The sequence below is a fragment of the Pseudomonas sp. YY-1 genome (assembly GCF_002843095.1).
In the GTDB taxonomy this organism is placed as follows: domain Bacteria; phylum Pseudomonadota; class Gammaproteobacteria; order Pseudomonadales; family Pseudomonadaceae; genus Aquipseudomonas; species Aquipseudomonas sediminis_A.
In genome coordinates, this window is the sequence record NZ_PJLX01000005.1 from 52,992 (window position 1) to 109,085 (window position 56,094).

Consider the following 56,094-nt stretch of genomic DNA (forward strand, 5'->3'; position numbering starts at 1 on the left):
CCTTGAGCATCACGCTGCCGTGCTCGGCGAGAAAGGCGCCGGCCTGCTCCAGCGTCACCGCCTGGTTGATACCGGGCACCAGCGGTACGTTGCAGCGCGCGGCGAGATCACGGGCGGCGGCCTTGTCGCCAAACAGTTGCAGCGTCTCGGGCGTTGGCCCTACGAAGGTCAGCCCAGCGGCCTGGCAACGGCGGGCGAATTCGGCGTTCTCGGCGAGAAACCCGTAGCCGGGGTGGATGGCCGTGCAGCCCTGCTCACGGGCGATGGCAATGAGCTGATCCATGTCCAGGTAGGCCGCGGCACCGCGACCGACCAGCGCCACGGCCAGGTCGGCCTTGCGCGTGTGCAGGCAGGAGGTGTCGTCCTCGGCATACACCGCGACACTGCGGATGCCGAGGTCGGCGCAGGCCTGGGCGATGCGAATGGCGATCTCGCCACGGTTGGCGATCAGCAGGGCAGGGAAGGGCATGGCGGCTCCGGACATCTTGTCGTTATGGAGCCATCTTAGGTGGCTGGTGGCCGGGGTAAAGCAAGCCTTATGTGGCGATCATGCCGACATAGATTGGAGTGATGGCGCGAGTGGCTCGGGTCAGCGCAATGAGGCGATGGCCTGTGCCAAGTGCATGTCGCTTGTGCCGGCATCTGGATGGTCACGGCGGTACTGCCGCAGCGCACTTTCCAGCCGTGCGCCTCGAATATCGCCGGCCGAGGCGACATAGGCCAGGGCATCGTCACGGGCGCTCTGGTAGGCGCGCAGTGAATTGCTGGTGGAGGCGGTGATACCGGCGGTACCGAGGCTGCTGCCCACGGTGAAGTGGTCGCTGGAGTTGCCTTGCCCGTCCATGCCCCAGGCCTGGCTGGCGCTGAGCATAACGAGCAGGACAAGGGCTCGCTTCATGCGTCGCTCAGCTGCGCCGCTCGACGATGTAACGGGCCAGCTCGCGCAGCGGTTCGGCGCTGTTGCCGAACGGGCGCAGCACGTGCAGGGCCTGGTCGCGCAGTTCCAAAGCGTAGTCCTTGGCAGCGTCGAGGCCGAGCAGGGCGGGGTAGGTGGGCTTGTCGTGGGCTTCGTCCTTGCCCTGGGTCTTGCCCAGGGTGGCGGTATCGCTCTCCACGTCGAGGATGTCGTCCTGCACCTGGAAGGCCAGGCCGATGGCGCGAGCGTATTGCAGCAGGGCCTTGAGGGCCAGTTCGTCGGTGCTGCCGCTGGCCAGGGCACCGAGCGCCACGCTGGCCTCGATCAAGGCGCCGGTCTTGTGCCGGTGCATGACTTCCAGCGCCTGCTGGTCGAGTTGCAGGCCAACAGAACCAAGGTCGATGGCCTGGCCGCCGACCATGCCGGCCGGGCCTGCAGCCTGGCTCAGCAATTCGATCATCTGCAGGCGCGTCTCGGCATCCTGCGGGTTGCGTCGGCGGTCGGCGAGTACGCCGAAGGCCAGGCTTTGCAGGGCGTCGCCGGCAAGGATTGCACTCGCTTCGTCGAAGGCCTTGTGCGTGGTCGGCTGGCCGCGACGCAGGTCGTCATCGTCCATCGCCGGCAGGTCGTCATGCACCAGTGAATAGGCGTGAATCAGCTCCACTGCGCAGGCCGCACCATCAGCACGTTCGAGGTCACCTTCGAGGGTTTCGCAGGCGGCGTAGACCAGCAGCGGGCGGACGCGCTTGCCGCCATTCATGACGCTGTAGCGCATGGCCTGGTAGAGCCGTTCGAGTTCTGTACGCGGTGCTTGGAACAGCTGTTCCAGAGCGGTATCGACGCGGGTCTGGCAGCGCTTCTGGTACGCCGCGATCATGCAGGCTCGTCCGTATCGAAGGGGGCGGGCTGCAACTCGCCATCACGCTCCAGCAGGATCTGCACCTTCTGCTCGGCCTGAGCCAGCGCGGCCTGGCACTCACGAGTCAGGCCGATGCCCTGCTCGAAGGCGGTCAGGGAGTCTTCCAGCGACAGCTCGCCGCTCTCCAGGCGCTCGACCAGAGTCTGCAACTCGGCAAGGGAGTGTTCGAAGTCGGGAGCGGCTTTCTTGCGGGCCATGGTGCGGGTTCTCGCTGATTCTGGAACGGGCGCGACACTAGCAGAGCCGCGCCACTCGGGCAAATCAGCGGGCCCCGGAATGTGCTTCGGAATTGGGCTCTGCGTAGGGTGCGCTGTGCGCACCAACAAGACCGCGATGGTGCGCACGGCGCACCCTACGGTCTATCCCCGATAGGTGCTCCAGAAGTAGTACAGCGTCATCGTGCTGCCGACCAGAATGACGAAGCTGCGCAGCAACGCAGGCGGTAGTTTCTCGCCCAGTGCGCCGCCGGCATAACCGCCGATCGTAGCGCCGGTAAGCAGGATGGCAAGCTCATACCAGCTGACCCGGCCGGCGATGACGAAGGTCAATGTGGCGATGCTATAGATGACTGCCGAGATCAGGTTCTTAAGGGCGTTGGCGCGTGCCAGCGGGTGACCTTCGATGGAAAACGCGGCGAGCTGCAGAATACCCATGCCGGCGCCGAAGTAACCGCCGTAGATCGAAACGCTGATATGCGCGCCCAGCGACAGTGGCGTATGCGGTGGGTGTGCGGATGCCTTGTTCTTGCGCCGCTCGGCTAGCCAGCGTCCCAGCCATGGGCTGGCGGCAAAAAGCGCAGTGGCGGCCAGCAACAGCCAGGGGATCAACACGCGGAACACATCGTCGCCGCCGGCCAGCAGCAACAGACCGCCGAGAAGGCCGCCGGCCAGGCCGGCCAACAGGAGTGGAAGCAGATAACGACCCAGCGGCCGCAACGAGGCGCGCGCTGCCCAGGCACCGGCCAGGCTGGCCGGCCACAGGGCCACTGCGTTGGTGGCATTGGCGGTAACCGGTGGCAGGCCGGCGGCGAGCAGGGCGGGGAAGGAAAAGAAGGTGCCGCCGCCAGCCAGGGCGTTCATGCCCCCAGCGGCGAAACCGGCGAGGGCCAGCAGCAGTAGATCGAACAGAGACATCGGGCAGGCTCGCACAAAAAAGGTGCAGCATAGAGCTGACCCTTCGGTCAGCCAAGTGCGACTAAAGTGACGAACCTGCCAATTGTCGTCTGTGCCAGGCCTATGCTTTGCGGCATCATCGCAGCACCTGTATTCGGTACCCGCGATGAACATCGACACCCGTATCAAATTCCGTCACCTGCTGTGCTTTCTCGAGATCGCCCGCCAGCGCAGTTTCGCCAAGGCGGCCGATGCCCTGGCGGTGAGCCAGCCAGCGATTTCCAAGACGCTCAAGGAGCTGGAGGAGATCCTCGAGGCCAGTCTGTTCGAGCGGGGCAAGAGCGGGGTGAGTCTGACCGCTGCCGGGGTGGCCTTCATGCGTTACGCCGGCCCCTGCGTGCAGGCGCTGCGTGATGGCGTGAACAGCCTGCGCGAAGGCGAGCACGAGGCTGGGCAGGTGCGCGTGGGCGTGCTGTCTACCGTCGAGAGCCTGCTGATTCCCGAGGTGGTCGGGCGCCTGCACCAACGTCATGCGGCGCTGGTGGTCAGCGTCGCCACCGGGCCTGGGGCCTATCTCTTGAGTCAGTTACGCGTCGGCGAGCTGGATCTGGTGATCGGCCGCATGACCGACAGTCCGGACATCCAGGGCCTGACGTTCGAGCACCTGTACAGCGAGTCGATGACCCTTGTGGTGCGCCCAGATCATCCGTTGCTGGCTGCCGATGAGGAGGCGCTGGGGCGGTTGGGTGATTACCCATTGGTATTGCCGACCACCGGCACCACCATCCGCAAGCATGCCGACAGCCTGTTCGTGCAATGCGGGGTGACGCCTTCGCGGCAGCGTCTGGAAACCCTCTCGCCGGCCTTGAGTCGGCGCTACGTCCTGTGCAGCGATGCGCTATGGGTGGCGCCGCAGGACGCCGTATGCCTGGACGTGCGACGCGGCGAGCTGGTCGAGTTGCAACTGCCGGTGCGTGAGCCTGGTGGCTCGGTAGGCATATGCCGTAACAGTGCGCTGGGTCTGTCACTGGCGGGGGAGCGCTTCTGCGATGTGCTGCGCGAGGTGGCGCAGGCCTACCGCGAGGGCGATTTTCCATAACCATCTGGTTATGTTTTGACGGCGTCTTTTCAATGTTCATCTAGGCAGGTTTGGCCGAGACTGCGCCAACTCCCCGGGGAACCAGCACCCTGGGAAAACTCCACAATAGCCATAACAGGAGTGCACCATGCCTGCCGAGGACAACCGCCGCTTTGCCATTCGCGACCGCAACTGGCATCCGAAAGCCTTCACCCCCGATTACAAGACTTCCATCGCCCGTTCACCGCGCCAGGCGCTGGTAAGCATTCCGCAGTCTATTTCCGAAACCACTGGTCCGGATTTCTCGCACCTGAAGTTCGCCGAGCACGACAACGATCTGCTGCTCAACTTCAACAACGGTGGGCTGCCCATCGGCGAGCGCATCATCGTCTCCGGCCGGGTCATGGACCAGTACGGCAAGCCGATCCCGCATACCCTGGTGGAGATGTGGCAGGCCAACGCCGGCGGCCGCTACCGCCACAAGAACGACCGCTACCTGGCGCCGCTCGATCCCAACTTCGGTGGTGTCGGCCGCGCGCTGACCGACAGCGAAGGCCGCTACATCTTCCGCACCATCAAGCCCGGCCCCTATCCGTGGCGCAACAACCCCAACGACTGGCGTCCGGCGCACATCCACTTTTCGCTCAATGGCCCGTCGATCTCCACGCGCCTGATCACCCAGCTGTATTTCGAGGGCGATCCGCTGATCCCGCTGTGCCCGATCGTCAAGGCGATCGCCAACCCGGACGCGGTGCAGACGCTGATCGCCAAGCTCGACATGAGCACGGCCAATCCGATGGATTGTCTGGCCTACCGCTTCGACATCGTGCTGCGCGGCCAGCGCAAAACCCATTTCGAGAATAAGTAAGGAGGGATGACCATGCCTGTTGAACTGCTACCGGAAACCCCTTCGCAAACCGCCGGCCCCTACGTCCATATCGGCCTGGCCCTGGCTGCCGCGGGTAACCCGACCCGCGAACAGGAAATCTGGAACCAGATGGCGCGCCCTGAAGCCCCGGGCGAGCACATCGTGCTGGCCGGTCATGTCTATGACGGTAACGGCCACCTGGTGCGCGATGCCTTCCTCGAGCTGTGGCAGGCCGATCATCAAGGCCACTACGACGAGGATTATGACCAGTCCAAGCCGTTCAACGGCTTCGGCCGTACCGCCACCACCTTCGATGCCGGCAGCGAATGGTTCGCCTACACGGTCAAACCGGGTGTAGTGAAAAACGCCGCCGGCGTGCCGATGGCGCCGCACGTCAACGTCGCGCTGTTCGCTCGGGGCATCAACATCCACCTCAATACTCGCCTGTATTTCGAGGATGAGGCCGAGGCCAACGCCAAGGACCCGGTGCTGAACCTGATCGAGCAGCCGCAGCGCCGCGAGACGCTGATCGCCAAACGCTGCGAAGTCGAGGGCAAGCCGGCCTACCGTTTCGATATCCGTATCCAGGGGGACGGCGAGACAGTGTTCTTTGACTTCTGACCCGGTGACGCCCGCCGAGGCGGTGCGCCGTCACTTCGACCGCGAGCTGGCGGCCCGGGGCTTTCGCGCCGACCCCGCCCAGCAGCGGGCCATCGCCCAACTCGCCGACTGGCTGGGCGCGCAGCTGGCGCCCAAGCGGCGCTGGCGGCGTCCGGCTGCGGGTATTTACCTGTGGGGCGGTGTCGGGCGCGGCAAGAGCTTCGTCATGGATTGCCTGTTCGCCGCCGCGCCCCTGGCGAACAAGCGCCGGGTACATGTGCACGGTTTTCTCCAGGAGCTGCAACAGCGCCTGAACGCTTACAGCGGCCAGCCCGAGCCGCTGGCCCGGGTCGCCACTGACCTGGCCGGGGAGGCGCGTCTGCTATGCTTCGATGAATTCCATGTGCACGACATCGGCGACGCCATTCTCCTCGGGCGTCTGCTCGAATGCCTGCTGCGTGAAGGCGTGGCGTTGGTGTTCACGTCCAATTTCGCGCCGGCCGGGCTGTGCCCGAACCCGCTCTATCATGCACGCTTCAGGCCGTTCATCGCGTTGCTGCAGCGCCATTGTCAGGTGCTTGAACTGGACGCCGGCGAAGACTATCGCCAGCGCACCCGCCACGATTGGGGGCGCTTCATCCAGGCGCCTGCCGAGCGGGCCGACAGCCTGTTGTGCCGCGCCTTGCAGATCGTGGCGGGCGAGGGCGGCGAGCTGCAACTGAACCGCCGCTCGTTCGCCCTGCGGGGGCGAAGCGGGCATGGGATCTGGCTGGATTTTTCGGCGCTGTTCGAGGTGCCGTCATCGACCGCGGATTACCTGTGGTTGTGCGAACATCTCGCTTGCGTCGCCGTCAGTAACGTTCCGCCGCTGCATCGGCTGTCACTGGATGTGCAGCAGCGGGTGATCAACTTCATCGATGTTGCCTACGACAGTGGGGTGGTCCTGCTGCTCGCCAGCGAGTCGAGCCTGGAGCAGGTGTGCGCCGATATCGGCGCCAGCGATTTCAGCCGCGCCCGCAGCCGTTTACAGCAACTGTCCAGCTCTGTGGAGAACTGCGTCGCGTGTTAGCCGTACTCAGCATTACCGCACCGATTTTCATCCTGATCGGTCTGGGTTTCGTGTCGGTACGTGGTGGTCTGGTCAACCGCGAACAACTGCGCGGCATGGGCACCTTCGTCATCACCTTCGCCTTGCCCGCCCTGGTGTTCAACGCCCTGGCCAAGCGGCCGCTGAGTGAGGTGCTCAACGTGCCGTACATGGGCGCCTATGCCCTGGGCTCGCTGGCGATCTTCGCCATCGGTTTTGCCGTGGCCTTCTGGTTGCGCCGGCAGGGCGTGTCGCGCAGCGCGATCATGGCCCTGGGCGTGTCGGTGTCCAACAGCGGTTTCATCGGCTACCCGATCGCGCTCACGGTGCTGGGCGAGCAGGCCGCCGTGGCGCTGGCCCTGGGCATGCTGGTGGAGAACCTGCTGATGATCCCCCTGGCGCTGATGCTTGCCGAGAGCGGACAGCAGCAGGCTCAGTCCAAGTGGGCGGTGCTGGGTGAAACCCTCAAGCGCCTGCTGAAGCATCCGATCATCATCGGCATCAGTTTTGGCCTGGTTGTCTCGTTGCTGGGGATCGATCTGCCGACCCTGCTGAGCCGGCCCATCGACATGCTGGCCAGTGCCTCGGCGCCGGTGGCGCTGTTCGTCATCGGCGGTACCCTCTACGGCATGAAGGCCAATGGTGTGTGGCGCGAGGTAGCGCAAATCAGCCTGGCCAAGCTGCTGTTGCACCCGCTGGCGGTGTTCACCGCGCTGATGCTGATGCCGGGTATCGAGCCGCACATGCTGGTGGCCGGGGTGCTGTTCGCCAGCGCGCCGATGCTGAGCATCTACCCGATCATGGGCCAGCGTTTCGGCCTGGAGGAGCGTTGCGCGGCGGCGCTGGTCGGGGCGACCGTGCTGGCGTTCTTCACTATCAGTGCGCTGATCGGCTTCATCGAATTCCGCGGGCTGCTCGCGTAAGCAGTGGCGAACCCCGCCCGCGCCCTGAGGGGTACCTGACCGTAACGGCTGGGGCTGGGCAGCGGCAAGGGCATTGAGCCTCGTAGCCCGGATGAAATCCGGGAATGACCGACACGATGGCTGCAGATTGCATCCGTGCTACACAAGTGTCGTTCGCTATGTTGCTCAGCATGTTTGCGATTACCGCACGAGGGTTCGATAATCGCCAAGTGCTGTTCATCGCCGTTTCGGAGTCATCATGAGCGAAACCCGTCCGCCGCTTACCAGTCTTGCACCGCCGCCCTACGTATCGCCGGCCAAGCGTATCGAAGAGTTCGCTGGCGACCCCAACTTCATGACTTCCCTGGCGCGTGGCCTGGCGGTGATCAACGCGTTCCAGGAGCGCAAGCGCCACCTGACCATCGCGCAGATCAGCCACCGCACCGAGATTCCTCGTGCTGCCGTGCGCCGCTGTCTCTACAGCCTGATGAAGTTGGGCTACGTGACCACCGACGGGCGTACCTATTCGCTGCTGCCCAAGGTCCTCACCCTGGGCCACGCCTACCTGTCGTCGACGCCGCTGGCGGTATCCGCGCAGCCCTTCCTCGACCGCCTCAGTGAGCAACTGCACGAAGCCTGCAACCTGGCCACGCTGGAAGGCGAGCAGGTGCTCTACATCGCCCGTTCGGCCATTCCGCAACGGCTGATCTCGGTGGACCTGAGCGTCGGCAGCCGCCTGCCGGCCTACTGCACCTCCATGGGCCGCATCCTGCTCGCCGCGCTGGATGACGATCAGTTGCAGGACTATCTGGCCCACGCCGAGATGCAGCCCAAGACCAGCCGTACCCTGCACACCCCCGACGCGCTATGGGAGTGCCTGCAGCGCGTACGTCACCAGGGCTGGTGCATCGTCGACCAGGAGTTGGAGCAGGGGCTGCGTTCGCTGGCGGTGCCGGTGTATGACTCCGCCGGCCACGTGCTGGCAGCGATGAACATCAGCACCCACGCTGCTCGCGTTCCGGCCGCTGAGTTGGAAAAGCGTTATCTGCCGTTGATGCTGTCGGCTAGTCGAGAGTTGAGCGGGCAGTTGTTCCGCGCGGTGTAAACGTTCGAAGGTGTTCGATAATCGCCCGCTATGGCGATTATCGGATTGTTCTCGTCAGGGTCAGTTTTTAATGTGGCAGGTATCCACCGCGCTCGCTTCGGTGGCGCCTGCAACCTGACGAGAACAATACGATGGCCGACATCATCACCCTGCGCGACGCCATTTCGCGCCATGTCCAGGACGGCGATTGCGTCGCCCTCGAAGGCTTCACCCACCTGATTCCCACTGCCGCTGCCCACGAGATCATCCGCCAGGGCAAGAAAGACCTGCACCTGGTGCGCATGACCCCGGACCTGGTCTATGACCTGCTGATCGGCGCCGGTTGCGCGCGCAAGCTGACCTTCTCCTGGGGCGGTAACCCCGGTGTCGGTTCGCTGCACCGCCTGCGCGACGCGGTCGAGAAGCACTGGCCGCACAAGCTGGAAATCAGCGAGCACAGCCACGCCGCCATGGCCAACGCCTACGTGGCCGGTGCCTCCAACCTGCCGTTCGCCGTGCTGCGCGGCTACCAGGGTTCCGATCTGGTCAAGGTCAACCCGGAGATCAAGTTCATCGATTGCCCGTTCAGCGGCGAGAAGCTGGCCGCGATCCCCAGCGTGCGCCCGGACGTCACCGTGATCCATGCGCAGAAGGCCGACCGCAAGGGCAATGTGCTGATCCAGGGCATCCTGGGTGTGCAGAAGGAAGCCGCCCTGGCGGCCAAGCGCTGCATCGTCACCGTCGAGGAAATCGTCGACGACCTGCAGGCGCCGATGAACGCCTGTGTGCTGCCGACCTGGGCCATCAGCGCGGTCTGCGTGGTGCCCGGTGGTGCCCATCCGTCCTACGCCCATGGCTACTACGAGCGCGACAACCGCTTCTATCAGGCCTGGGATCCGATTGCCCGTGACCGCGACACCTTCACCGCCTGGATCGATGAGTACATCCGTGGCACCGAGGATTTTGCGCAGTACCAGGCGAAAGTGAATGGGGAGGCCAAGTGATGAGCGCGTTCAACACCAATGAAATGATGACCGTGGCCGCCGCACGCCGCCTCGGCAATGGCAGCGTCTGCTTCGTCGGCATCGGCCTGCCGTCCAAGGCCGCCAACCTGGCGCGCCTGACCCACGCCCCGGAAGTGGTACTGATCTATGAGTCCGGCCCGATTGGCGCCAAGCCGAGCGTTCTGCCGCTGTCCATCGGTGACGGCGAGCTGGCCGAAACCGCTGACACCGTGGTGCCGACCGGCGAAATCTTCCGCTACTGGCTGCAGGGCGGGCGCATCGACGTCGGCTTCCTCGGCGCGGCTCAGGTCGACAAGTACGGCAACATCAACACCACCGTGATCGGTGACTATCACAACCCGAAAGTGCGCCTGCCGGGTGCCGGTGGCGCGCCGGAAATTGCCGGCAGCGCGAAGAAGGTGCTGATCATCCTCAAGCAGGGCCATCGCACCTTCGTCGACAAGCTGGCCTTCATTACCTCGGTCGGCCACGGCGAAGGCGGCGATCATCGCAAGCGCCTGGGGCTGCCGGGCGACGGCCCGGTGGCGATCATCACCGACCTGTGCATCATGGAACCGGAAGCCGGCACCAACGAATTCATCGTCACCTCGCTGCACCCGGGCGTGACCCGCGAGCAGGTGATTGAGAACACCGGCTGGCAGATTCGCTTCGCCGACAACCTGACCACTACCGAGGCGCCAAAAGCTGAGGAGCTGGCCGCCCTGCGTGACCTGGAAGCGCGCACCGCTGCCGCCCATGGCCAGGCCGGAGGTGAGGAATGAGCCGCGACGTATTCATCTGCGACGCCATTCGCACGCCCATCGGCCGCCTCAATGGCGCGCTGTCGGCGGTGCGTGCCGACGACCTGGCGGCGATTCCGCTCAAGGCGTTGGTCGAGCGTAATCCGCAGGTCGACTGGTCTGCCGTCGATGAAGTGTTCATGGGCTGCGCCAACCAGTCTGGAGAAGACAACCGCAACGTCGCCCGCATGGCGCTGCTGCTCGCCGGCCTGCCGGAAACGGTGCCGGGCGTGACCCTCAACCGCCTGTGCGCCTCGGGTATGGAAGCGGTCGGTGCCGCCTTCCGCGCCATCGCCTCGGGCGAGATGGAGCTGACCATCGCGGCTGGCGTCGAGTCCATGACTCGCGCGCCTTACGTGATGGGCAAGGCCGACAGCGCCTTCGGTCGCGGCCAGAAGCTGGAAGACACCACCCTTGGCTGGCGCTTCGTCAACCCGCTGATGAAAACGCAGTACGGCGTCGACCCGATGCCGGTCACCGGTGACAACGTCGCCGAGGACTACGGCGTCAGCCGCGCCGACCAGGATGCCTTCGGCCTGCGCAGCCAGCAGCGTGCGGCGGCCGCGCAGGAGAGCGGCTACTACGCCGAGGAAATCGTCCCGGTGGTGATCAAGACCAAGAAGGGCGAGATCGTTGTCGACCGTGACGAGCACCCGCGTGCCGATACCACCGCCGAAGGTCTGGCCAAGCTCAAGCCGGTCAATGGCGAAGGCAAGACCGTCACCGCCGGCAATGCCTCGGGCCTCAACGACGGCGCCTCGGCGATGATCCTGGCCTCGGCTGAAGCTGTTAAGCAGTACGGCCTCAAACCGCGCGCCAAGGTGTTGGGCATGGCCAGCGGCGGCGTTGCGCCACGCATCATGGGCGTCGGCCCGGTGCCGGCGGTGCGCAAGCTGCTGACCCGCCTGAACCTGGACATCAATGCCTTCGACGTGATCGAGCTGAACGAAGCCTTCGCCGCTCAGGGACTGGCTGTCACCCGCGACCTCGGTTTGCCGGACGACAGCACCAAGGTCAACCCGAACGGCGGCGCCATCGCCCTCGGCCACCCGCTGGGCATGAGCGGCAACCGCCTGGTGCTGACCGCCGTTCACCACCTGGAAAAGACCGGCGGCAAACTCGGTTTGGCAACCATGTGCGTGGGCGTCGGCCAGGGGCTGGCGCTGGCCATCGAGCGGGTGTGAACCGAAGCAAATTCGGGCGCGTAGGGTGGGCCGGGCGGCGATCCGCTTAGCCCACCATGTCCACTACGGCTATTGGTGGGCTGAAACGGATCGCCGCCCGGCCCACCCTACACCCCTCCCACGGTGCCGTGCGCGGCGCCGCCGGTTGATGCCACACTAGCCGTACATTTTTCCCAGGAGCGTTGCGCGCGTGAGCAACCAACTTTTCGATGCCTATTTCACCGCGCCGGCCATGCGCGCGATCTTCTGCGACGCCGGTCGGGTGCAGGGCATGCTCGATTTCGAGGCCGGCCTGGCGCGAGCCGAAGCGCGCGTGGGGCTGATCCCTACCGAGGCCGTGGCGCCCATCGAGGCGTCTTGCAAGGCCGAACTCTACGATTACCCGGCGCTGGCCCAGGCCATCGCCACGGCGGGCAATTCCGCCATTCCGCTGGTCAAGGCGTTGGGCAAGCGCATCGCCGCGAGCAATCCCGAAGCCGAGCGCTACGTGCACCTCGGTGCCACCAGCCAGGACGCCATGGACAGCGGCCTGGTGCTGCAACTGCGCGCTGCCATCGGCCTGCTGGAAAGCGATCTGGCGAAGCTGGCCGCTGCCCTGGCGGCGCAGGCCGAACGCCATATCGACACTCCGCTGGCTGGGCGTACTTGGTTGCAGCAGGCCACGCCGGTCACCCTCGGCATGAAACTGGCCGGTGTGCTCGGCGCCGTTACCCGCCATCGCCAGCGCCTGAGCGAACTCAAACCGCGTCTGCTGAGCCTGCAGTTCGGCGGCGCTTCCGGCAGCCTGGCGGCGCTCGGCCAGGCCGGCTGGTCGGTCAGCGGTGCGCTGGCGCAGGAGCTGGAACTGACCCTGCCCGAGCAGCCCTGGCACACCCAGCGTGATCGTCTGGTGGAATTCGCCAGTCTGCTGGGGATGATCGCCGGCAGCCTGGGCAAGCTGGGCCGCGACCTCAGCCTGCTGATGCAGACCGAAGCCGGCGAAGTCTTCGAGCCGTCGGCGCCGGGCAAAGGTGGCTCGTCGACCATGCCGCACAAACGTAATCCGGTCAGCGCAGCGGTGCTGATCGGCGCCGCCACCCGCGCGCCGGGCCTGGTGGCGACCATGTTCAGCGCCATGCCGCAGGAGCACGAGCGCAGCCTCGGTCTGTGGCATGCCGAGTGGGACACTCTGCCGGAGCTGTGCTGCCTGGTCTCCGGCGCTCTGCAGCAGGCGCTGCTGGTGGTGCCGGGGCTGGAAGTGGATGCCGCACGCATGCGCGCCAATCTTGAGCTGACCCAGGGGCTGGTGCTGGCCGAGGCGGTAAGCATCGCCCTGGCGCAGAAGATCGGCCGCGACGCTGCCCATCATCTGATCGAACAGTGCTGTAAACAGGCGGTGCGCGAGGGCGTCCACCTGCGCGCCGTGCTCGGCGCCAACGCCGAGGTCAGCGCACAACTTTCCGCTGCCGAGCTGGATCGCCTGCTCGATGCAGCGCATTACCTGGGTCAGGCTCGTCGCTGGGTCGAGCGGGCCGTTGCCGAACACACGCAATTTTCGCGTTAGGAGTTATCCATGTCTGCCGTACGTCTCGCCGATGGCGATTTGAACTACCTGCTCGAAGGCCCGGCCGGTGCGCCGGTGCTGGTGTTGTCCAACTCGCTGGGCACCGACCTGCGCATGTGGGACGCGCAGATCCCGGCCTTCACCCAGCACTTCCAGGTGCTGCGTTACGACACCCGTGGTCATGGCGCCTCGCTGGTGAGCCAAGGCCCGTACAGCATCGAACAGAACGGTCGTGACGTGCTGGCCCTGCTCGATGCGTTGGGTATCGCCAAGGCGCATTTCTGCGGGCTGTCCATGGGGGGGCTCATCGGTCAGTGGCTGGGCATCAACGCGCCCGAGCGCATCGAGCGCCTGGTGCTGTGCAACACCGCCGCCAAGATCGGTACGCCAGAGGTGTGGAACCCGCGCATCGAGATGGTGCTGGCCGAGGGCGAACAGGCCATGCGCGGTTTGCGTGATGCGTCGATCTCGCGCTGGTTCACCGCCGATTTCGCCGAGGCCAATCCGGGCAAGGTCGAGCCCATCGTCGGCATGCTGGCGCAGACTTCGCCCGAAGGCTACGCGGCCAACTGTGCGGCGGTGCGCGATGCCGACCACCGCGAGCAACTGGGCGCCATCCGCACGCCGACGCTGATCGTCTGCGGTAGTGGCGACCCGGTCACCACCACCGAGGACGGCCGTTTCATGCAGGCGCGCATCGCTGGCGCTGAACTGGTGGAGTTCTATGCCGCGCACCTGTCCAACGTGCAGGCTGGTAATGAGTTCAGCCAACGCGTACTGGATTTCCTGCGCGCCTGAACACTACATCTTTTCTGTAGGAGCGAGCTCTGCTCACGAACAGCGCAAGAGCTTCGCGAGCAGAGCTCGCTCCTACGCCCCTATTCGAGGATGTATCTATGGACGAAAAACAACGCTACGAAGCCGGAATGCAGGTACGCCGCGCGGTGCTCGGTGACGCCCACGTCGACCGCAGCCTGGAGAAGCTCACGCCGTTCAACAGTGAGTTCCAGGAGATGATCACCCGTCACGCCTGGGGCGATATCTGGACGCGCCCGGGTCTGCCGCGCCATACCCGCAGCCTGATCACCATCGCCATGCTGATCGGCATGAACCGCGAGGGCGAGCTGACGCTGCATCTGCGTGCGGCGAAGAACAACGGGGTGAGCCGCGAGGAGATCAAGGAAGTGATCATGCAGAGCGCCATCTACTGCGGCATTCCAGCGGCCAACGCCACTTTCCACCTCGCCGAGGCGGTGTGGGACGAGTTGGGTGTGGAGTCGTTGCAGGACTGATCCCGCGAGCAATGGAGCGCTGCCCGGACCACGCATCCGGGCGGCGCTTTTTTATGCCTGTTCGTCCTGCGTGCCGGACGTCAGAGCGTAGCGGCGTGGCGTCCGGCGATATAGCCGAAGGTCAGCGCCGGCCCGAGGTTGATGCCGCCGGAGGGGTAGTGTCCGCCCAGGGGGCTGGCCATATCGGTGCCTGCCGCGTAAAGCCCCGGTATCGGTTGGCCACCAGCGTCCAGCACCCGCGCCTGCCCATCGGTACGTAGACCGGCGAAGGTGCCGAAGCAGCCCGGCTGTACCTTTACCGCATAGAACGGCCCCTGCTCGATGGGGGCCACGCAGGGGTTGGGGCCGTCGTGCTGGGCGTCGCCGCTGCGGCGGTTGAAGGGCGTGCTGCCGCGACCGAATTGCGGGTCTTCGCCCAGGCGCGCATGACGATTGAAATCGCTGACGGTGGTGGTCAGCCCAAGCGGGTCGATGCCACAGGCAACAGCCAGTTCTTCGAGGCTGTCACCGCGTTTGAGATAGCCATTGCGTATATGTGGCCACAGCGGCACCGGAGCCGGGCGGGCAAAGCCCAGGCCATAACGGCGCTGGAAGCGGTGGTCGCAGATCAGCCAGGAGCAGGCTTCCTGATCCTCGGGAATGGCCTTGAGCATGGCATCGACGTAGTCGTAGTAACCGCCAGCCTCGTTGACGAAACGTTGGCCGTTTTGCAGCACGCCAATGATGCCGGGCTTGCCGCGGTCGATGATGTGCGGGAAGTGACCGACGCTGCCGTCGGGGTAGGGCACCTTGGACACCGGAGCCCAAGCCACCGGCGAGCGCAGGTCGTCGGCCACGCGTCCGCCAGCGGATTCGCCCAGGCGCAGACCGTCGCCGGAGCAACTGAGCGGCGGCAGGGCGAGGTTGTCGTGACCGCTGGCATCGCGCGGGAACATCGCCTGGCGCCGCTCCGGATCGTTGGGAAAACCGCCAGCAGCCAGCACCACTGCTTTGGCGCGGATAGTCTTTTCCTCGCCAGCATGCAGCACCACGGCGCCGCATACGCTGCCGTCTTCGATGATTAGGCGCTGCGCGGGCGTGGACTCCAGCATCTGCACGCCCAGGTCCTGCGCCGAGCGGGCCAGGCGGGCGACCAGCGCCACGCCATTGACCAGGTGCATGGCCCGGCCATAGCGAGCCAGATGGTAGAGGTGGCTGGTGAAGCGCCGGATCACGTGCAGCAGCGCCTTGGGCGAGCGGGTCATGTTGAGGAAGGCGGCCAGGTCAGCGCCGGCCATGATCGGCATGCCCATGAAGGATGTCTCGCGCATGGTCTTGCGCAGGCGTGGCAACAGGTCGAGCACCTCGCGGCCATCGTAGGGCGCGGCGATCACCTGATGACCGCCGGTAGCAGCGCCGGGCGTGTCGCCGTGCATGTCGGGGATGCCGTTGCCATCGACGAACTGCAGCGCGGTGTGCTGCTCGAAGAAGGCCACCATGTCCGGGCAGTTCTGCAGAAAGGCGTCCACCAGCTCGGGGCGATAATGCTCGCCCAGCTCGCTGCGCAGGTAGGTGCGCGGCTGCTCGATGTCTTCGATGATGCCGGCACGCTGGGCCAGCGGGTTGCGCGGCGCCCACAACCAGCCGCCGGACCAGGCGGTCGCGCCGCCCAGCATCGCGTCCTTCTCCACCAGGATCGCCCGTTTGCCCAGGTGCGCGGCGCTGACCGCAGCGGCCAGCCCGGCCGCGCCGGAGCCGACCACCAGCAGGTCGCAGTCGAGTAGGGCATTGGACATGGCAGATCTCCGCATTTGTTATTTATTGGAACTTGGTTCTGGATTTTATGTGTCGACTGTCTAGGCGCCAAGCACTGTCGGATGATTCACCCGGGAAGTCGTGCGGTTAGCGGTCAATTATTGACGGTGTAGCGCGGATGCAATCCGCGAAAGGCCAGTAATTGCGTCTTGCTCATGGGCCGAGATGGTGGACAAGCTGCGCGTCGTCCACCCTTGCTGCTCAGCTCCAGCCCTCAGGTACGAAAGCGACCGATGCGCAGCTGCAACTCGCCACCCAGCCTGGCCAGCTCGGCGCTGGACAGTGCAGTTTGTTCGGTCGCGTTGGCGCTTTGTTCGCCGATGCTGCGCACGTTGTCCAGGCTACGGTTGATTTCCATCGCCACCGCACTCTGCTGCTCGGCGGCACTGGCGATCTGCTGGTTCATCTGCTCGATCAGCGCAACGGCCTGATTGATCTGCGTGAGACTCTGGCCGGCCCGCTCGACGCTGCTCACTGCATCCTGGCTGAGGCTCTGGCTGGCCTGCGTCTGAGCGACGGCCTGTTGCACGCGATGCTGCAGGCTGGCAATCAGCGCTTCGATCTCGCTAGTCGAGTCCTGGGTGCGACGCGCCAGGGCGCGTACTTCATCGGCGACCACGGCGAAGCCGCGGCCTTGCTCACCGGCGCGCGCCGCTTCGATGGCGGCGTTGAGCGCGAGCAGGTTGGTCTGCTCGGCGATGGACTTGATCACATCCAGCACGCTGCCGATGCGTTGGCTCTCACCTTGCACCTGGCCGACGGTCTGCCCGGTGTGCGCCACTTCGTTGGCCAGGCGCTCGATCTGCTCGACGACCTGGCGCACCTGGCGATCACCGTCGCGGGTTTGCGCTTCGGCCTGTTGCGCGGCTTGCGAGGCGTGCTCGGCGTCACCCGCCACCTGCTGCACACTGGCGACCATTTGCTGCATGGCGCTGGCGGTCTGGCCGGACTCCTCACTCTGTTCGCGCACCCCCGCACGGGTCTGTTCGCTGACGGCCGACAGCTGTTCTGCCGCCGCGGCAATCTGCTTGGCGCTGCCGCCTATCTGCTCGATCAGTTCGCGCAGGTGGTCGCGCATGCTGTGCAGCGCCCCGAGAAGCTGGCCGACCTCGTCACGCCGGATGGCGCTGCGAACACCACTGAGGTCGCCGGCTGCAACCTGTTGCGCCAGCAGCAGGCAATGCTGCAACGGCCCGACGATCAGGCGGCGAATCAGCCAGCTTGCGAGCAGCGCCAGCAGCAAGGCGGCGGCGGTAAGCAGGGCAAGAGCCTGCAGCGACGTGCGATTGCCTTCATGCATGACGCGTTGCTGGTGCTGCTGCAGATCACCGCCTTGCTGCAACATGCCCTGCGCCAGGTCGGTCAGTTGGCTGCGGCGTTGCTGCTCTGCCTCACGACTCTGGCGGTAGTGCTCGAAGGATTCGCGGTAGCTGTCGAGCGCCCGCAGCGCTTCGTCCAGGGAGGCCTGCTGCAGGGCTGCCAGTTGCGTGCGCAGTTGCTGCGCCGCCTCGGTCATGGTCACGAACCGCGCTTGCCAGAGGTCGGCATCGGCGTTGTCAGCACTGCGGATGAACTGCCCCTCCGCCAGGCGCAGTAGCAACAGCATATGGCTCAGGCGGGCTGCCGCCTCGGCCTGGTCGAGACTGTTCTGTGCGCCAGTTTCGCCGTCGAGCAGTTGGTCGCGGATCAGGTTGAACTGGTCCTGAGTGACCATCTCGAACTGGATCAGCGCCTCATCGGCGCGTATCGCCATCCCGGTCTGCGCCGTGCCGGCTTGAGACTGGGTGGCACGCAATTGGGTGAATTGCTGCAGGTAGGCGTCGTTGCCTCGTTGCAGTTGTTGGAACTGCTCGGTATCGCTGGCGATGTCCGTCAGGTCCGCGGCGATACGTGCGTGCTGCTCGGTGATTGCCACCTCATGGCCAGCCAGCGGCGCCAGCAGGTAGTCCTTTTCCAGCAGGCGCAGTTGCAGAATCTGCTGCTTGAGGTCCGCGACCTGCAGCGATTGCCCGGCATGCCCGAGAATCTCGCTGGCGGTGCGCCAGCCCCCCAGAGCCACTGCCAGGGTCAGCAGCATGACCAGCGAGAAACCCAGCAGGAGTTTGTGGCCGACCTTGAGGTCGGCACTGCGTTCGATAATCCAGCGCATGGTGGTACTTCCTCGAACAGGTGCACATCAAAAAAAAGCCCGTCACGAGGACGGGCTGAACGTGCCGTAACACTAGGAGTCACTTGTGCAGCGATGCCGCGTGATGCTTACAGGAGCGAAAGCGGGTAGTTGATGATCAGACGGTTCTCGTGCAGATCCTGGCCCGCGTCGCGACGCACATCGGAGTTACGCCAGCGGATGCTCAGGTTCTTCAGCGTGCCTTCCTGGATGGTGTAGGCCAGCTCGGATTCGCGGCCCCATTCCTCGGCGTTCTCGCGGGTTTTCACGCCATTGGTGTAGACGTCGATGTTGCTACCGCTGACGTAGCGGTTCATCAAGGTCAGACCCGGAATGCCGAGGCCGGCGAAGTTGTAGTCATGGCGAATCTGCCAGGAGCGTTCTTCCGGGTTGTCGTAGCTGTTGGTGAAGCCGTCGTTGACCAGAGTGCCGCCGCTGGCGCCGTCGATACGCATGAACTTGGTGTCGCCGCTGAGCTTTTGGTAGGCAACCATGAAACTGTTGTTGCCGGTCTTGGCAGTGAGTGCGCCCTGATAGACCTTGTTGTCCAGATTGCCGGCCTTGGCCGCGCCTTCTTCCTTGCCGGTGACATAGCCAAGGTTGGCACCCAGTACCCAGTCACCGACCGGTTGGCTGTGGGTCAGCTGCACGTAGCTCTGCTGGTAGACGTCTTCCAGGCGCGCGTGCCAGACGCCGACCATGGTGTTGTTGCCGTTGAAGCGGTACTCACCACCACCGAAGTTGAAGTCATCGCCTGCTACGCCGTTGAACGACATGTCTTCGCGACTGGCATCGTTACGCTGGCTGTTCTTCCAGAACTGGCCACCGTACACAGTCAGACCGTCGATCTCGTTGGACGTCAGCTGTGCGCCCTGGAAGGTTTGTGGCAGCGAGCGGCCATCGTCAGCGCGCAGGATCGGCAGTACGGCGAACCACTCACCGACCTTCAGTTCGGTCTTGGAAATCTTGGCTTTCGCCGCCACGGCGGTACGGCCGAACTGGTCAGCAGCCTGGCCGTCGTCGTGAATAGGCATCAGTTGGGTGTTGGCAGCGCCGCGGTTGCCGTCCAGCTTGATGCTGTAAAGGCCGAGCACATCCAGGCCGAAACCGACGGTGCCTTCGGTGAAGCCGGAACGGGCATCGAGAATGAAGCTCTGAGTCCAGCCCTCGGCCTGGCCCTGACGCTCGCGATTAGTTGCCGGGCCGATCATCGGATCGGTGCCGTTCAGGTAGTTGCGGTTGAAGTAGTAATTGCGCAGGCCGAGGGTGACCTTGGCGTCTTCGACAAAGCCGGCGGCCTGGACTCCGACCGAGAGGCTGGAGGCCATGATGGCAACGGCAATTGCACTTGGAGCGAGGTACAGAGCTTTTTTCATTGTTATCGTTTCCTTTTTCAAGGTTGAAAGCTCCCCTCCGTAGCGGCGGATACGCTTCTACATCGGGGAGAGTGGTGGCAGTTATTCGGGGTTCAGCGAGGTTCGCCTGAATGCATTACGGGTCCTCTGTCAGGTCAGCCAGCGCACGAGGCACAGGGTGATCGATGGGAAGAGCACGAGGATGACCACGCGCACGATGTCTGAAATCAGGAACGGCACGATGCCCCTGAAGGCGTCACGCATGGGAATGTCACGCGCCATGCCAGCAATCACGTACACGTTCATGCCCAGAGGCGGGGTAACCATGCCGATCTCCACCACCATCAGGGCCAGGATGCCGAACCAGATGGCCTTCTCGGTCTGGTCCAGACCATAGAAGTCCAGCCCCATGATCACCGGGAAGAAAATCGGGATGGTCAGCAGGATCATCGACATGGTGTCCATCACGCAGCCGAGGATCAGGTACAGGATGAGTATCCCGGCCAGCACCAGGAAGGGCGGCAGACCTGCACCGCTGATCGCTTCGGCGATGAAGTTGGGCAACTGCGAGATGGCCAGGAAAGCGTTCATCACATCGGCGCCGAGCAGGATCATGAAGATCATCGCGGTGGTGATGCCGGTACCCAGTAGCACTTCCTTGAGTTCGGCCAGGCGCATCTTGCCCAGCGTGAATGCGAAGAAACCGGTGCCCACGGTGCCGATGGCTGCTGCCTCGGTAGGGGTGAACCAGCCGCCGTAGATGCCACCGAGTACGATCAGGAAAATCAGCAGTACCGGCCAGACACCCCGCTGCGCCTGCAGCCGCTGTTTCCAGCTCGAACGCTCCTGCGCTGGCCCGGAGTCCGGGAACAGGCGCACATAGATGGCGATGGCGATCATGTAGCCGATGACGGCGAGAATGCCTGGTACGAAGGCGGCCATGAACAGCGTGGAGATGTTCTGCTGGGCGAGGATGGCGTAGATCACCAGCACCACCGAGGGCGGGATGAGAATGCCCAGGGTGCCGCCGGCCGCCAGGCAGCCGACTGCCAGCGAGTTGGAGTACTTGTAGCGGCGTAGCTCCGGTAGGGCCACCTGCCCCATGGTCGCCGCAGTCGCCACCGATGAGCCACAGACCGCGCCGAAGGCTGCGCAGGAGCCGATGGCGGAGATCGCCAGGCCACCGCGCCAGTGCCCGACCATGGCGGCAGCGGCACGGAACAGGCCGGTAGCCAGGCCGCCACGCGAGGCGAACTGACCCATCAGCAGAAACAGTGGGATCACCGACAGGTCGTACACGGTGTAACGCGCGTAGGCCACCGTCTTCAGGTAATTGAGCAGCGGGTCCCAGCCACTGATCGAGACGTAACCGGCGATACCGGTCAGCAGCATGGCGATGGCGATCGGAATGCGGATGGCCAGCAGAACCAGGAGGAAGGCGAGGAAGAGTCCGCCCAATGCGACGCTGCTCATTGCTGGCCTCCCTCACCACGCTGGTCGAGCCAGGCGGTGTACAGGGAAACGACGGCGAGCAGGGCGAAGGACGGGGCGAAGGGGGTCATCGACCACCACATCGGAATGCCCATGATGATCGACTCTTCACCGTTGCGATAAGTGTCCAGCGTGCCGATTACCGAGCGCCAGGCCAGCAGTGCCGCGCAGGCGGCCATCAGCAGACAGCCGAGCGTGTCGAGATAGCGCCGGGTGGTAGCCGAGGCGCGCAAGGTGAAGGCATCGACGATGACATTGTTACGACGCAGCTGACACAGCGGCAGGAAGCTCACCACGGCTATGCCACAGCCCATCTGCACCAGTTCGACATCGCCGAGCAGTGGTGCGTCGAACAGGCTGCGCATGGTGATGCTGTAGGCCGACAGCAGAGTGATAGCGACCAGCACCAGACCACCAGCCAGGGCCAGCCAGCGTGCTAGGACATCGAGCAGCTGGCCGAGTGGGCGCGTGCGCTGGGGCTGCCCAGGCAAGGCAGGGTTTTCGATCATGAGACGACTCCGCAAGGCCGGCATGTGAGATGCCGGCCAGGACAACGAGGGTTAGCGATCAGTTCGGCAGCTTGGCGTTGTAGCTCTCGATCAGGTCACGCACTTCTTGCAACAGTGCGGCGCCGTTCTCGTTGCCTTTGCTCTCGACTTCCTTGATCCAGTCGTTGTCCAGCTTGCGGCCGATGGCCATCCACTTGGCCTGCTCTTCTGCAGGCAGCACGTAGATCTCGTTGCCACGCGCCTCGGCCAGCTTGTGCCCGGTCTCGATCACGTTGGTGTCCCAGATATGGCCGGCCTGACGTGAAATCTCGCGGCCGCTGTTATCGTCGATGATCTTGCGCAAATCATCGGGCAGGCTGGCGTACTTGGCCGGGTTCATCGCCAGCACCAGGGCGGTGTGCATCAATGCCGGCTGACCCGGGGCCATTTCGGTGTGGTACTTGACCAGCTCCTGCAGTTTAAGCGCCGGGACCACGTCCCAAGGCAGCACGGCGCCATCGACCACACCCTTGGACAGTGCTTCCGGCACCTGCGGCACCGGCATAGCCACCGGGGTGGCGCCGAGCATGGAGATCAGCTTGGTGGAAATGCGGTTGGCCGAGCGCAGTTTCAGGCCACGGAAGTCGGCCAGGCTGCGCACCGGCTTTTTCGCCGTGTGCAGCAGTGCCCCATCGGTCAGGTGAGTCGCGAGCAGATGCACATCGGCGAACTCCTTCTGCCCGTGAGCTTCGAGGAAATCCCACATGGCCTGGCTGCTGGCTTCGGAAGAGCGGCTCATGAACGGCATTTCGAATGCCGATGCCAGAGGGAAGCGGCCGCTGGTGTAACCAGGTAGTGTCCAGACGATATCGGCGACGCCATCACGCGCCTGGTCGATCAATTGCGGCGGGGTGCCACCCAACTGCATGGAAGGGTAGAACTGAAACTGGATCCGACCATTGGACTCGGCCGTGATCTTCTCTGCCCAGGGCTTGAGAAAATCGGCTTGGGTCACCGAGTGAGCCGGCAGAAAGTGGTGAACCTTGAGGGTGACCTCGGCCTCGTCGGCGTTGGCCCAGGTCATGACGCTGGTGGCAAGCAGCGTCAGCAAAGCCTTGGAAAGCTTGTGCATCGCAAATGTCCTTTCTTATTCATTGTTAGTAGGCGACTCAGGTACAGCCAAACTCGGCTGCAATACTGCTGCCGCTAGGATTCGCTGTTCGCATGGTGCGAGTTAGCGAGGGGCTATTCAATTCGATTAACGACTTAGTGTGCGATAAACGAACGAATTGCGTGTGCCCGAAGCCTGCTTGGCAGGCCTTGGGCGAATATCGCTCATTACTCCTGTTCGATTGGCTCGTAGGGCAGGCCGACGTAGTTCTCGGCGATGGTTCTGCGGCCGGCTTCGGAACTGACGAAGTAGTCCAGTTCGGTCTCCTGCATGCGGCGGCTGAAGGCATCGGTATCGGGGAAACGATGCAGCATCGAGGTCATCCACCAGGAGAAACGCTCGGCTTTCCAGATACGCCTCAGGCAGATCGCCGAGTAGCGTTCGAGCAGATCAGTGCGGCCTTCCCGATAGACCTTGAGCAAAATGCGATAGAGGGTGCTGACGTCACTCGCCGCTAGATTGAGCCCCTTGGCACCGGTTGGCGGCACGATGTGCGCGGCATCGCCGAGCAGAAACAGGCGACCGTACTGCATCGGTTCGACGACGAAGCTGCGCAGTGGCGCGATGCTCTTCTCGATCGAGGGACCGGTGATCAGCTGACTGGCAATCTGGTCTGGCAGGCGACGCTTGAGTTCGCTCCAGAAGCGCTCGTCGGACCAGTCCTCGACCTTCTCTTCGGCGGCGACCTGCACGTAATAGCGAGTGCGTGTCGGTGAACGCATGCTGCACAGGGCGAAGCCGCGCTCATGGTTGGCGTAGATCAGTTCTTCATGCGCCGGGGGTGTGTCGGCCAGAATGCCCAGCCAGCCGAACGGGTACACCCGCTCGAATTCCTTGAGCACACCAGCCGGTATTGATTGCCGCGATACGCCATGGAAGCCGTCGCAGCCTGCGATGTAATCGCACTCCAGACGCTGGGAGCGGCCTTCGTGCTCAAAGGTCAGATAAGGGCGTTCGCCCTTGAGTTCGTGCAGTTGTACCTGGCTGGTGTTGTACAGGGTGATTGCGCCACTGGCCTGGCGAGCCTCCATCAGGTCGCGGGTGACTTCGGTCTGGCCGTAGACCATCACGCCTTTGCCACCGGTCAGGGCTTTGAGATCGATGCGTTCGCAGCGACCATCGAAGGCCAGCTGGAAGCCGTCGTGCGGCAGGCCTTCACGATCCATGCGTGCGGCAACGTCGGCTTCGCGCAATAGATCGACCATGCCCTGCTCGAGTACGCCAGCGCGGATACGACCGAGTACATAGTCCGGGCTCTGGCGTTCGAGAATGATGTTGTCGATGCCGGCGTTGTGCAGCAGTTGGCCGAGAAGCAGGCCGGAAGGGCCTGCGCCGATGATGGCGACCTGAGTGTTCATTATTGTTCTCCAGTAGGTCATCGGCTTTACGCCGATGACAGGCTCAGGTCTGTATTTTTTGTGGATGCACCTTGGGTTAGAAGGCAATATCGGAAAATATTCTTGGACTTTTCGATGATTTAAGCGCCGCCATGATCGCTTCGAAAGCTTCCCCGGTACCGGTATTCAAACTGTACGGTGAGACGGCTGCATGGCCGACACCTGACCTCATTCACTGCGAATCGATTCCCGAGCGCAGCCAGCTGCACGGCTGGGAGATCAAACCGCATCGCCATGGCGATCTGCTGCAGTTGCTCTATGTGCAGGCGGGTGAAGCGGAGCTGGAAATCGAAGGGCAAGTACGCCAGGTAGACCGCGCTTCGTTGCAGGTCGTGCCGGCGCTGTGCGTCCACGGTTTTCGCTTTTCCTGCGATGTTCAAGGCTACGTACTGAGCCTGGCGCAGCCGCTGGTCGAGCAACTGGCTCAGCCATTGGGCCTGCAGTGGTTGCAGGCGCCGGTGTGCTTTGAGGTGGACGAGCAACGGCGTTATCTGGATGCGCTGTTCGAGTCGATCAGTCAGGAGTACGGCCGTCTGCAACCTGCGCGAGAACTGATGCTGCAGTCGCTGATCAGCGTCTTGCTGGTTGCTGTCGCGCGACGCCAGCTGGCACGAAGCGAGGCGCAGGAACCGGCGGATGGGCGAGGGCGTGAGCATGTGCAGGCATTCGTGCAATTGCTCGAAACGCACTTTCGCGAGCATCTGCCCATCGAGCATTACGCGTCGCGTCTTGGCATCAGCACTGCGCATCTAAATGCCTTATGCCGGCGATTGGCCGGACAGTCCGCGCTGCAGCTGATCAATCAGCGTCTGCTGCTCGAAGCCAAGCGTTGTCTGGTGTACACCACCATGACCGTAAGCCAGGTCTCGGACAGTCTGGGCTTTTCCGAGCCGGGCTATTTTTCGCGCTTTTTCAAACGAGGCACCGGGCTGGCGCCGAAGGCATTTCGCCTGCATCGCTGAGTAGCGATGCAGGCGAAAGGAAGGCGGGCGCCGAAGGCACCCGTAGGCGGGAATCAGGGCTTGGCGATGCCGACCGAGTCCGGGGAGATCTCGATGGCCTTGGCCTTGTACATCGACCAGGTGGTGACCGACTGCCAGCGCTTGAGGAACTCTTCGGCTTCGGCGCCGTTGAGGTTCAGGCTCTGTGCACCGAAGTTCTTCAGGAAACCCTGGAACTCGGGATTGGCCACGGCCTTGGCGTAGGCATCGACCAGCTTCTGCTTGACGTCATCCGGGGTGTCCTTGCGTACGAAGGCGCCCCAGAACGGACCCCACGGCAGGTACTCTGCGATGGCCGGCAGCGACTTGGTGATCGGCTCCACGCCCGGCAGTTCCGGGGTTTCCTCGGTGGCGAACACGGCCAGGGCCTTGAGCTTGCCGCTGCGTACCAGCTCGCGCGCGGCGGCCAGGCTCAGCGGCATGAAGTCGATATGATTGCCCATCAGTGCGGTGATGCCGGGGCCGTCGCCGCCGAAGGTCACTTCACGCACTTTCAGCTCGTCCACAGCGTTGATCATCGCGCTGACGGTGCTCGGCAAGCCGCCGGCACCAGTGGAGCCCATGCGCAGGGTGTCCGGGTTGGCCTTGGCGGCAGCCATCAGCTCAGCCATGTTGTTGAACGGCGCGTCGGCGTTGGCGGCGATCACCACCACGTTCTGGCCAATGATGCTCACCGGGTAGAAGTCGGCGTAGTCGAAGTCGGCCAGTTTCAGCACTTTGTACAGCTGCGGGTTCTCTGCACCGAGCAGGACGGTGTAACCGTCAGGGCGCTGGGTCTTGACGAAGGTGCTGCCGATCACGGCGGTGCCGCCCGGACGGTTGTTGAGGATGAACTTGCCGCCCAGTTCTTTTTCCACGTAGGGCGTCAGGCTGCGCATGACGTTGTCGGTAGCACCGCCGGCGCCCCAGGGAATGACCGCCTGGATGCTGCGCTCGGGGTATTCGGCATGGGCCGGCAGAGCCATAGTCAGGGCGCTGAGGCCGAGGGCGGCGCCGGTCAGAAGGGATTTGAACATCGGGACTCTCCATCGCTTGTTGTTGTGAGCCCCAGTCAAGGTCGGGGCACACCTGTTGGTGCTCGTGTGTCAGCCGCGCGCGGAGGCGGGGCTGAACTTGCTCTTGAGTTTCTTCAGTAGCGGGGTGTTGCCCAGCAGAATCAGCACTACCGCACTGGTCAGGATCAGCGACAGCGGGCTGGTGACCAGACCCTGCAGTAGCTCCCCCGGGTGATCGCCGGCCGAGGACATCGCCTGGCGGTACGAGGTGTCCATCAGCGGGCCGAGGATGGCGCCGAGGATGATCGGGCCCATCTGGAAGCCGAAGATCTTCAGCAGGTAGCCGAGCACACCGAAGCCGAGCATCCAGTACACCTCGGTCATGCTGCTGTTGATCGAGTAGGTACCGACCACGCAGAGCACCAGGATCAGCGGAATCAGCACGGCCTTGGGCATTTCGACGAACTTGGCGAACAGCTTGATGCCCATCAGGCCGAAGATCATCAGAAACACGTTGGCCAGCAGCAGGTTGCCGACGGTGAAGTAGAAAATGTGCGGGTTCTCTACCATGAGCATCGGGCCGGGGTTCAGACCATGCACGACCAGTGCGCCGATGATCACCGCCGTAACCGCGTCGCCAGGCATGCCCAGAGTCAGCATCGGCACGTAGGCGCCACCGACCGCTGCGCTGTTGGCGGTTTCCGGGGCGACCAGGCCTTCGTAGGCTCCCTTGCCGAATGGTTTGGACGGATTTTTCACGGTGCGCTTGGCATGGTCGTAGGCCATCAGTGCAGCGATGTCACCGCCGACGCCCGGCAACACGCCGACCACCACGCCGATGATCGAGGTGCGGATCGACAGCGGCAGGAATTTCAGAACCATGGCGAAGGACGGCAGGATCTTGTCGACCTTCTGCCGAATCACCGGGCTGTCCAGGTTATGCAATTGATAGAAGGCCTCGGCGACGCCGAACAGGCCGATCATCAGCACCACGTAGTGGATGCCGCCCATCAGTTCGACCTGGCCGAGCGTGAAGCGCCCTTCGGCGGTGACCGGGTCCATGCCTACCAGACCGATGATCGCACCCAGTGCTGCAGCGAAGATGCCCTTGGCCAGTGAGCCTTCGGATAGGCTGCCGACCAGCAGCAGGCCGATGGTCGCCACCAGAAAGTAGTCGCGCGGGGCAAACCGCAGAGCCAGATCGCCGATCAGCGGTGCGGCGCTGGCGAGCATGATGGTACCGACGATGCCGCCGACCACCGACATTACGGTGCTCAGGCCGATGGCGCGTCCGGCTTCGCCCTGTTGTGCCAGTGGGTAGCCATCGAAGGCCGTGGCCACTGAGGAGGGCGCGCCGGGGATGTTCAGCAGGATGGCGCTGCGCGAGCCACCGTAAACGCCGCCAATGAAGATGCCGACGATCAGCGCCAGGGCGTCGTTGACGTCCCAGGAGAAGGTGAAGGACACGAGGATGGACACTGCCATGGTCACCGACAGGCCTGGGATGGCGCCGATATAGATGCCGGCAAAGGTGCCCAGCGCAGTCAGCATCAGCAGCTGCGGATCACTCCAGGCCATCAGCAGGTAGGAAAAGGTATCGCTCATCTCGGGTGCCTCGTTATGGCAGGTAAACGCTGAAGGCCAGGCTGAACAGCAAATAGATCAGCACCAGCAACACAGCTGCGATCAGGATGGCGTTGAGAACGCGGCCATTGCGCAGGTAGACGATCGACAGCACCAGGAAAAGGAAGGTACTGACGTAGAAACTGACCCACTGAATAGCCGCCAGGTACGTCACGGCCAGCAGGCCAAAGATCAGCACAGCTCTGGGGAAATGCTGGCTACGGAACTGCTGGAAGGCATCGAGCCAGCCACTGCAGTCGGGGCGTGCCTTGCCAACCAGTTCGAAGGCAATCTTCACCGCCGACAGGATCATTACCAGCGCCACGCCGATAGGAAAGGCGCCTGGAGAGTTGGCCGAGGAGAAGCCGGAAATCTGGTAGGCCAGGTAGAAGATCACCAGGCTGAACACCAGCAGCAGGGCGCAGAACGTGCGCTCGCCGACCAGCATCTTGTCTGTCTTGTTCATGCTATCGCTCCGACAGAATGGGGGAGGGTAAGGGGCTGAGTCAGGCTTTGCGCGCAGGTAGCAGTCTGGCAAGCAGCGAGCTGATCAGGCGCGGCCGGAAGCTCCTGTGCATGTCATGACAGGCAGGGGCGAGGACGGGCATGGCTAGCGTCGATAGGGATGACCAGTCGTCGAGCAACGAGCTGGTGGCCGGGCAAGGAGTGGCCCTGGCTGTGGCATGGGAGGCCGGGGCACGCAGGTGCATAGGCTGTGACATGACAATTGACCTTTTTATATTTATTGGCTGCTGAAAGATTCGAAGCGTGATGCACCAGGCAGAAGATCGCTTCGTTTTCAGGCGTGGTCGGAATAGTGAGCCGACCAGGCTGGCCATTTCAATTCGCTAAATGGGGTTCTGTTCGATAACCGAACAAGAACGAACCAGTTAGTACATTACGCGTTGCGTCGGCAGTATCGCGCGTCCGCGTCCCTGCATCCAGAGGCAGGCGTGCGTCTGGCTCGCATCGGCGGGCGCTTGTCTCTTAGAATCGGCGCAAATTTTCCAGGACTCTCTCATGGCCGGCAGTCAGATCGAACGCGCGCTCAGCCTTCTCGAAAGCCTCACTCGCGACGCCCGTGGCGTGCAGATGCAGGCGCTGGCCGATGAGCTGGATATTCCCAAGAGCGCCACGCATCGCATGCTCGCCGAGCTGATTCGCCTGGGTTACGTACGCCAGGATGCGCTCACCAGTCGCTATCGGCTTTCCACCAAACTGGTGGCGCTGGGCTTTCGCTATCTGACCAACAGCGGCGCTGATGTGGTGCAGCCGATTCTCGATGGCCTGGCCGAAACCAGCGGCGAGCTGGTACGCCTTGGCGTGATAGAGGGCGAGCGCCAGACTTGGATTGCCAAGAGCCAGGGCGCCCGTTCCGGCCTGCGCTACGACCCTGACATGGGGCGTGACGCGCCGCTGTTCTACACCGCATCCGGGCACGCCTGGCTGGCCAGTATGAGCGATGCAGAAGCGTTGGCGTTGGTGGCGCGGCAGGGTATCGCCGACCCTGCCGACGTCGGCCCAAATGCGCCACGCAACGAGCAGGAGTTGCTGCAGCGCCTGGCTCTGGCGCGTCAGCAGGGTTATGCCTGGGTCATGGAAAGTTCGTCGATCGGCACCGCAGCGCTGGCTGCCGTGGTGCGTGACCCGCGTGATGGTCGGGTGATCGGTGTGCTCAGCATCGCCGGCCCGAGCGCACGTTTGCCGCTTGCGCGCATGCACGAGCTGGCCGCAGATCTGCTGGCTGCTGCCGACGAGTTGTCCGCTGCCAGCCCTGCCTCCGAGTTGTTCGCCTGATCGGCTAGAAACGGCACGCCCGCACCCACGTCATTGTAGGAGCGGCTTCAGCCGCGAAGCACGGTGATTCGCTGCAGAGGCCGCTGCTACGGCCTGTCGAGTCCGATTCCTTTGCCGGTTTCGGTGCGCACGGCACACCCTACGACGTTTCCGTACCGCGCAAAGCTCCTCTGTATTTTCGTCTTGCGTAAATTTTGGAACTGAGTTCTAAATATTAAGGGGTCTGCGCCTGATGCATGGGGTGCGCCTGCGTGAGAACGACAACAAGAGGATCGCCGCGTGACTTCCCCTTTGCGTATTGCCCTGATCGGCGCCGGTGTCATGGGCCGTCAGCACTACCAACACCTGCAGGCTCTGACCGAGGCGCAACTTTGTGCCATCGCCGATCCAGGCCCGCAAGCGGCTGACTTCGCGGCTGAATGCGGCGTGCCGTATTTCGCCGATCACTTGCAGATGCTGGAGCAGGCGCGACCCGAGGCGGTGATCGTCGCCAACCCCAACGCACTGCACGTCAGCACGGCGCTCGATTGCATCGCCGCTGGCGTACCGGTCCTCCTGGAGAAACCGGTGGGCGTGCATCTGGACGAGGTGCGTGAGTTGGTCGCTACCAGCGAGCGTTCAGGTGTGCCGGTACTGGTTGGCCACCATCGTCGACACAATCCATTGATCGCCCGCGCCCGCGAGCTGATCGAGCAGGGCAGTCTCGGTCGACTGACCACGGTGACCGCGTTGTGGCAGGTGCAAAAGCCCGACAGCTACTACGACATAGCCTGGCGCCGTGAAGCCGGGGCCGGGATGCTGCTGACCAATCTGATTCATGACCTCGACCTGCTGCGCCATCTGTGCGGTGAAGTGCGCCAGGTGCAAGCCATCACCAGCAATGGCGTGCGCGGCTTCGCCAACGAGGACAGCGCGGTGGTGCTGTTGCAGTTCGAGAGTGGTGCGCTGGGCAGCCTGACTGGCTCCGACGCCGTTGCCGCGCCCTGGAGCTGGGAGCTGGATTCCGGCGAGAACCCTGTCTACCCGCGCCAGGCCGACCAGCCCTGCTACCTGCTCGCCGGTACGCGCGGCGCCCTGAGCATTCCGCAGCTCAAGCGCTGGCACTACGCCGAGGACGGCGCCGGCTGGCACCAGCCGTTGTTGCAGGTGCAGGAAGGTTTCGATGCCGGCGAAGCCTTGCGCCGTCAGTTGCTGCATTTCATCGCAGTTGCCCAAGGCCAGGCTCAGCCGCTGATCAGCGCCGCCGATGCCGGTCGTACCCTGGCACTGGTCGAGGCCATCCGCCAGGCGGCGGAGAGTGGACAGACCAGCACCCCCGAAATCATCTGATAAGCGAGTCATCATGAGCGAACGTATTCTGTCCCTGGCTGCCCTCACCGTCCTCGAAGTTTCACCGCCGGAAATGGTCGATATCGCCGCGCGCACTGGCTACAGCCATGTAGGCCTGCGCCTGGTGCCGGCCACGGCCGAGGAGTACCACTTTCCATTGATGGCTGACGCCGGATTACGCGCGCAGACGCTCAAGCGCCTGCGTGATACCGGGATCAAGGTGGCGGATATCGAGATTCTGCGTCTGAAGCCCGATACCCGGGTCAGCGACTTCGAGGCCATTTTCGACGTGGGCGCCGAGTTTGGCGCTACAGACGTATTGATCGCTGGTAACGACCCGGATGAAGCGCGTCTGACCGACAATTTCGCCGCCGTGTGTGACCTGGCCGCGCCATTTGGTTTGTTCCCGCACCTGGAGTTCATGCCCTGGACCAACGCGCGCGACCTGACCCAGGCCAAGCGCATCGTCGATGCGGCCAACCGGCCCAACGGCTGCATCCTGGTCGATGCCTTCCACTTCGATCGCTCGGGTTCGAGCCTGGCGGACCTGGCGCAGGTGCCGGCCGAACGCATGCGTTACGCGCAACTGTGTGATGTCAACGGCCCGCGTCCGGATGACATGGACGAGATCTTGCGCCAGGCGCGCAACGAACGGCGTTTCCCCGGTGATGGCGACAGCGACTTGCTAGGTCTGCTGCGTGCGCTGCCGCCGAGTATTGCCCTGAGCCTGGAAATACCTACACGGCAACTGCTCGAGCAGGGCGTCAGCGCGCTGCAGCGGGCGCAGATGGCCATGGACAAGACCCTGCGACTGCTGGAGCGCTTGTAGCGCCTCGATGCCGCCTGTCACCCGCGGGTCGAATACTGTCACGCGGGTCATAGGCGGCACGATATGGCGGTCTGTATAGTTAGCTACCTATCTATGGTTGCGCGGCTTGCCGCATCCCGAGTACCCCATGAGCTCCAAACCGCTATCCGGCGTCAATCATCCACTCAAGGGCATTGCGCTGATGGTGCTGGCGACCTTTCTGTTCGCCAGTCACGATGCGATTTCCAAGTACCTGTCCGGCTTCTATCCGATCATCCTGATCGTCTGGGCACGCTACGTCGTGCATACCCTGTTGATGGCCGGCATCTTCCTGCCACAGTCGGGCTTGCGCGTGCTTCGCACCAAGCGTCCAGGTTTGCAGGTGTTGCGGGCGCTCAGCCTGCTTGGCGTCAGCCTGCTGTTCACCACGGGCCTGATGTTCATGCCGTTGGCTGAAGCAACGTCGGTGATCTTCCTCGCCCCCTTGCTGGTGACTGCCCTGTCGGTGCCGCTGCTGGGCGAGAAGGTCAGCCGCGGGCAGTGGGTCGCGGTGATCGTTGGCTTTGTCGGCGTGATGATCATCGTCCATCCCGGTGGCGATCTGTTCACCCCGGCGGTGTTGTTACCGCTGAGCGCTGCACTGTGCTTCAGTCTCTATCAGATACTGACTCGGCGCCTTAGTACCGTGGACAGCGCCACCACCAGCAACTTCTTCGCCGGGCTGGTCAACACCCTGGTGATGAGCCTGCTGGTGCCGTTCTTCTGGCAGATCCCCAGCGTCACGCATGGGCTGATGATGCTGGCGTTGGGGGGCTGTGGCATGGCCGCACACTTGCTGCTGACGCATTCCTTCCGTTACGCGGCGCCGGCGATGCTGGCGCCGTTCGGCTACGGGCAGATCATCTTCGCCGGGCTGCTGGGTTTGTTGGTGTTCCAGCATCAACCGGACAGCACCGCGCTGGTCGGTATTCTCATCATCTGCCTCAGTGGTCTGGCGGCGGCCTGGCAGAATGGGCGAGGGCGTCAGAAATCATAGTTGTTCGATAATCGAACAGAAAACTAACCAGTTCGTTCATTTTGAATTGCCGATATTCCCGCCCCTGCCAATAATCCAGGCTACGAACAATCCATGAGCGCCGACCAACCGGCCGAGTGAGGGCTCATGAGCGCGTCTTGCCTCCCTCACTTTGCCCGCCACGGCGCCGCCTTAGCCCGGAGCCGTCTATGCAGCGTTCAATTGCCACCGTTTCCCTCAGCGGTACCCTGCCAGAGAAACTCGAAGCCATCGCCGCGGCCGGTTTCGACGGTGTGGAAATCTTCGAGAACGACCTCCTCTATTACGACGGCAGCCCTACCGAGATTCGCAAGCGCTGCGCCGACCTTGGCATCGCCATTACCCTGTTCCAGCCATTTCGCGACTTCGAAGGCTGCCGCCGTGATCGTCTGCAGCGCAACATCGACCGCGCCGAGCGCAAGTTCGACCTGATGCAGGAACTGGGCACCGACCTGGTGCTGGTGTGCAGTAACGTCGCCGCCGATTCGCTGGGCGACGAAGAAATCCTTGTCGACGACCTGCGTTTGCTGGGTGAGCGCGCCGGTGCACGCGGCCTGCGTATCGGCTATGAAGCGCTGGCCTGGGGGCGTCACGTAAACACCTATCAGCAAGTGTGGAACCTGGTGCGCCAGGCCGATCACTCGGCCGTCGGGATGATCCTCGACAGCTTCCATACCCTGTCGCTCAAGGGCGACCCGAGCGCCATCGCCGAGATTCCCGGGGACAAGATTTTCTTCGTGCAAATGGCTGACGCGCCGATCCTGGCGATGGACGTGTTGGAGTGGAGCCGCCATTTTCGCTGCTTCCCGGGGCAGGGCGAGTTCGACCTGGCCGGTTTCCTCGCGCCGATCCTGCGTGCTGGCTATCGCGGCCCGCTGTCGCTGGAGATCTTCAACGATGGCTTCCGCGCCGCACCACCGCGGCAGAACGCGGCCGATGGCTTGCGCTCATTGCTCTACCTCGAGGAAAAGACCCACAAGCGTCTCGAGAAAGAGGGGCATCAGATCGAGCCGGGCGTGCTGTTCACTCCGCCGGCGGCCCATCCCTACGCTGGCATCGAGTTCCTCGAGTTCGCCGTCGATGAGGCGGTGGGGGCACGCCTGGCCGGTTGGCTGGAACGTCTGGGTTTCGCTCACGCCGGTCAGCACCGTTCCAAGGATGTCAGCCTGCTGCGTCAGGGCGATATCAATATCGTGCTCAACGCCGAGCCTTACTCTTTCGCGCACAACTTCTTCGCATCCCACGGCCCTTCATTGTGCGCCACGGCATTGCGGGTCAAAGATGGTGCCGATGCACTGCAGCGTGCCTGCGATTATCACGGCCAGCCCTACCGAGGCCTGGTCGGCCCGAACGAGCGCGAGGTGCCGGCTGTACGCGCTCCGGATGGCAGCCTGATTTATTTGGTGGAGCAGGCTGGTGAAGGCCAGACCATCTACGACACCGACTTCAGCCTGAACCCGGCCGCCACGGCTACGGGCAGCCTGCAACGTATCGACCACATGGCCCTGGCATTGCCGGCCGATTCGCTGGACAGCTGGGTGCTGTTCTACAAGAGCCTGCTGGACTTCGAGGCTGACGACGAAGTGGTCCTGCCCGACCCCTACGGCCTGGTGAAAAGCCGCGCGATTCGCAGTCGCTGCAGCTCGATTCGCCTGCCGCTGAATATCTCGGAGAACCGCAACACGGCGATCGCCCATGCGCTGTCCAGCTACCAGGGCTCCGGTGTGCACCACATCGCGTTCTCCTGCGAGGACATCTTCGCCGAGGTGGCGCGGGCCAAGGAATCGGGTGTGCCGCTGCTGGAAATCCCGCTGAACTACTATGACGACCTGGCCGCGCGCTTCGATTTCGACGATGAGTTCCTGAGCGAGCTGGCTTACTACAACGTGCTCTATGATCGTGATGCTCAGGGCGGCGAGCTGTTTCATGTCTACACCGAGCCGTTCGAGGAGCGCTTCTTCTTCGAGATCATTCAGCGCAAGGGCGGTTATGTCGGCTATGGCGCGGCCAACGTCGCGGTACGCCTGGCGGCCATGGCCAAGGCGCGCAGCGGTGCGGTGAAGAAACCGAGGCTTTGATTCTGGTCTGACGGTGACCCTGATGGGCGATGCTGCCCATTAACTGTGCGGCCTGCCATAATCCGTACACCAATACTTATAAAAAAGACCATTGCCGTATGACAGAAGCCGTTGCCAACCTGAACCCACCACCGACCGAGGTGGTGCGCAAGGTACGTAAGAACAACCCTGAGAAAACCCGTGAGAGCATCCTCCAGGCTGCCATCACGGAGTTCGTCCAGCAGGGGCTATCCGGGGCGCGGGTGGATGCCATCGCCGAGCGCACCGCCACTTCCAAGCGGATGATCTACTACTACTTCGGCAGCAAGGAGCAGCTCTACCTCGAGGTGCTGGTCAAACTCTACGGCGACATCCGCGGTACCGAGAGTCGCCTCGACCTGGCGTCCTTGCCGCCGGTCCTGGCGATTCGTCGGCTGGTGGAGTTCACCTTCGATCACCATGACCGCAACGTCGACTTCGTGCGCATCGTCAGCATCGAGAACATCCACTACGGCGAATACGTCAAGCAGTCGCCGGTCATCCGCCAGATGAGCAACGTGGTGCTCGATACCCTCGGCAAGACCCTGCGCCGCGGCGAGGAAGAGGGCGTGTTCCGCCCAGGCATCAATGTGCTGGACGTACACTTGCTGATGAGCTCGTTCTGTTTTTACCGCGTATCGAACCGGCATACCTTTGGGCATATTTTTGCCATCGACTTTCAGGGTGATGAGATAAAACAGCGTCACAAAGACATGATCTGCGAGGCTGTGCTGCGCTTCGTGCAGCGTTAGTTCGCGCATCCCAGGAGCCCCTGTCATCTCACTGACAGGGGCTTTTTTGTCCTCTATGGTTTGGCGATGCCGACCGACTCCGGCGAGATTGATACCGCCTTGGCCTTGTACATCGACCAGGTGGTGACTGACTGCCAGCGGTTGAGGAAGGTTGCGGCATCGTCTCCGTGGATGTTCAGGGTTTGGGCGCCGAAGTTCTTCAGGAAAGCCTGGTAGTCATCGCTCGCCACCGCATTGGCGTAAGCCTTGACCAGCACTTGCTTGATCTCGTCCGGGGTGTCCTTGTGGACGAACACGCCGTAGAACGGGCCCCATGGCAGGTACTGCGCCAAGTCCGGCAGGGTTTTGGTGATTGGCTCAACGCCTGGCAGTTCTGGCAGCTCATCCGTGGAAAATACTGCCAATGCGCGGAATTTCCCTGACGCAACCATCTCTTTGCTGGCGGCGAAGGACAGTGGCGTGAAGTCGATATGCCCACCAAGCAGAGCACTGACGATCGGGCCTTCGCCTTGGAAGTTGACTTCTCGAACCTTGAGATCTTCAACTGCACGGAACATCGAGAAAACGGTGTTCTGTAACGCTCCAACGCCGGTACTGCCCATACGGATACTGCCCTCGCCCTGGCGGATGGCATCGAGCAGGTCGTCCATGGTTTTCCATGGGCTGTCGGCTTTGACTGCGATCAGAACGTTGTTCTGGGCAATGATGTTGATCGGGTAGAAGGCGCTGTAGTCGAAGTCCGCCAGGCCCATCACTTGATATAGCTGCGGGTTTTCTGCGCCCAGCAGCAGGGTATAACCGTTGGGGCGTTGCTGCCTGACGTAGGTGCCACCGATGAGCGCGGTGCCGCCAGGACGGTTGGTGATGACCAGCTTGGTGCCAAGTTCTTTCTCGACATGAGCGCTCAGGCTGCGCATCACGTTATCGGTGGCGCCACCGGCACCCCATGGGACTATGGCCTGGATACTGCGTTCGGGGTAGGTGGCGTGAGCCGGTAATGTGATGCTGAGGGCGCTGAGTCCGAGAGCTGCGCCGGTCAGTAGGGATTTGAGCATGTGGATGTTCTCCATCGGTTGTTGTTGTGAACCCCTGTTCAGGCCGGGGTATACCTTGTCTTGCTGGTGAGTCGAGAGCAGACGAGGCGCCCAGCTACAGCGCCTGTGCCTCCTGCCGGGTGAGAGTGAGGTGGCAGGATGTGCTGGCGTTGGCCAGCGCCAGGCCGGCCAGGTAACCGAAGGTCAGCGCGGGGCCAAGGGTGATGCCGCCGCTGGGGTAATGGCCGGCCATCACGCTGTTCATATCGTTGCCCACGGCGAACAGTCCGCTGATTACGTGGCTGTCACCGTCCAATACGCGCGCGTCGGCATCGGTGCGCAGGCCGGCAAAGGTGCCCAGGCTGCCGGGGTGCAACTTCACCGCGTAGAGGCGTCCGCGCAGGGCGCGCAATGAGGCATTGGGCTGCTGTAGCACCTCGCCCTGGGCTCGGTTGTAGGCCGAGCGACCGCGCTGGAAATCGGGGTCTTCACCTTGGCTGGCGAAGCGATTGAAGCGCTCCAGCGTGGCTTGTAGTGCCGGCGCATCGATGGCGCAGCGGGCCGCGAGTTCGGCGCTGTTGGTGCCGCTGTGCAGATAGCCACAACGCTGGTAGTAGCCATCGCTGAATGGCAGGGGCTTGGCCCAGCCAATGCCGTAGCGCCAGCGCGCCCTGGCGTCGCAGATCAGCCAGGCTTCGATGGGCTCGCCAGCGGGCGTGGCCTCGATCAGCGCGTTCATGAAGTCGTGATAACAATCGGCTTCGTTGGTGAAGCGCTTGCCATCACGACGCACGGCGATGAAGCCCGGTTTGGCCCGGTCGACCAGATGCGGGAAGTTGCCGATGCTGCCATCACGACGCGGCACGCGCGAGACCGGTGCCCAGGCGCCGGCATGCGCCAGGTCTGCAGCGACCACGGCCCCTACCGCTTCGCCCAGGCGCAGGCCATCGCCACTGTTTTCCAGCGGGGCGGCGCTGTGATGTCCGGTACCGGTGGGGGCGTGCGCGATCAGTTGGGCGATGCGCTGGCGATCATGGGGAAAGCCGCCGCAGGCCAGCACCACGCCGCGGCGCGCATTGACCAGCAGTTCGCCCTGCGCCTGTTGCAGCACGGCGCCGTAGACCCGACCGTTTTCGTGCAACAGTTGGCGAGCGGGACTGGCACATAACAGCTCAACTTGGCGATCCAGGGCGCTACGTAGCAGGCGCGCCACCAATGCGTTGCCGTTGACCAGTTGCATGCCGCGACCTTGTAGCAGGCAGTCGCGCATATGACGCAGCAGACGGCTGGCCACATGCAGGGCGGCGCGTGGTGAGCGTCGGGTGTTGAAGAAGGCCGCCATGTCGGCGCCGCCGGCGATGCCCATGCCGAAAAGGCTGACGATATCCAGCGGTGCGCGCATCCGTTTAAGTTCGTCGCCGAGTAGGCGTCCGTCGAACGGCTGGGCGCACAACGAGCGCCCGCCGGCTGCCGAACCATCGCCATCGCGCATGTCCGGCATGCGGCTGCCTGAGTAGAACTGCACGGCAGTACGCTTGTGGAAGAACTCGACCATCTCCGGGCCGCGTTGCAGGTAGGCCTGCTGCAGCGCGTCGAGTCGCTGACAATGGGTCTGCTCGCGCAGGTAGCGCTCTGGCGCATCGCCTTCTTCGACCATACCTTCAGCCTTGGCCAGCGGGTTGCGCGGTATCCATAGCCAGCCGCCGGACCAGGCGCTGGTGCCGCCGAGTTGTTCGGCCTTTTCCGCGACCACCACGCTCAAGCCATGCTCTGCCGCGGTCACTGCCGCTGCCAGCCCGGCAGCGCCGGAGCCGATCACCAGTACGTCACAGTCGAGCGTACGCCTAGCCTGCTTGTTCTTGTCGTTTTGCATGGGCGAGCGAGTCCTGCGCAGGCACCGTGGCGCCTGCGTTTGTAGTGGGTAGGAAGCTAGGTCAGGTCACTGCAGGGGCGAGAACCCGGTCGGTCGCAAGATGCGCGACTCCAGGGTGACGACCGCATCCAGTTCCTTGTTCTTGCGGCCGAAGGCAGCCCAACGCGGGTCGGCAGCCATGGCGGCGCGGCGCTTGCTGCGATCATCTAGGCTGTCGTAAGCCCAGATGTGCACCACCTGATTGGCTTCACCGAACTCGGTGGTGAAGAAACCGACGAGTTGCCCCAGGTGCTCGCTCTGTACGGCCAGCGCATCGCTCTGATACAGGGCCAGCCAATCGGCCATGCGGGTAGGTTTGAGGGTGTAGGTGCGCATTTCGTAGAACATGAATTACTCCTTGGGCGTCGTGGTGGCCGAGGCGAGGCGCTCGGCGATATGGGTGGCGGCGATGTAGCCGAAGGTCAGGCCCGGGCCGAGGGTGATGCCGGGGCCGGGGTAGGTACCGTCCATGATCGAGTTCATGTCGTTGCCGCCGGCGTACAGGCCTTCGATGGGCTTGCCGTTGTTGTCCAGTACGTTGGCGAAACGGTCGGTACGCAGGCCGCGTGCCGAGCCGAGATCGCCGGTATGGATCTCGATGGCGTAAAACGGGCCACGTTCCAGTGGCGCCAGGCATGGGTTCGGGCGGCGGGCCGGGTCGCCCATGTAGCGGTTATAGCTGTTGCCGCCTTTTTCGAACGCACGGTCGACGCCTTGGCGAGCGTCCTGGTTGTAGCGCTCGAGGGTCTGGCGCAGGGCGAGCGGGTCCAGGCCAATGCTCTGCGCCAGTTGCTCGATGGTTTTGCCTTGCTTGAGGTAGCCGGAGGCAACCAGTGCGCTGTTGTCCACCGGGCTTGGCCGAGCCAGGCCCATGCCATAGCTGCTCATCGCGGTGGCATCACAGATCAGCCAACAACGGGTGTTGCCTGTGGCGAACATGGTCTGCACGAAGTGGTGGTAGGAGTTGGATTCGTTGACGAAGCGCTGGGCGGCCTGGTTGACCGCAATCACGCCGGGCTTGGCGCGGTCGGTCACCAGATGCGGGAAGCGCTCGCGTTCGCCATTGGCATGCACTGCTTCGGAAACCGGAGCCCAGAAGAAATTCGCTGCCAGGCCTTCTCCAGCTGCGGCATTGGCCGCTGTGCTCAGGCGCAGGCCGTCGCCGATGTTGCTGGCCGGCGACATGCTCAGATGCGGATCGGGGCTGGGCGGGCGGAAGTCGGCAGCCATGGCGCTGGCAGCAAAACCTCCCATGGCGCAGACCACGCCGCCACGCGAGCGTACGTCCTGCGTGCGGCCATCGCGGGTGATACGGGCGCCGCGCACGGCGCCGTCCTCGATGATCAGTTCCTGCGCCTGGCTGTCCAGCCACAGCTCCACGCCATTGGCGAACGCGGTGGTGGCCAGGCGAGCGATCAGTGCGTTGCCAGTGGTCAGGCGGGTGCCGCGCGGGTGGCGCAGGCGATCCAGCACATAGCGGCTCATCAGTTTGATGCAGTGCCACAGCGAGGCGGGCGAGCGACGGAAACTGAGAAAATGCTGGATGTCGACGCGGTTCACCATCATGCCGCCGAACAGCAGCATGCCCGGTGGCGGCATGCGCAGCTTGGCGAAGTGCTCGCCCAGGCGGTTGCCGTCGTACTCATCGATTTCCAGCGCGCGGCCGCGCTCGGTACCGCCGGGAGCATCGGGGTAATAGTCCGGTGAATGCGGGCGCAGGCTATAGCTCAACTCGGTGTTGGCATGCAGCCAGCGCATCGCCTCATGGCCTCGCTCGATGAAGGCGTCGATCAGTTCAGGGTCGTAGCCAGCGCCGATCACGTGCTGCAAGTAGCTGCGCATCGCCTCGGCGCTGTCCTTGGCTCCAGCGGCCTTGGCTTGGTCGGTGCCATAGATCCATACGGCGCCACCGGAAATCGCTGAGGTGCCGCCAAAGGTGGAGGCCTTCTCCACGATCAGCACCTTGAGGCCACGACAGGCGGCGGTGGTGGCGGCGGTAAAACCGGCGGCGCCGCTGCCCAGCACGATCAGGTCGTAGACCTGCGCGTTGCTTGCAGTGGTTTGAGTTGCGGCAGTTTGAATGGCTGCGTTCATCCTGTTCTCCTCACAGAACCAGCGCGGTTACGCCCATGAAGTGGCCGAGGTTGCCGGCCTGGGCCAGAGCCATCTGCGGGCCGGTCTGGATGCTGCAACCACGGGCCTTGGCCAAGGCCAGCAGGGGCGTGATTTCAGGGGCTGTCACCACATCGGCAACGTGTGCGCTGGCCGGCAGGGTCTGTAGCAGTGCTTCCGGCAGCGGCAACTCGCCGCTGTCGCCCATGCCCACCGGGGACGCGTTGGCGATCAGATCGAACTCGCTCAGGCTGTCGACTCGGGTGCTGACCGGCAGCTCGGGGAAGGCGCTGCACAGCAGTTGTGCGAGGGCTTCCACGCGCTCATGGCTGACATCGGACAGGGCCAGGGCCGAGGCGCCTGCCTGGCACAGCGAATAGGCGATGGCGCTGCCGACACCGCCGGCGCCGATGACCAGTGCACGTTTGCCCTTGGCATCGAACCCTTGCTGGCGACCGGCATTGAGGAAGCCTTCGCCGTCGACGTTGTCGCCGATCAGGCGACCGTCAGCCTCGCGGCGGATCACATTGACCGAGCGCAGGGCGCTGGCGCGCTCGCTGAGCGCGTCGAGGTGCTCGACCACCTGCTGCTTGTAGGGAATGGTCACCACGCAGCCACGCAGGTTCTGCCAGCCGCGCAGGGTGTTGAGGAAGGTGACCAGCGCCTCTGCGCTGATGTCGATCGGCAGCATCACCCGGTTGAGGGCGTTGCCTTCGAACCAGCGATTGAAGTTTTCCGGGGATTTCACCTGGGCGATGGGCGAGCCGACGATCGCGACCAGTTCTGTGGAGCCGTTGACCATGCAAGGTGCCTGCGTATTGGAGTTGTTGTTGGTCAGCATGGTGCGGCGAGTGCTGCCCCCTCACAACGCGGTAGATCGAGGTTTAGGTTGTTAATCGCATTATCAGTGCGATAATCGCGTTATTCGTTCGAATCCGAGATCAAGATGAAGAATCCAGTGATCCATCCGCGCGATCTGATTGCTGGGTTGCAGAAGGGCCTCACGCTGATGCAACTGTTCAGCGTTGAGACGCCGCGCCTGACGGTGCCCGATGCCGCCCGTCGTTGCGGCATGACCAGCAGTGCAGCGCGGCGCTTCCTGCTGACGCTGGTGCATGAGGGGTTCGCCGAGACGGATGGGCGCCACTACTGGCTGACGGCCAAGGCCTTGCGCATCGGCCAGGCGTACGTGGACTCGGCGCAATTGCCATTGATGCTGCGGCCGATCGTCGAGCAGGTGGCGCGCACGACCGGCGAGCACATTTCGGTGGGGGTGCGCGATGGCGACGACATCGTGCATATCGTGCGCAGCCGCTACAGCCATATTTCATCGTTGTCGATACGACCAGGTGCGCGCATGCCGCTGTACTGCACGGCCAGTGGGCGGATCTGGCTGGCCAATTTGCCGGCAGAGGCGCTCGATCAGTATCTGCAGCGTACCGAGTTGCGCAGCATCACGCCTTATACGCTGACCGACGCCGCGCAATTTCGTGAGGAACTGCAGAAGATCAATCGTCAGGGCTACTGCATGGTTGACGGTGAGTATGAGGTGGGTATGCGTGTGCTGGGCGTGCCGCTGCGTGATCGCAACGGCGAGCTGAAGGCGGCGATGGCGCTGACGACCCATGCATCGCGCATGGAGATCAACGAGATGCGTCAGCGCTACCTCACCCCGCTGTATGAAGCGCAGGCGCTGCTCAAACCAGTACTGGGCTAGCCTGCGTCAGTGACGAGAGGGCGCGACGCGCGCCCTCGGAGATGCTCAGCTGAAACTGGCGAAGTGTGCCTGCATTCGTTCGGCATCGGCCGAGCGGCCGCTGAACAGTTCGAACGCCTTGACCGCCTGGAACACCGCCATGGTGCCGCCATCCAACGTGCGGCAACCCAGGGCGCGGGCGTGGCGCAGCAGTTCGGTTTCCAGCGGGAAGTAGATAATCTCGGCGACCCACAACTCGGCGTGCAGCAGCTCCACCGGCAGCGGTGTGCCCGGCAGCTTGGCCATACCCACTGGCGTGGTATTGACCAGGCCGTCGGCTGCTGCCACTTCGGCAGCCAGGTCGGTGCCTACCACGGCACGCTCGCTGCCGAAGTGTGCGTTGAGGTTGTCAGCCAGGGCCTGGGCGCGGCCGGGCTCCACTTCGAATATGCACAGGCGTTCAACGCCTTCGGCGAGCAGGGCATGAGCCACGGCTGCGCCGGCCCCCCCAGCGCCCATCTGTACCACGCGACGGCGGGCCACGTTGGGCAGGCCGCGGCGCAAGCCTTCGGCGAAGCCCAGGCAGTCGGTGTTGTGGCCGACGCGTTTGCCGTCCTTGAGCACCACGGTGTTCACCGCGCCAATGCCACGCGCCTCGCTCGACAGTTCATCGAGCAGCGGGATGATCGCCTGCTTGGCCGGAAAGGTGATGTTTAGGCCGGTAAAGCCCATGTGCTGCGCCGCATCGAGCAGGCTCGGCAGCGCATCGAGGTCGAGGCCGAGCTTGTCCAAGTCGATCAGTCGATAGAGATAACGCAGGCCCTGTGCATCGCCTTCCCGTTCGTGCAGGGCGGGCGTGCGGGAGGCCTGAATGCCTTTGCCAATCAGGCCGGCAAGAATGCCATGGGTAACGGATGACATGTTGCTTAATCCTTGAGCGAGTGAGCGAAGTACTGCAGGCCCAGGCGGTAGCCCTGGCTGCCGAGCCCGCAGATCACGCCCACGGCGATGGGCGAGACGAAAGAGTGATGACGGAACGCTTCGCGCTTGTGCACATTGGACAGGTGCACCTCGATCACCGGCAGCTCGCTGGCCACCAGCGCATCGCGAATGGCTACCGAGGTGTGGGTCCAGGCTGCCGGATTGATCAGAATGCCGGCGCAGCGCCCGCGTGCGGCATGAATCCAGTCGAGCAGCTCGCCCTCGTGGTTGGTCTGGCGAAACTCGATCTTCAAACCGTGTTCGGCGGCGGTATCGGCGCAAAGCTGGGAAATGTCGGCGAGGGTTTCATGGCCATAGGTGGCCGGTTCGCGGGTTCCAAGCAGGTTCAGGTTGGGGCCATTGAGTACAAGAATGCAGGGCGTCATGGGGTGTCTCTTGTTGTTGTGACGTGACTGCGGGAAAAATGTACTAACTGGTTAATTCAGTCAATTCAGTGACGGCCAAACGGGTGTGTAAAAAAATGCCTGCTGCCCCCGGGTGGGGCGGCAGGCATCAGTAGATGCGCGGGTTACGACGAATCTCGGCAGAGCCGAAGAGGGTCAGGAAAGTGGGCGATTACCGCCCGTCGAGCGGGCTCAGTGGTTTTCGCCTGCCTGCGCCACCTGATTGCGGCCGCTGTGCTTGGCCAGGTACAGGCCTTCATCGGCTTTGATCACCAGGCTCAGTGGATCACGCTCGGGGGAGGGCCTGACGGTGGCAATTCCGATGCTCACACTGATTGGCGAGCCGGGTTTGGGCAGGTTGTGGGGAATACCTAGCGCTTCGACCGCGCGGCGGATTTTTTCTGCCTGCAGGCGCGCACCGCCGGCTGCGGTGCCAGGCATGATCACGGCAAATTCCTCGCCACCGTAGCGGGCCGCCAGGTCGGTGGCGCGTGTGCAACTGCCGCGCAGCGACTCGCCAACGCGGCGCAACACTTCATCGCCAGCGACGTGGCCGTGCTGGTCGTTGTAGGCCTTGAAATAGTCGACGTCGATCATCAGTAGCGACAGTTCGCTCTGGTCACGCAGGGCGCGCTTCCACTCGATCTCCAGGTATTCGTCGAAATGGCGGCGGTTGGCCAGGCCGGTGAGACCGTCGGACTTGATCAGGCGCTGCAGCACCAGGTTGGTATTGAGCAACTGCTGCTGACTCTCGCGTAGTGCACGGTAGGCTTCGTCGCGCTGCAGCATGGTCAGGTAGGAGCGCGAGTGGTAGCGAATGCGTGCGAGCAGCTCGATCACGTCCGGCAGTTTGACCAGGTAATCGTTGGCTCCGGCGGTGAAGGCGGCGCTCTTGACCTTGGGGTCTTCCTTGGTCGACAGCACGATGATCGGCACATCACTCAGGCCGGGCGCCGCGCGGTATTGGGCGAGCAGCTCGAGGCCGTCGACACCGGGCATGATCAGGTCCTGAAGGATCACCGTCGGCTTGATCTGCTGGGCCACGCTCAGCGCCTGGTGCGGGTCGGAGCAGAAGTGGAAGTCGATGTCGCTCTCTTCACTCAGGGCACGTCGCACGGCTTCGCCGATCATGGCCTGGTCGTCGACCAGCAGCACCATCATCGAATAGTCGGGCAAGCCGTTATGATGGTTGGAGTTATCTTGAGGCCGTTGCATAAGCGCGTCTCCGCCTTTTTTCGTAGGTTACGCGGCTGCTTTGGCCGCGGTTGGCGTTTTTAGCCCAGGCGCTCGATCAGGCGCGCGGGAATTCTGTCCAGAGCTAGCACTTCTGCTGCGGCACCCAGCGCGACGGCGGCCTTGGGCATGCCGTAGACGGCGCTGCTGGCCTGGTCCTGGGCGATGGTGTGAAAGCCGCGTTCGCGCATCAGCTTCAGGCCCCTGGCGCCATCGCGCCCCATACCCGTCAGCAGCACGCCAATCGCTTCACCTTGCCAGTAGGTGGCCACACTTTCGAAGAATACATCGATAGAGGGTCGGTAGACCTGATCGGCGGGTTCGCGCCGATAGACCAGGTGTCCCTCCGGCGCCAGGTACAGGTGGTTGTTGGTGCCGGCCAGCAGCACGGTCGCCGGTTGCAACCCTTCGCCTTCCCGCGCCAGGCGCACGGGTATGTGCGATTCACTGCCGAGCCACTGGGCCATGCCGGCGGCGAAGACTTCGTCGACATGCTGCACCAGCACGATGCTGGCAGGAAAATCCGCCGGGATCTGCCGCAGCAGCTCCACCAGCGAGGCTGGACCGCCCGCCGATGCACCGATGGCCACCAGGCTCTTGCTGCGGCCTTCAGTGCTGCGCATGGGTGTCGGTTTGACCGAGCGCGAGGTCTTGTGGCCGATCATCCAGGCGATGTTGTGGATCTTGCGCCGCACGGTCGCGGCGTCGAGCACCTGCTGCGGGCCAAGCGACGGCGCGGCAACCACATCCAGCGCACCGGCGCCCATGGCGTCGAACACCCGTGACATGTTGCGCTCGACATCCGAGGTGACGATGAGAATGGCGCAGGGGGTGTCGTGCATGATCCGTCGGGTCGCTTCCACGCCGTCCATGCCGGGCATGAGCATGTCCATCAGCAGCAGGTCGGGTAGGTCGTCGCGGCAGCGGCTGACCGCTTCCTCGCCGTTGCTGGCGACCCAGATCAACTGGTACTCAGGTTCTGCCGCCAGCGCACGGCGCAGGGCTTCGACCGCCAGGGGCGTGTCGTTGGCAATGGCGATCCTCATTCTCGGGCCTCACCGATCAGGGTTTGTACGGCGTCCAGCAGCGCTTCGTCGTGGAAGCTGGCCTTGGCCAGGTAATAATCGGCGCCGGCCTCCAGGCCGCGGCGGCGATCTTCCTCGCGATCCTTGTACGACACCACCATCACCGGCAGTGAGCGCAGGCGTGGGTCCTGGCGCACCAGGGTGACCAGTTCGATACCGTCCATGCGCGGCATGTCGATATCGGTGATCAGCAGGTCGAAGGTCTCGGCACGCAGGGCGTTCCAGCCGTCCATGCCATCCACGGCGACCGATACCTGATAACCGCGGCTTAGCAGCAGTTTGCGCTCCAGTTCGCGTACGGTGAGCGAGTCATCCACCACCAGCACGCGCTTGCTGACAGTCTGGCGCGCATGGCTGGCATGGTCGACACGCTCCAGGTGACCGGTGTCAAGCAATTTACTCACCGAGTTGAGCAGGTCGTCGACGTCGAGGATCAGCACCGGCGTGCCGTCGTGCAGCAGAGCGCCGGCCGCGACGTCGCGCACCTTACCCAGGCGCCCATCGAGGGGCATCAGCACCAGGGTGAACTCGCCGAGGAAGGCTTCGACCGCCAGACCGTGGTATTGCTCGCGGTCGCGAATCAGCACGATGGGGATGCTGTCATCATCGCCCTGTTTCTCATTGCATCGCAGCAGCTGTGCAGCGGAGATCAGGCCGACGTGTTCGTCCTCCAGCCAGAAGTGCTGGCGCCCCTCAAGCTGGACGATGGCGCTGCGCGGCAGGCGCAGCATGCGTTCGATCTGCGCCAGCGGGAAGGCATAGGCCTCGCCGCCGATGGTCACCACCAGCGCGCGCACCACCGAGAGCGTCAATGGCAGTTCGAGGTGGAACAGGCAGCCCTGGTCGGGGTTCTGCAGCAGCCGCACGTTGCCGCGCATGCGGCGAATCTCGTGTTGCACCACGTCGAGGCCGACACCGCGCCCGGAGACTTCGGTGACCTGCTGGCTCATGCTGAAACCGGGCAGGAAGAGGAAGGCCAGCAGCTCTTCCTCGGTCATCTGCTCGACCTGCTCGGCGGTGGCGAAACGGCGTTTGATCACCGCCTGGGCAACGCGCTCGAGGTCGATGCCAGCGCCGTCGTCGCTGACCTCCAGCACCAGCATGCCGGCGTGATGACGCGCGCGCAGTTGCACCACACCTTCTTCCGGCTTGCCCTTGCGAGCGCGTAGCGCCGGCGGCTCGATGCCGTGATCGACAGCGTTGCGCAGCAGGTGCGTCAGGGGGGCTTCCAGGCGCTCCAGTACGTCGCGGTCGACCTGGGTGTTTTCTCCCTCGATTTCCAGGCGCACCTGCTTGCCCAGCGAGCGGCCCAGGTCACGCAGCATACGTGTCTGCCCGGTGAGCACGTCGGCGAAGGGACGCATGCGTGAAGCCAGGGCCAGGTCGTAGAGTTGCTGCGTGCGTTGCCCGCCGTACCAGACGAAGTCGTCGAACAGTTCCTGATGGGCTTGCAGCTGTTGCTGGCATTCGATCAGCAGGTTGCGGCTCTCGGCGAACAGCGCCTGGGCGGAGGCGTCCAGGTCCGTGCCGAGCAGGTGCTCGCGCAGGCTCTCCAGGGTACGTCGTGCCGACTCCTGCTGGCGCTTGAGGCGATGCAGCGAATCGTTCAGCGGCTTGGTGCGCTGGAACTCCACCAGCGATTTACCGGACAGGTCGATCAGGTGATCGAAGCGTTCGGCCGACACCCGCAATACCCGACTGATGCGTTCGTCGGCGACCGGCTCGGCTGCTTGTGGCGCAGTTGTCGGGAGTGGTTCGGGTTTGTTGGGGGCTGCCGTTTCGGCGACAAACGCGGCGCTTTCACCTGGCTGCACGCGCAGCGCCGGCACGGCGTTGCCAAGCAGCACCTGCAGGCGCGTGGTGACGGTTTCCACCCGCGCTTCCAGCTCGGCGTCCTGTTGCGCCTGGCCGATGCGCAGGAGCAGGTCGGAACCTTGCAGCAGGGCGTCGATGTGGTCGGGCAGCAGGCGCAGCAGGCCTTCCTGGGCGGCGACCAGCAAGTCTTCCATGGCGTGGGCGACCTGCACGCCATTGTCCAGGCCGACGATGCGCGCTGCGCCCTTGAGCGAGTGCGCGGCGCGCATGCAGGCTTCCAGCTGGCTGGCGTTGGTCGGGTCACGCTCGAGAATCAGCAGGCCGGTATCGAGCACCTGCTTCTGTGCCTCGGCCTCCAGCCGGAACAGGTCGAGTAGCGATGCATCCCTCATCTGGTCCGGTGTCACGCGAGGCTCCCGATCATGGTTTGCAGCAACTGTTCGTCGTCGAGCAGGGTAATGCTCTGTTCCTGCCATTGCAGGACGCCGGCGGTGAAACGGCTGATGGCGCGCTTGTCGTCGTGTTTGGTGCTACTGATGCGCGCTACGGGGATTCGCTGGATGCCGCTGACTTCATCCACCGGTGTCACCAGCGGGCCACTGCCGCTTTCCAGAATCAGCATGCGCGGTATCACCCGGCGTTCGCTGCGGCGCGCATCCTGTGGTGTGTCGAGGTCGAGCAGCTCGGCCAGCGACAAGCAGGCGACCAGGGTGCCGCGCACGTTGGTTACACCCAGCAGGCCACGGCTGTTGCGGTGCGGCAGCACGTGAATCGGCGATACCGGCATGACTTCGGCCAGGCAGCGCGTGGCGATGGCCAGCCATTGCTCGCCAAGGCGGAAAATCAGCAGCGAGCGCTGTTCGCCCTGCGCCTCTTGAGTTTCGCCCTGGCCGTAGTCGTCATCGCCGCGTTCCAGCGTACTGCCGTAACGGTCGAGCAGGGCGATGGCCGCCGCGCCGTAAACCTCGCAGTTGCGGCAATGGATATGCCGCTCCAGCTGCGGGCAACTCTTGTCGCCGAATACGCCGATGCGATTCCAGCAGTCGTCGACGGCGGGTTGGCTGTATAGCAGGTCCTGATCAGTCACCTTCGCCTACCTCGGGGTTCTGCGCTCGTCGATACAGGCGCTGGGCTCCGGCTGGGTCGCCCTGCGCTTCCAGGTGTGCGGCCAGATGAGTGAGCGCCTCGCGGTGCTGTGGTTCGAGATAGATCGCCTTGCGGTAGTAGGCGCAGGCCTGATCACCCTGGCCTGCCGCGTCGCAGAGCAGGCCCAGCCAGTAATAGGCTGTAGCGCTGGGGCCGTTCTGCTGCAAGTGCTGCTCAGTGCGCTGGCGCGCCTCGTCGGTGCGGCCGGCGTTGGCCAGGCTGGCGACGTCGGCCCAGGTATCCGTTACGACCGTTGCCGGCACCGCTGCGCTGAGTGTTCTACCCAGCGGTCGTGGTCGGCTTGGCGGGACAGGGCGCGGCACCGTAGCCACCGCCGGGCGCGAACGCGGGGCAGGCGCTCGTGATGCTGCGCTGATGGGCGTCTGGGCCGGGGCCAGGCGAAAGGCGAAAGTCTGCTGCCGGCCCAGCGCCTGCAAGCCGTTCTGGCTGGCCAGGCTGGCCTCGGCCGGGCCGATGAACAGCGTGCCGCCTTCCTGCAGTTGGCGCTTGAGCAGCTCCAGCACGCGTACCTGGGTCGGGCGGTCGAAGTAGATCAGCAGGTTGCGGCAGAAGATGAAGTCGTAGCTGGGCTCGCCGGCGAACAGGCTGGGATCGAGCAGGTTACCGGTGCGCAGCCTGACGCACGTGCGCACCCGTTCGTCGAGGAGAAAACTTCCGGCGTCCTGCTCGTGAAAGAAACGATCGCGAAAGGTCAGGGCATCACCGCGGAACGAGTTGCGCCCGTAGAGGCCCTTGCGAGCCTGCTCCAGCACCTTGTCGCTGACATCCAGCGCGTCGATCTGGAACTGCTCGGCGGAAAAACCGGCATCGAGCAGGGTCATGGCGATGGAGTAGGGCTCCTCACCGCTGGAGCTGGGCAGGCTGATCAGGCGCAGCGGCCGGCCCCCGTGCAACTGCACATGACGCTCCTGAGCCAGGCTGGCCAGCGCATTGAACGACTCCGGGTAGCGGAAGAACCAGGTTTCCGGCACCACCACTGCTTCCACCAGCGCCTGCTGTTCGCGCGTCGAGCCGCCAAGGGTGGTCCAGTAGCCTTCCAGGTTCTGCTGGCCGAGGGCGCGCATGCGTTGGCGCACGGCGCGTTCGATCACCGTGCGGCCTACCGATTCGGCTTCCAGGCCGATACGGCTTTTCAGCAGGCGCTCGATATGCTCGATCATGCCGTCAGGCCCGCTGCGTCGGTTGGAACAGCAGGGCGCGTACCTCGTCGTCGAGCAACCCGGCGACCTCGATGCGCTGGATCATGCCACGGGCATCGCGCTGCAGCGGCCCCAGGTAGTCCGCCTGGCCCGCTTCCAGGCCGCTGGCCTTGAACGCCTCACTGGGCAGGCGCAGGGTGTCGGTGGCCTGCTCCAGAATCAGCCCTAGCACTGGCGACTGCTCACCCAACTGCAGGTCGAAGCGCACCAGCACCACGCGTGTGCTGCTGCGGGATTGGGCGGCGCGGCCCAGCACGCGATGGCTGAGATCGATCACTGGGGTCACCCGGCCGCGATGCTCGAACAGCCCGGCTACCCACAGCGGCGCTTCGGGCACCTGTTTCAGGCGGCGTAGCGGCAGCACTTCGACCACCTGACTGGCGGGAAGGGCGTAGCGATCATCACCGAGCGTGAACTGCAGGTGCAGCTCACCCGCTGCTGCTTTGCTGGGGGCTGGCATGTTCAGACCTTGAAGCGGCTGACGCCAACGCGCAGGTTGTTGGCCACCTGGTTGAGTTCATCGATGGCGGCGCCAGCCTGACGCAGCGAATCGACGGTCTGGCTGCTGGCTTCACCGAGCTGCACCAATGCCTGGTTGATCTGTTCGGCACCGGTGGACTGCGCCTGCATACCTTCGTTGACCATCTGGATACGCGGCGCCAGGGCCTGCACCTGCTGAATGATCTGGCTGAGCTGGTCACCCATCTGCGCCATCTCGCCGATGCCGCGGCGCACCTCTTCGGAGAACTTGTCCATGCCCATCACGCCGGCCGATACAGCGGACTGGATCTCGCGCACCATCTGCTCGATGTCGTAGGTGGCCACGGCGGTCTGGTCGGCCAGGCGACGCACTTCCACGGCCACTACGGCAAAACCCTTGCCGTACTCGCCGGCCTTTTCCGCCTCGATGGCGGCGTTGAGCGACAGCAGGTTGGTCTGGTCGGCCACCTTGACGATGGTGGTGACCACCTGGGTGATGTTGCCGGCCTTCTCGTTGAGGATCGACAGCTTGCCGTTGACCACATCGGCCGCGCCCATCACCTGGTGCATGATCTCTTCCATGCGGGCCAGGCCCAACTGGCCGGTGCCGGCGAGAATCGAGGTCTGCTCGGCGTTGTCGGAGACTTCACCCATGGTGCGGACCAGATCGCGCGAAGTGGCGGCGATCTCCCGTGAAGTTGCGCCTATTTCGGTGGTGGTGGCGGCGGTCTCGGTGGCCGTGGCCTGCTGCTGGCGCGAGGTGGCAGCGATCTCGGTGACCGAGGTGGTCATCTGCACTGCAGAGCGCTGGGCGTTGCCGACCAGGTTCTTGAGCTCGCCGACCATGCTGTTGAAGCCCAGCTCGATGGCGTTGAATTCGTCGCGGCGGTGCATGTCGAGTTTCGCCGACAGGTCGCCGCTTTCCAGGGATTTGAGGATGCTGACGATGCGGTTCACGGGGGTGGTGATGGCGCTCATCAGCAGCCAGCCGCAGACGGCGGAGACGAGGATGGCCAGCAGGATGGCGATCAGTAACCCCGCTTCCATGATCCGCACTGCGCTGCGAATCTCACGCGCGGCGGCATCGGCCTGGCCGCGATTCATTTCGATCAGCTCGCTCAGCAGGCTTTCACCTTTTTCCCACTCGGGAAACACACGTTCGGCGCTGAATTGGCGAGCCTGTTTGGGTGCAAGGCTCGGCAGGCTATCGAGCAATTGCCCGTGGCGGTTCAGATACTGGTGCTGCACCTGACGGAACTGTTCGGCCAGCGCCAGCTCCTGCTCGTCTGCCGTGGCACTCTGGTAGCGGCCGAACTCCTCGTCGAGCGCCTGCATCTGCGTGGCGAACTGGTCGCGGTAGTTGTCCAGCAGGGTGGCAACGTCTTCATCGACGGCGCGCAACAGCAAGCGGCGAGTGTCGAGCATGTGACGGGACCAGAGCTCTTGTGTCTTGCTCGGGTAATACAGGCCCGGGATCGACTCGCTGCGGATGCCATTGGCCTCGTTCTCGATCTTGACCAGGCGCATGTAGGAGACGCCGGCCAGCAGGACCAGAATGGCGATGATCAGCAGGAAGCTGACGATGATTCGATTGCGTACGGTCAGGTTCATCATATCCACGTGCCCTGGCTGATCAATTTACCCATCAACTACAGCATACCGGCACATTGCCGTTTTGCCTGGGTGTAACGAATTTGTACAGGTTGCCTGGTGAAAGGCAATAAAAAAGCCGGCTTGTGGCCGGTGTTCTTGTTTTTCCATGTTGTTGATTATTAATGATTTAATTTTTTATTCTTGTCCTTGACCCACACTTTGACCCATTCCCTTGTCGTGGGCTTTCAATGAGTCTTCTTGTGCTTTCTCGTTTCGAGGGTGGGTTGGTCGAGGAATGCTGCGATCCAAATGATGCAGCTGCTTTTTGAGTTTCCTCTTCTCCTCTTCGTAGAACTTTTCCATTTCGGCTTCGATTAAGTGGTAGTACGCCATGCCTAGCTGGAGCTGGGAGAACGATGGCTGCTCCCATTTTATACCGTGATGTGCCAGCAACGACTGTGCCATGCCTAGCATCCGCGCGTTCTGATTCGCGAGGGCTTTGGCTGCTTCGGCCAGTTTCTCCATATCTTTGCCTTTGAGTGTGAGGTCGCGCTGCGCTCGGAGGTTGACTTCCTCTTGCTGATCAATCGCACAGAGCATTTCTGGCCCGTTTCGAATCAGCCTTCTGATGATCTCTGTCCGGTTTGTTTTTGCCGCAGAGGCCATCGCTTGAAGTTTATTTGCTTCGTTCTCGGTGAGCCGAAACGCATAGGTACTTTTCTTCGTCTTTTCTCGGCATCGCCTCGTTCTTATCCCATTTTTGCACTGCTTGAACAGGTCATCAGCGTTGCGGGAGCGATGCAGACGATCACTGATTAGTGCCTTTAGGTCGGCGGAAGAATGGTCATCTCGTGCACTAACAACCTTTTTCTTTATAAGGCTTTCGTAAACCCACTGGATTTCTCTTGGGGTCAAGGTGGCTAGCCAGTCGTCTGGAGTGAGTCGCTTGCGCAAGGGCGTGAGCCTATTCGTGGGGATGTCAGAGCCTAGACTACTCTCAGGAATCTGTAAAATGTGACACGTAATGTTTGTTCCAAGTTGAATGTAGCGATTTGACTTATTTTATAGGGGTTAAAATATGTGATTAAATCGGTGAGCCTTAGGCTAGATATGAGTGAGGTTCTATGTCCATCGCTGAGCTGCTCAAGCCGGCTACTGGCTTAACGCCGGAGGAGAGGTATGTCCTGGTTCGATTGGCTTTTCGTGCGCATACATCGGAGCCGCTGGATGTGGGAAGCAAGATGCTTGCGAAGTACTTTGGTATGCCTGATTCCGCATTTACCAAAGCGAAGGATGGCCTGATCGAGCATGAGATCTTGTTTGAGTCGAGCCTAGCAGCACCGAGCGGTCGACCTAGGGCTCAGCTGAAATGGGCAGAGGAATGGAGCCACGAGCTCATGGCTGAACTAGTGTCGAAAACACCTTATCTGGACGTGATATCTAAGTTGCTGAGTTCGTGCTCCCGAGCCTCTATGTCGGGCAAGGTTGTCGAGGCGCGGATGGCTGCGGTCAGGGCTGTTCGATCCAGTAAGAAGATTTCGTATGTGAATTGCCTTCTGCTCGTTGCGCTCTGGGCTTACGCTGATCGCTTTGGGGTAGTAGAGGGCGTTGGTGCAAAACTGATGTCTACGCTGACGGGGCTTGATAAGGAAAGCTTGAAGCACCGTCTTGGGCGACTAGTGGAGCAAGGCTTTATTTGTCATGTGATACCAGGTGGTTACTCGCGGATGCTTGGCGGTCGGTTGGAAAGTGTCTATGTGTTGAACTGCTCCCACCCCATTGTTTCTGGAGCAGGCGGTTTGCCCGAGTTGCTGGATTATTCATCTGTACGAAGTCAAAGGGCGAGCAGAGATCATTGGGACTGGACGTTACATCATCATCAAGAGCGGGTACGTCAGCTTGATCGTGATCCTCAGGGATACGGTGATGATCCCTGGGGGCGCTATCACTGGGTTCTGCGCCGGGAGGAGTCTGACGTGTATTTCAGGCAGCTACCGCTCCGGCTATGTGAGTACGCCTGCATTATCCTCGAGAGTGGTATCGAGCGGTTGAAGCACTCGGAGCTCCACCGCGTACTCAAACCCCTCATTCGTGCTGATTTCCAAGTACCCAAACCCTCTGATGGCGAGTTGTGGCGGCGGTCAGGGGTACCGCATGACATGCCTGAGCCTAGCTTGAGGGTAGTGTTGGATGAAGATGGATCGCTGGCCGAATTATCGGATATGGCACGAGTCATTTGCAGGTACGTTCTCCAGGTGGTTCAGGTTCTCCGGGCTTGTGTGAGGGATGAGACTCTTCCTGGATGGGCGAACTGCCGCATCATTTGGCTGCCGCACATTAGTGGTGATGAAGGGTTCATTGTGCTGCGCTCAAGAGCCTGAGAGCGCGCAAAACCAGTACTTTTTAACAAACCCTGGCAATCCTCTGAACGTATTACAGGAGCCCGTTCATGAGGATCATCCGTCTGAAAGAAGTCACCAACTCGACTGGCCTTGCTCGGTCGACTCTCTACAAGTACATCGCAGAAGACACCTTCCCTAAACCAGTTCCGCTTGGCGATCGCTGCGTCGGATGGGTTGAGGAGGAGGTGCACGACTGGATCATGGCCAAGATTGAGGCGCGCGATATGGCTGCGGGAGTCGGGCAGCCTGTCTCGATTTGAAGGTGTGTATTGATGCCCTGACCGGCTAAACCGGTCAGGGTATTTATGCCGCCTTGCTGCCAAATGCCCTCAGCTAACTCCCCGTCCTCTACGAATAGAAAATCTCTAGGTTGCTGGGAAAGTCTTGCCTCTGGTTTTCCTGGCTGGTCGATACCGTGCTGAGCGACGGGCTGCTTGTTCTAGTTATATACCTCAATACCTCATCAATCATACCCATAGCACCATGACCCGTAGCCATCAGAACTAGCTGCGCATGGTCATGACAGGGCGCTGTTGCTGACCACACAGCAACAGCACTAGCAGGCTCCGAGCAGTAAAAAAATACAGACCTTGCACCTGATATGTACTCACAACCCAGGTGCATCATCATGAACCATCGTCACACATCAAAAACCCTCTCTCAGTCCGATATCGCACTCCAGATCGAAGACTTGGTTGAAGCGGTAGAACGCAGCGAAGGGCCTGTGCAGTCGTTGACTGCCAGCGGCAAAACCAAACGTACCAAGCTCACTCGGTACTTCGAGAACCTCGATCAGATGCTGGCGCTAGTTAGCCACAGCGATGACTACCACTACGGGCCGTGCCTGCGGCTGTTCCAACAGGCGTGTTACGACGTCGGTGTGGAACACAGTCCACTGGTAGGGATCAATTCTTTCAATGAAGAAACCTCCCAGTACCGTGACTACAGCGATACGCTCAACTGCCTGGCTGAGCGTATCCGCCAACTGAATCGTGAACGCAGCTACCGTCGTCGTCGGGATGACGCACGATATCAGCAGCGCCAGCAGTCCCGTGAGGTGGCTGAATACGTTGACCAGGTACTGGATCGCTATGCCACGACCCTGGTGATCAGGGTCAACCTGTACTACCGCTCCGCTGCTAAGGCGAGGCTGAGGGTGGAGCATGTGTTTGCGGATTTGCACCGACTGATTCGGGCGCGTGAGCGCAATCCGATCTTCGACCATGAGACTGGTTACATCTGCCGTGTAGAGCAGGGAAAGCGTCGTGGGTACC

At 63.1% G+C, this 56,094-nt stretch carries 53 protein-coding genes and 1 pseudogene (2 of these 54 running past the window's edge); 23 read left to right on the plus strand and 31 right to left on the minus strand.

Annotated elements, in window-relative coordinates:
- The 5 genes from CXP40_RS08810 to CXP40_RS08830 all read right to left on the minus strand — a co-directional run.
- A protein-coding gene (locus CXP40_RS08810; RefSeq protein WP_106733430.1) for a carboxyl transferase domain-containing protein crosses the window boundary here: on the minus strand, positions 1–469 show its beginning. It extends 2,804 nt beyond the left edge of the window; 469 of the gene's 3,273 nt are visible here — the first part of the coding sequence; its start codon is at positions 467–469; its stop codon lies off the left edge, out of view.
- A 120-nt stretch (positions 470–589) separates the two neighbouring features.
- Positions 590–898, minus strand: coding sequence for a DUF2388 domain-containing protein (locus CXP40_RS08815; protein WP_106733431.1), 309 nt, complete (start codon positions 896–898; stop codon positions 590–592).
- Between the two features lie 7 nt (positions 899–905).
- Positions 906–1,793, minus strand: coding sequence for a (2E,6E)-farnesyl diphosphate synthase (ispA, locus tag CXP40_RS08820; protein WP_064494999.1), 888 nt, complete (start codon positions 1,791–1,793; stop codon positions 906–908).
- On the minus strand, positions 1,790–2,032 hold the full coding sequence (locus tag CXP40_RS08825; protein ID WP_003463176.1) for an exodeoxyribonuclease VII small subunit: 243 nt from the start codon (positions 2,030–2,032) through the stop codon (positions 1,790–1,792). Before CXP40_RS08825 ends, ispA begins: the two co-directional genes overlap by 4 nt.
- Positions 2,033–2,194: 162 nt before the next feature.
- Positions 2,195–2,968: a sulfite exporter TauE/SafE family protein gene (locus CXP40_RS08830; RefSeq protein ID WP_106733432.1), complete on the minus strand. Its 774-nt coding sequence runs from the start codon at positions 2,966–2,968 to the stop codon at positions 2,195–2,197.
- A 145-nt stretch (positions 2,969–3,113) separates the two neighbouring features.
- Between CXP40_RS08830 and pcaQ the strand changes: the two genes are divergently transcribed.
- The 12 genes from pcaQ (at position 3,114) to pcaC (ending at position 14,389) form a co-directional block, all read left to right on the plus strand.
- The gene (gene pcaQ / locus CXP40_RS08835) at positions 3,114–4,046 is read left to right on the plus strand and encodes a pca operon transcription factor PcaQ (protein ID WP_106733433.1); all 933 of its coding nucleotides are present in this window, start codon (positions 3,114–3,116) and stop codon (positions 4,044–4,046) included.
- 127 nt (positions 4,047–4,173) lie between these two features.
- Entirely contained in the window at positions 4,174–4,893 is a 720-nt protein-coding gene (gene pcaH, locus CXP40_RS08840; RefSeq protein ID WP_106733434.1) for a protocatechuate 3,4-dioxygenase subunit beta, read from the plus strand.
- 12 nt (positions 4,894–4,905) lie between these two features.
- Positions 4,906–5,514 carry a protocatechuate 3,4-dioxygenase subunit alpha gene (pcaG, locus tag CXP40_RS08845; RefSeq protein WP_106733435.1) on the plus strand — a complete coding sequence of 203 codons (609 nt, stop codon included), beginning with the start codon at positions 4,906–4,908 and terminating at the stop codon, positions 5,512–5,514.
- Positions 5,515–5,518: 4 nt separating this feature from the next.
- Positions 5,519–6,562, plus strand: a complete 1,044-nt coding sequence (gene zapE / locus CXP40_RS08850) for a cell division protein ZapE (protein WP_106733436.1) — start codon at positions 5,519–5,521, stop codon at positions 6,560–6,562.
- A complete protein-coding gene (locus CXP40_RS08855) occupies positions 6,556–7,503 on the plus strand; it encodes an AEC family transporter (RefSeq protein WP_106733437.1) in 948 nt (315 codons plus the stop codon). The genes zapE and CXP40_RS08855 overlap by 7 nt, the downstream gene beginning before the upstream one ends.
- Before the next feature lie 238 nt (positions 7,504–7,741).
- Positions 7,742–8,587, plus strand: coding sequence for an IclR family transcriptional regulator (locus CXP40_RS08860; RefSeq protein WP_099526311.1), 846 nt, complete (start codon positions 7,742–7,744; stop codon positions 8,585–8,587).
- A 131-nt stretch (positions 8,588–8,718) separates the two neighbouring features.
- On the plus strand, positions 8,719–9,570 hold the full coding sequence (locus CXP40_RS08865) for a CoA transferase subunit A (RefSeq protein ID WP_106733438.1): 852 nt from the start codon (positions 8,719–8,721) through the stop codon (positions 9,568–9,570).
- A complete protein-coding gene (locus tag CXP40_RS08870; RefSeq protein ID WP_106733439.1) occupies positions 9,570–10,352 on the plus strand; it encodes a CoA-transferase subunit beta in 783 nt (260 codons plus the stop codon). The genes CXP40_RS08865 and CXP40_RS08870 overlap by 1 nt, the downstream gene beginning before the upstream one ends.
- A complete protein-coding gene (gene pcaF, locus CXP40_RS08875) occupies positions 10,349–11,554 on the plus strand; it encodes a 3-oxoadipyl-CoA thiolase (protein ID WP_106733440.1) in 1,206 nt (401 codons plus the stop codon). Before CXP40_RS08870 ends, pcaF begins: the two co-directional genes overlap by 4 nt.
- Before the next feature lie 190 nt (positions 11,555–11,744).
- The gene (locus CXP40_RS08880; protein ID WP_106733441.1) at positions 11,745–13,097 is read left to right on the plus strand and encodes a 3-carboxy-cis,cis-muconate cycloisomerase; all 1,353 of its coding nucleotides are present in this window, start codon (positions 11,745–11,747) and stop codon (positions 13,095–13,097) included.
- 9 nt (positions 13,098–13,106) lie between these two features.
- Positions 13,107–13,895: a 3-oxoadipate enol-lactonase gene (pcaD, locus tag CXP40_RS08885; protein ID WP_106733442.1), complete on the plus strand. Its 789-nt coding sequence runs from the start codon at positions 13,107–13,109 to the stop codon at positions 13,893–13,895.
- Positions 13,896–13,993: 98 nt separating this feature from the next.
- The gene (gene pcaC, locus CXP40_RS08890) at positions 13,994–14,389 is read left to right on the plus strand and encodes a 4-carboxymuconolactone decarboxylase (protein WP_074856978.1); all 396 of its coding nucleotides are present in this window, start codon (positions 13,994–13,996) and stop codon (positions 14,387–14,389) included.
- An 80-nt stretch (positions 14,390–14,469) separates the two neighbouring features.
- Here pcaC and CXP40_RS08895 read toward each other — a convergent pair whose 3' ends face one another.
- The 8 genes and pseudogenes from CXP40_RS08895 to pobA all read right to left on the minus strand — a co-directional run bounded on the left by CXP40_RS08895 (position 14,470) and on the right by pobA (position 24,213).
- Positions 14,470–16,164: an FAD-dependent oxidoreductase gene (locus CXP40_RS08895; protein ID WP_106733443.1), complete on the minus strand. Its 1,695-nt coding sequence runs from the start codon at positions 16,162–16,164 to the stop codon at positions 14,470–14,472.
- 233 nt (positions 16,165–16,397) lie between these two features.
- A complete protein-coding gene (locus tag CXP40_RS24225) occupies positions 16,398–17,261 on the minus strand; it encodes a methyl-accepting chemotaxis protein (RefSeq protein WP_371916943.1) in 864 nt (287 codons plus the stop codon).
- Positions 17,253–18,332: pseudogene (locus CXP40_RS24230) on the minus strand (methyl-accepting chemotaxis protein); the annotation flags it as partial. The pseudogene CXP40_RS24230 and the gene CXP40_RS24225, both read right to left, overlap by 9 nt.
- 107 nt (positions 18,333–18,439) lie before the next feature.
- A complete protein-coding gene (locus CXP40_RS08905) occupies positions 18,440–19,726 on the minus strand; it encodes an OprD family porin (RefSeq protein WP_106733445.1) in 1,287 nt (428 codons plus the stop codon).
- Between the two features lie 129 nt (positions 19,727–19,855).
- Entirely contained in the window at positions 19,856–21,178 is a 1,323-nt protein-coding gene (locus CXP40_RS08910; protein WP_106733446.1) for a TRAP transporter large permease, read from the minus strand.
- Positions 21,175–21,705 (minus strand): TRAP transporter small permease, encoded by a 531-nt coding sequence (locus CXP40_RS08915; RefSeq protein ID WP_106733447.1) that lies wholly within the window; start codon positions 21,703–21,705, stop codon positions 21,175–21,177. Before CXP40_RS08915 ends, CXP40_RS08910 begins: the two co-directional genes overlap by 4 nt.
- Positions 21,706–21,763: 58 nt before the next feature.
- Positions 21,764–22,816 carry a TRAP transporter substrate-binding protein gene (locus tag CXP40_RS08920; protein WP_099526321.1) on the minus strand — a complete coding sequence of 351 codons (1,053 nt, stop codon included), beginning with the start codon at positions 22,814–22,816 and terminating at the stop codon, positions 21,764–21,766.
- Between the two features lie 206 nt (positions 22,817–23,022).
- Positions 23,023–24,213: a 4-hydroxybenzoate 3-monooxygenase gene (pobA, locus tag CXP40_RS08925; RefSeq protein ID WP_106733448.1), complete on the minus strand. Its 1,191-nt coding sequence runs from the start codon at positions 24,211–24,213 to the stop codon at positions 23,023–23,025.
- Positions 24,214–24,344: 131 nt separating this feature from the next.
- On the opposite strand from pobA, the gene CXP40_RS08930 reads away from it, so the two are divergent.
- Positions 24,345–25,214: a helix-turn-helix domain-containing protein gene (locus tag CXP40_RS08930; RefSeq protein ID WP_106733449.1), complete on the plus strand. Its 870-nt coding sequence runs from the start codon at positions 24,345–24,347 to the stop codon at positions 25,212–25,214.
- A 53-nt stretch (positions 25,215–25,267) separates the two neighbouring features.
- Here the strand turns inward: CXP40_RS08930 and CXP40_RS08935 are convergent, their stop codons facing one another.
- The 3 genes from CXP40_RS08935 to CXP40_RS08945 form a co-directional block, all read right to left on the minus strand.
- Positions 25,268–26,269 (minus strand): tripartite tricarboxylate transporter substrate binding protein, encoded by a 1,002-nt coding sequence (locus CXP40_RS08935; protein ID WP_074856962.1) that lies wholly within the window; start codon positions 26,267–26,269, stop codon positions 25,268–25,270.
- A 69-nt stretch (positions 26,270–26,338) separates the two neighbouring features.
- Positions 26,339–27,853: a tripartite tricarboxylate transporter permease gene (locus tag CXP40_RS08940; protein ID WP_036998328.1), complete on the minus strand. Its 1,515-nt coding sequence runs from the start codon at positions 27,851–27,853 to the stop codon at positions 26,339–26,341.
- Positions 27,854–27,866: 13 nt separating this feature from the next.
- Complete coding sequence (locus tag CXP40_RS08945) at positions 27,867–28,337, minus strand: tripartite tricarboxylate transporter TctB family protein (RefSeq protein WP_074856956.1); 471 nt, start codon at positions 28,335–28,337, stop codon at positions 27,867–27,869.
- A gap of 554 nt (positions 28,338–28,891) precedes the next feature.
- Between CXP40_RS08945 and CXP40_RS08950 the strand changes: the two genes are divergently transcribed.
- The 6 genes from CXP40_RS08950 to CXP40_RS08975 all read left to right on the plus strand — a co-directional run bounded on the left by CXP40_RS08950 (position 28,892) and on the right by CXP40_RS08975 (position 35,707).
- Positions 28,892–29,668 (plus strand): IclR family transcriptional regulator, encoded by a 777-nt coding sequence (locus CXP40_RS08950; protein ID WP_106733450.1) that lies wholly within the window; start codon positions 28,892–28,894, stop codon positions 29,666–29,668.
- Between the two features lie 279 nt (positions 29,669–29,947).
- Positions 29,948–30,997, plus strand: a complete 1,050-nt coding sequence (locus tag CXP40_RS08955; protein ID WP_106733451.1) for a Gfo/Idh/MocA family protein — start codon at positions 29,948–29,950, stop codon at positions 30,995–30,997.
- A gap of 13 nt (positions 30,998–31,010) precedes the next feature.
- Complete coding sequence (locus CXP40_RS08960) at positions 31,011–31,826, plus strand: sugar phosphate isomerase/epimerase (protein WP_106733452.1); 816 nt, start codon at positions 31,011–31,013, stop codon at positions 31,824–31,826.
- 127 nt (positions 31,827–31,953) lie between these two features.
- A complete protein-coding gene (locus CXP40_RS08965; RefSeq protein ID WP_106733453.1) occupies positions 31,954–32,841 on the plus strand; it encodes a DMT family transporter in 888 nt (295 codons plus the stop codon).
- A 188-nt stretch (positions 32,842–33,029) separates the two neighbouring features.
- Positions 33,030–34,937 carry a 3-dehydroshikimate dehydratase QuiC gene (gene quiC / locus CXP40_RS08970; protein ID WP_106733454.1) on the plus strand — a complete coding sequence of 636 codons (1,908 nt, stop codon included), beginning with the start codon at positions 33,030–33,032 and terminating at the stop codon, positions 34,935–34,937.
- Between the two features lie 98 nt (positions 34,938–35,035).
- Positions 35,036–35,707: a TetR/AcrR family transcriptional regulator gene (locus CXP40_RS08975; RefSeq protein ID WP_106733455.1), complete on the plus strand. Its 672-nt coding sequence runs from the start codon at positions 35,036–35,038 to the stop codon at positions 35,705–35,707.
- Between the two features lie 53 nt (positions 35,708–35,760).
- Here the strand turns inward: CXP40_RS08975 and CXP40_RS08980 are convergent, their stop codons facing one another.
- The 5 genes from CXP40_RS08980 to CXP40_RS09000 all read right to left on the minus strand — a co-directional run bounded on the left by CXP40_RS08980 (position 35,761) and on the right by CXP40_RS09000 (position 41,567).
- Complete coding sequence (locus tag CXP40_RS08980; RefSeq protein WP_106733456.1) at positions 35,761–36,762, minus strand: tripartite tricarboxylate transporter substrate binding protein; 1,002 nt, start codon at positions 36,760–36,762, stop codon at positions 35,761–35,763.
- A 94-nt stretch (positions 36,763–36,856) separates the two neighbouring features.
- Positions 36,857–38,614 (minus strand): FAD-dependent oxidoreductase, encoded by a 1,758-nt coding sequence (locus CXP40_RS08985; protein WP_106733457.1) that lies wholly within the window; start codon positions 38,612–38,614, stop codon positions 36,857–36,859.
- A gap of 66 nt (positions 38,615–38,680) precedes the next feature.
- Entirely contained in the window at positions 38,681–39,001 is a 321-nt protein-coding gene (locus tag CXP40_RS08990; protein WP_106733458.1) for an NIPSNAP family protein, read from the minus strand.
- 3 nt (positions 39,002–39,004) lie between these two features.
- Positions 39,005–40,747, minus strand: coding sequence for an FAD-dependent oxidoreductase (locus CXP40_RS08995; protein ID WP_106733459.1), 1,743 nt, complete (start codon positions 40,745–40,747; stop codon positions 39,005–39,007).
- A 10-nt stretch (positions 40,748–40,757) separates the two neighbouring features.
- Positions 40,758–41,567 carry a shikimate dehydrogenase gene (locus CXP40_RS09000; RefSeq protein ID WP_106733595.1) on the minus strand — a complete coding sequence of 270 codons (810 nt, stop codon included), beginning with the start codon at positions 41,565–41,567 and terminating at the stop codon, positions 40,758–40,760.
- A gap of 144 nt (positions 41,568–41,711) precedes the next feature.
- Here CXP40_RS09000 and CXP40_RS09005 point away from each other — a divergent pair, with 144 nt between their 5' ends.
- Entirely contained in the window at positions 41,712–42,482 is a 771-nt protein-coding gene (locus tag CXP40_RS09005) for an IclR family transcriptional regulator C-terminal domain-containing protein (RefSeq protein ID WP_106733460.1), read from the plus strand.
- Positions 42,483–42,527: 45 nt separating this feature from the next.
- On the opposite strand, the gene CXP40_RS09010 is transcribed toward CXP40_RS09005, so the two are convergent.
- The 10 genes from CXP40_RS09010 to CXP40_RS23660 form a co-directional block, all read right to left on the minus strand.
- The gene (locus CXP40_RS09010; protein ID WP_106733461.1) at positions 42,528–43,382 is read right to left on the minus strand and encodes a shikimate dehydrogenase; all 855 of its coding nucleotides are present in this window, start codon (positions 43,380–43,382) and stop codon (positions 42,528–42,530) included.
- 5 nt (positions 43,383–43,387) lie between these two features.
- Positions 43,388–43,828 (minus strand): type II 3-dehydroquinate dehydratase, encoded by a 441-nt coding sequence (gene aroQ, locus CXP40_RS09015; protein ID WP_106733462.1) that lies wholly within the window; start codon positions 43,826–43,828, stop codon positions 43,388–43,390.
- 210 nt (positions 43,829–44,038) lie between these two features.
- A complete protein-coding gene (locus CXP40_RS09020; protein WP_106733463.1) occupies positions 44,039–45,061 on the minus strand; it encodes a PleD family two-component system response regulator in 1,023 nt (340 codons plus the stop codon).
- Positions 45,062–45,120: 59 nt separating this feature from the next.
- A complete protein-coding gene (locus tag CXP40_RS09025; protein WP_106733464.1) occupies positions 45,121–46,125 on the minus strand; it encodes a chemotaxis response regulator protein-glutamate methylesterase in 1,005 nt (334 codons plus the stop codon).
- Positions 46,122–48,386 carry a hybrid sensor histidine kinase/response regulator gene (locus CXP40_RS09030; RefSeq protein WP_106733465.1) on the minus strand — a complete coding sequence of 755 codons (2,265 nt, stop codon included), beginning with the start codon at positions 48,384–48,386 and terminating at the stop codon, positions 46,122–46,124. Before CXP40_RS09030 ends, CXP40_RS09025 begins: the two co-directional genes overlap by 4 nt.
- A complete protein-coding gene (locus CXP40_RS09035) occupies positions 48,383–49,066 on the minus strand; it encodes a chemotaxis protein CheW (protein WP_106733466.1) in 684 nt (227 codons plus the stop codon). Before CXP40_RS09035 ends, CXP40_RS09030 begins: the two co-directional genes overlap by 4 nt.
- Positions 49,059–50,306, minus strand: a complete 1,248-nt coding sequence (locus tag CXP40_RS09040; protein ID WP_106733467.1) for a protein-glutamate O-methyltransferase CheR — start codon at positions 50,304–50,306, stop codon at positions 49,059–49,061. Before CXP40_RS09040 ends, CXP40_RS09035 begins: the two co-directional genes overlap by 8 nt.
- 4 nt (positions 50,307–50,310) lie before the next feature.
- Complete coding sequence (locus tag CXP40_RS09045; RefSeq protein WP_064494990.1) at positions 50,311–50,805, minus strand: chemotaxis protein CheW; 495 nt, start codon at positions 50,803–50,805, stop codon at positions 50,311–50,313.
- Positions 50,806–50,807: 2 nt separating this feature from the next.
- Positions 50,808–52,436 (minus strand): methyl-accepting chemotaxis protein, encoded by a 1,629-nt coding sequence (locus CXP40_RS09050; protein WP_099526338.1) that lies wholly within the window; start codon positions 52,434–52,436, stop codon positions 50,808–50,810.
- A gap of 177 nt (positions 52,437–52,613) precedes the next feature.
- Positions 52,614–53,372 (minus strand): ribbon-helix-helix protein, CopG family, encoded by a 759-nt coding sequence (locus tag CXP40_RS23660; protein WP_129591673.1) that lies wholly within the window; start codon positions 53,370–53,372, stop codon positions 52,614–52,616.
- Between the two features lie 170 nt (positions 53,373–53,542).
- Here CXP40_RS23660 and CXP40_RS09060 point away from each other — a divergent pair, with 170 nt between their 5' ends.
- From CXP40_RS09060 to CXP40_RS09070, 3 genes are all read left to right on the plus strand, one after another.
- Positions 53,543–54,799 carry a hypothetical protein gene (locus tag CXP40_RS09060; RefSeq protein WP_074941509.1) on the plus strand — a complete coding sequence of 419 codons (1,257 nt, stop codon included), beginning with the start codon at positions 53,543–53,545 and terminating at the stop codon, positions 54,797–54,799.
- Positions 54,800–54,867: 68 nt separating this feature from the next.
- Positions 54,868–55,080, plus strand: coding sequence for an AlpA family transcriptional regulator (locus tag CXP40_RS09065; RefSeq protein WP_074941508.1), 213 nt, complete (start codon positions 54,868–54,870; stop codon positions 55,078–55,080).
- 368 nt (positions 55,081–55,448) lie between these two features.
- Positions 55,449–56,094: the 5' portion of an inovirus-type Gp2 protein gene (locus CXP40_RS09070; protein WP_074941507.1), read on the plus strand. It continues 299 nt past the right edge of the window; 646 of the gene's 945 nt are visible here — the first part of the coding sequence; the start codon lies at positions 55,449–55,451; the stop codon falls past the right edge of the window.

Excerpts from the sequence above, each read along its gene's own strand:
- CXP40_RS09010 (WP_106733461.1), bottom strand. The coding sequence starts at position 43,382 with ATGTCATCCGTTACCCATGGCATTCTTGCCGGCCTGATTGGCAAAGGC.
- CXP40_RS09065 (WP_074941508.1), top strand. The coding sequence starts at position 54,868 with ATGAGGATCATCCGTCTGAAAGAAGTCACCAACTCGACTGGCCTTGCT.
- CXP40_RS09060 (WP_074941509.1), top strand. The coding sequence starts at position 53,543 with ATGTCCATCGCTGAGCTGCTCAAGCCGGCTACTGGCTTAACGCCGGAG.
- CXP40_RS09040 (WP_106733467.1), bottom strand. The coding sequence starts at position 50,306 with ATGATCGAGCATATCGAGCGCCTGCTGAAAAGCCGTATCGGCCTGGAA.
- CXP40_RS08860 (WP_099526311.1), top strand. The coding sequence starts at position 7,742 with ATGAGCGAAACCCGTCCGCCGCTTACCAGTCTTGCACCGCCGCCCTAC.
- quiC (WP_106733454.1), top strand. The coding sequence starts at position 33,030 with ATGCAGCGTTCAATTGCCACCGTTTCCCTCAGCGGTACCCTGCCAGAG.
- pcaF (WP_106733440.1), top strand. The coding sequence starts at position 10,349 with ATGAGCCGCGACGTATTCATCTGCGACGCCATTCGCACGCCCATCGGC.
- CXP40_RS09025 (WP_106733464.1), bottom strand. The coding sequence starts at position 46,125 with ATGAGGATCGCCATTGCCAACGACACGCCCCTGGCGGTCGAAGCCCTG.
- CXP40_RS08815 (WP_106733431.1), bottom strand. The coding sequence starts at position 898 with ATGAAGCGAGCCCTTGTCCTGCTCGTTATGCTCAGCGCCAGCCAGGCC.
- CXP40_RS09050 (WP_099526338.1), bottom strand. The coding sequence starts at position 52,436 with ATGAACCTGACCGTACGCAATCGAATCATCGTCAGCTTCCTGCTGATC.
- CXP40_RS08915 (WP_106733447.1), bottom strand. The coding sequence starts at position 21,705 with ATGATCGAAAACCCTGCCTTGCCTGGGCAGCCCCAGCGCACGCGCCCA.
- CXP40_RS08910 (WP_106733446.1), bottom strand. The coding sequence starts at position 21,178 with ATGAGCAGCGTCGCATTGGGCGGACTCTTCCTCGCCTTCCTCCTGGTT.
- pcaG (WP_106733435.1), top strand. The coding sequence starts at position 4,906 with ATGCCTGTTGAACTGCTACCGGAAACCCCTTCGCAAACCGCCGGCCCC.
- CXP40_RS08825 (WP_003463176.1), bottom strand. The coding sequence starts at position 2,032 with ATGGCCCGCAAGAAAGCCGCTCCCGACTTCGAACACTCCCTTGCCGAG.
- CXP40_RS08990 (WP_106733458.1), bottom strand. The coding sequence starts at position 39,001 with ATGTTCTACGAAATGCGCACCTACACCCTCAAACCTACCCGCATGGCC.
- CXP40_RS08980 (WP_106733456.1), bottom strand. The coding sequence starts at position 36,762 with ATGCTCAAATCCCTACTGACCGGCGCAGCTCTCGGACTCAGCGCCCTC.
- CXP40_RS09020 (WP_106733463.1), bottom strand. The coding sequence starts at position 45,061 with ATGCAACGGCCTCAAGATAACTCCAACCATCATAACGGCTTGCCCGAC.
- CXP40_RS08870 (WP_106733439.1), top strand. The coding sequence starts at position 9,570 with ATGAGCGCGTTCAACACCAATGAAATGATGACCGTGGCCGCCGCACGC.
- CXP40_RS08960 (WP_106733452.1), top strand. The coding sequence starts at position 31,011 with ATGAGCGAACGTATTCTGTCCCTGGCTGCCCTCACCGTCCTCGAAGTT.
- CXP40_RS08945 (WP_074856956.1), bottom strand. The coding sequence starts at position 28,337 with ATGAACAAGACAGACAAGATGCTGGTCGGCGAGCGCACGTTCTGCGCC.
- aroQ (WP_106733462.1), bottom strand. The coding sequence starts at position 43,828 with ATGACGCCCTGCATTCTTGTACTCAATGGCCCCAACCTGAACCTGCTT.
- ispA (WP_064494999.1), bottom strand. The coding sequence starts at position 1,793 with ATGATCGCGGCGTACCAGAAGCGCTGCCAGACCCGCGTCGATACCGCT.
- CXP40_RS24225 (WP_371916943.1), bottom strand. The coding sequence starts at position 17,261 with ATGCGCGACCACCTGCGCGAACTGATCGAGCAGATAGGCGGCAGCGCC.
- CXP40_RS08965 (WP_106733453.1), top strand. The coding sequence starts at position 31,954 with ATGAGCTCCAAACCGCTATCCGGCGTCAATCATCCACTCAAGGGCATT.
- CXP40_RS08985 (WP_106733457.1), bottom strand. The coding sequence starts at position 38,614 with ATGCAAAACGACAAGAACAAGCAGGCTAGGCGTACGCTCGACTGTGAC.
- CXP40_RS08895 (WP_106733443.1), bottom strand. The coding sequence starts at position 16,164 with ATGTCCAATGCCCTACTCGACTGCGACCTGCTGGTGGTCGGCTCCGGC.
- CXP40_RS09045 (WP_064494990.1), bottom strand. The coding sequence starts at position 50,805 with ATGCCAGCCCCCAGCAAAGCAGCAGCGGGTGAGCTGCACCTGCAGTTC.
- pobA (WP_106733448.1), bottom strand. The coding sequence starts at position 24,213 with ATGAACACTCAGGTCGCCATCATCGGCGCAGGCCCTTCCGGCCTGCTT.
- CXP40_RS09000 (WP_106733595.1), bottom strand. The coding sequence starts at position 41,567 with ATGGTCAACGGCTCCACAGAACTGGTCGCGATCGTCGGCTCGCCCATC.
- pcaD (WP_106733442.1), top strand. The coding sequence starts at position 13,107 with ATGTCTGCCGTACGTCTCGCCGATGGCGATTTGAACTACCTGCTCGAA.
- CXP40_RS08940 (WP_036998328.1), bottom strand. The coding sequence starts at position 27,853 with ATGAGCGATACCTTTTCCTACCTGCTGATGGCCTGGAGTGATCCGCAG.
- CXP40_RS08950 (WP_106733450.1), top strand. The coding sequence starts at position 28,892 with ATGGCCGGCAGTCAGATCGAACGCGCGCTCAGCCTTCTCGAAAGCCTC.
- pcaH (WP_106733434.1), top strand. The coding sequence starts at position 4,174 with ATGCCTGCCGAGGACAACCGCCGCTTTGCCATTCGCGACCGCAACTGG.
- CXP40_RS08935 (WP_074856962.1), bottom strand. The coding sequence starts at position 26,269 with ATGTTCAAATCCCTTCTGACCGGCGCCGCCCTCGGCCTCAGCGCCCTG.
- pcaQ (WP_106733433.1), top strand. The coding sequence starts at position 3,114 with ATGAACATCGACACCCGTATCAAATTCCGTCACCTGCTGTGCTTTCTC.
- CXP40_RS08920 (WP_099526321.1), bottom strand. The coding sequence starts at position 22,816 with ATGCACAAGCTTTCCAAGGCTTTGCTGACGCTGCTTGCCACCAGCGTC.
- CXP40_RS08905 (WP_106733445.1), bottom strand. The coding sequence starts at position 19,726 with ATGAAAAAAGCTCTGTACCTCGCTCCAAGTGCAATTGCCGTTGCCATC.
- CXP40_RS08930 (WP_106733449.1), top strand. The coding sequence starts at position 24,345 with ATGATCGCTTCGAAAGCTTCCCCGGTACCGGTATTCAAACTGTACGGT.
- CXP40_RS08830 (WP_106733432.1), bottom strand. The coding sequence starts at position 2,968 with ATGTCTCTGTTCGATCTACTGCTGCTGGCCCTCGCCGGTTTCGCCGCT.
- CXP40_RS09005 (WP_106733460.1), top strand. The coding sequence starts at position 41,712 with ATGAAGAATCCAGTGATCCATCCGCGCGATCTGATTGCTGGGTTGCAG.
- CXP40_RS08975 (WP_106733455.1), top strand. The coding sequence starts at position 35,036 with ATGACAGAAGCCGTTGCCAACCTGAACCCACCACCGACCGAGGTGGTG.
- pcaC (WP_074856978.1), top strand. The coding sequence starts at position 13,994 with ATGGACGAAAAACAACGCTACGAAGCCGGAATGCAGGTACGCCGCGCG.
- CXP40_RS08865 (WP_106733438.1), top strand. The coding sequence starts at position 8,719 with ATGGCCGACATCATCACCCTGCGCGACGCCATTTCGCGCCATGTCCAG.
- CXP40_RS08995 (WP_106733459.1), bottom strand. The coding sequence starts at position 40,747 with ATGAACGCAGCCATTCAAACTGCCGCAACTCAAACCACTGCAAGCAAC.